The following is a 54356-nucleotide window of genomic DNA, read 5'->3' as shown; positions in this document are numbered from 1 at the left end:
AGCGCCGACGACAACCCATCCTGGGCGGCTTGGTATTCCTTGAACTTGGCCGGATCTGAAACGGTCGAAGCATCGACCTGGGCGGTGATCTGCGTCGCCTTGGCGCGGGCTTCGACGACGGCGGTCAGGGTGGTACGTTCCTGGGCGGCGGCGCCCTTGACGGTCGCGACCAGTTGCGGCACCAGGTCGGCACGGCGTTGATACTGGTTCTGCACTTCACCCCAGGCGGCTTTACCGGCCTCTTCCTTGGTCGGGATGGTGTTCATGCCACATCCGGCCAGGCCGAACGCCAGGGCCGCGCCGGCAGCAAGACCGGCCACGAGACGGACAACACGCTTCGAAATCATTTGGGACTCCCTCTGTGACACTATGGGCAGAGAGCATATGATACGCCCCCCGCATCAGTCTTGATGTGGGTGGTCATAAACCATTTTGAAAGGCCTAGGAAGGGGATTGGTTAGTCGTCTGATCTCAGCCTTGACAAGCTGGCCCGACGCGGCCGGATGGCGATGGTGCTTTGTCGTCTCGACAGTGGCGTTGATGACGATCGCCGCTGTTGCCGGCCTGTCAGGCCTTGCGCACTGGCAGCCGGATTTTACGGGCTGGCCGGTACGTCTGGGCATGATCGTGCTGGTGCCCGCACTGAGCGAAGAACTGATCTTTCGTGGGCTGCTGACGCCGACGCGCGGTGAGAGTCGATATGACTACGGGTGGCTCGTGGCGGGCCTCGCAGCCTTCGTTCTTTGGCATGTGGTCGAGGCCCTGACCTTTCTGCCCGGCGCCGCCTATCTGTTTCTCAGGCCGGACTTTCTCGTCTGCGCCGCGATACTGGCGGCCGCGTGCGCCGCCATGCGCTATCGCACCGGATCGTTATGGCCGGCGGTCCTTCTGCACGGTGTGACGGTCTTCGTCTGGCAAACGGCCCTGGGCGGGCCGGGCGTCGCCCGCCTGATGGCGGGTTAATTGCGCAGGTCCTTGTGCATCACGTAGTCGGTAAAGCCGTAGGCGCCGATGCTGACGGGTACTTCGCGGTCGATATTGAACCCGCGGCGCAGGCAGAAATCGATCACCATGTCGTGCTCCTTATGCACGCAGACCGACATGGCCTGGGCCGGGGCGAAATAGTCCTGGACGGCCTGGACCAAAGCCTTGCCAAGGCCGAAGCCGCGATAGTCCGAGAGTACGTAGAGCTTGCTGATCCAGACGCGCGCATCTTCCATGTGGGCGGCGATAAAGCCGACGTCGCGATGGCCGACGCTGATAACCCAGTAGATATGGCCTTTTTCGGTCATGTCGTATTCCAGCACGTCGAGGTCGAACAGGCTGGTCAACATGGCGTCCATATGGTCGGGCGCGATGCGGTGGTGGTGGCACTTTGGCCAGATTTGCAGGGCCAGGTCACGGACAATATCGAGTTCGGCAAGGCTGATCGGCCGGGTACGGGGCGTATAGGGCATTTTGTCTCCCTGTTTTCTCTACTGGGTACGGCAGGTCGGTACATCGCAGGTCAGCACCGTTAAGGCGGCATTAACCGTGTTAACAGCGTATTAATTTGTACCATGGAAGGGATTCGCCGGACAGGCGAGGCACGCTCAAGTCACGCGTTTGTTTACGCGCGGCGTAAAGACGTGAGCGTCAGCGCGCGGTTAGAATTACTGATGCAACAACAGGTATCGTGAAGCATCGATAAACCAATACCGGAAACGGCATTTTAGAGTGCTTTCTGCATTACATAGTCGGTAAAGTCGTATGGCCCCATGGTGACAGGAACCTCGGCTTCGACTTGAAAACCCGAGCGCAGATAGTAGTTGATCGCCGGCGTATTGTCGCGATTGACGTACAGCGCCATGTCCTGGATCGTCAGGGACTGGAAGTGCGCCAGCGCGGCCTCGATCAGCGCCTTGCCCAGCCCCAGGCCGCGATGATCGTCACGGACGTACAGCTTCTTGAGCCAAAGCCGCTCGCCGTCGCGATAGGCGGAGGCATAGCCAACATCGGTATCGCCGTGGCGCACGACCCAGAAGACGTGGCCCTGCTCCAGCATCTCGCGTTCCAGCGCGTCGGTGGCGTACAGCACGGCCAGCATGGCGTCCACACGGTCGGGGCCGATAATGTTGCGATAGCACTTCGGCCAAATGACCAAGGCCAGTTCGCGCACGATTTCCAATTCGTCGACGCCAATTCTGCGGACGCTCAATGTCGTCATGTCCGGGTCTCTGTGTCTCGTTCTATGGGGCTTATTTTTTGTAACTATGGGGACAAACGAACCGATTTCCAAGACTTAAGGGCGATTTTTGCGCTAAAAGCCGGCGGAACTGGGCTTTGGAGGGGAAAATGAAGCAATGGATCGCAGCCACGGTGTGCCTGCTGCTGGCGGCCTGTACCGGCGATCATGTCGATACGGTCGATCAGGCACTGACCTATTGCAATGCCCGGCCCGTGGATAAGCTGAACGATACCAATGCCAAGGACCTGTTCTGCAAGGGCCGAAAGGCCGAAAAACCGGCGGAAATTGCCTATCTCAAGAAAAGCGGGGAGATGGGCTATGCGCCGGCCCAGATCTATCTGGGGTACAGCTATCACCATGGCGAAGGTGTCGCGGCGGACGGCCCGCAGGCGTTGAAATGGTATCTGATGGCGGCCGAACAGGGCTCCGCGGAGGCGCAGAACCAATATGGCTACGTGCTTTTTTACGGTGATGGCGTGCCTGCGCAGCCGGAAAAGGCCGTACCCTGGTTCCGCAAGGCAGCGGACCAGAACTACACCCACTCCCAGACGCTGCTGGCGGAGGCCTATTACGATGGCGAGGGCGTGGCGAAGAACCACGTCGAGGCCTTCCGGCTATATAGCCTGGCAGCCGACAACAACCATTCCTACGCCATCTTCATGACCGGCATGCTCTACATTCGCGGTCACGGCGTCGCCAGGGACGAGGCCAGGGGCGCGCGATTGGTGCAGAAGGCCGCAGAAATGAACATCATTGACGCCCAGGTGGAACTGGGACGGATTTATGAAAAGGGCATCGGTGTTGTGGCGGATGATAGTGCGGCGCTGATCTGGTACGAAGTGGCGGGCATGAACGGTCAGGATACGGCGGACGAAGTGGCCGCGATCTCGGCGCGCCTGTCGCCTGAACAGGTCAAGCAGGCAAGCGCCGACGCTGAAATCAACCTGACCCAGGCAGAACGCAACGCAGGCTGACTTAAGCCGCCGACGGCAGGTTCAGCGCCTCTGCGACCGCCTTGTAGGTGATCTGGCCGCCCGAGACGTTCAGTCCGGCGCGCAGGTGCGGATCGGCGGCCAGCGCTGCCGAGATACCCATCTGCGCCATCTTCACGACGAAAGGCAGGGTGGCGTTGTTGAGCGCCAGGGTCGAGGTCCGCGCCACGGCGCCCGGCATATTGGCAACGCAGTAATGAACGATGTCGTCGACAATGAAGATCGGCTCCTGGTGCGTCGTCGGATGCGAGGTCTCGAAACAGCCGCCCTGGTCGATGGCGATGTCGACCAGCACCGCGCCGGCCTTCATGGTCTTGAGCATGGCGCGGCTGATCAGCTTGGGGGCGGCGGCGCCGGGGATCAGCACGGCGCCAATTACTAGATCGGCCTCAGTGACGGCCTGGGCCAGTGCGGCGCGCGACGAATAGGCTGTCTTGACCCGGCCGCCGAACATCTGGTCGATTTCGACCAGTTTGCGGGCATCGACGTCGAAGACAGTGACGTCGGCGTGCATGCCGGCGGCCATCTGGGCGGCATTGATGCCGGAAACCCCGCCGCCGATGATGACGACTTTTGCAGGGGCTACGCCGGGCACGCCGCCGATCAGGACGCCACGGCCACCGAAGGCCTTATGCAGATAGGTCGCACCGACATGGACCGAGATGCGGCCGGCGACTTCCGACATGGGGCGCAGCAGCGGCAGGCCGCCCTGGGCTTCGGTGACGGTCTCATAGGCGATGCAGGTCGCGCCTGACGCCATCAGCGCTTCGGCCTGCGGCTTGTCGGCGGCAAGGTGCAGGTAGGTGAACAGGGTCTGGTGCGGCTTCAGGCGTGCGCATTCGGGCAGTTGCGGTTCCTTGACCTTGACGATCAGTTCGCCGGCCGCAAAGGTTTCCTCTGCCGTCGGGAGAATATGCGCGCCGGCAGCGACGTAGTCTGAGTCGGAAAAGCCGATGGCGGCGCCGGCCTCGGTCTCGACAAAGACCGCGTGGCCAAGGCGCGTCAGCTCGGCGACAGAGTTGGGGACCAGTCCGACGCGGTACTCGTGAGTCTTGATTTCCTTCGGTACGCTGATCTTCATGGCGGTCGCTCCAAACCGGTTGAAAATGAAATTATAATCCTGTTCCGATGGCAAATTTTCGAAACTTAATGATTTGCCACGGCGACGCGTTGGAGATATTCTCAATTTCATGGCTGGCAGCGATAAATTTTCCGATCTGGACTCCTTTGACCGCGAGTTGATCAAGATACTGCGCGGTGACGCCCGTGCGACCTCAGCTAATCTTGGGGAAGCGGTCGGTCTGTCGCCGTCTGCCGCCCATCGCCGCGTCAAGATTCTCGAGCAGAAGGGCGTGATCACCGGTTATCGCGCCGTCATCGCCGAGAACGTCCAGGGCAAGCAGGGTACGGTCTTTGTGCATGTGACGCTGCAGGACCAGCGTCGCGAGACCTTCGAGAAGTTCGAAAAGGCGGCGGTTGCCTGCGCGGCTATCGAGGAATGCCACCTGATGTCGGGCGAGGCGGATTATCTGCTCAAGATCGTCCTGCGCGAAAGCCTGTCTTATGAGGACGTCCATCGCGATGTGCTGTCGACCATGCCGGGCGTATCCAAGCTGGTATCGCAGTTCTCCATCCGCACCGTTAAGATGGGTTAAACGCGATCTCGCATCAGGCCAGATATCAGGCCAGATATCAGGACTGGCCGTCGACCGTTTTCAGAATTAACGCGCGATCCTTCGCGGACAATTTGTCGGCGGCGTCGAGCAGCATGTCCTCGGCGACCCCTTGCGCGGCATTGGTCTTGGCGCGCAGATCCTCGAACCGTTTCCTGGCTTCGGCGCGGTTGTAGTTGGGGCTGGCGATGTAACGCGCCAGTTCGTGGCGGGCCTGGTGGGCCTCTTTTAGCCGTGTGTGCAGCAGCGGACGCGTCTGTTCCAGGCTGGGGCGGACGGCGTCCTGCGACACTTTCGGCAATTGCTGGATATGCTGTTCGGTAAGCGTGACCGGGGCGGGTTCTGTTTTACGCGCGTGCATGCGCAACAGAGCCGCACCCTGTACGAGATTCAATGCGATAAGGACGGCGATCACGCCACCGATGGCCAGGCGATTGTTCATATAGCGGCGTCCGCCATCAGCGCCACGCCGGCGACATTGACCGGGGCGTCAGAGGGAGCGCTGCCCAGCCCGAAACCGAGCAGCAGGCAGGCCATGCCGGCCGCCAGCTTGTAACCCAGGCCGTAGCGCCAGTCCGACAGGCCGCGCGTCAGTTGATTCATGAGGGCTTCCGCCCACGGACGCGTCTGGGGGTGCGCCATGGCGCCGCGCAGCATGCGATCCGCAGCCGCCGGATCCATGCCGGGCACCTGCCATTGCCGCAGGCGGGTCTTTAACCGGTCGTCTTCACTCGTCATCGCTTAAACTCGCTTTCAGGGCCTTGCGGGCGCGAAACAGAAAACCCTCCAACTGCTTGAGGTTCAGGGACATGATGCGCGCCGCCTCAGGCTGCGTAAAGTCTTCATAGTAGCACAGGACGACCGCCGTCTTTTGCTGTTCGGGCAGGACGGCGACCGCGGCGGCGATGCGCCGGGCCTCGAAGCTGCGTATCCAGCCAGCATCGCTGCTTCGGTCGGGGTCGGCCAGGTGGTCGCTGAAGGTCTCGATATCCTCGGCGTCGGGCGGGCGCCTGCGCATGCGGTCGAGCGCGCAGCGGACGAGGATGCTGTAAAACCAGGTGGAAAAGGCGGCGCGGCCGGCATCGAAACGCGCGGCGTTGCGCCAGACCTTGGACAGGGCATCCTGCACGGCCTCTTCGGCGTCTTCGCGATTATGCGTGATGCGAAAGGCAATGGCGTGGCCCTTGGCCATGTGGCGGCCAGCCAGCAGGCGGAAGGCGAGGGCGTCACCCCGTGCCACCCGTGGCATCAGGTCGGCGTCAGACGGCGAAACCGTACTGGCAGCGCGCGTGGGACGAGCCGCAGGCGGGGTAGACAGGTCAAGAAAAACGCGGATAGCCTGGGACATTGGGGATACGCAACCTGCGTGGCGCTTGGGGTAAGGCCGGGAGACCGCACCACGCAGGTTTTGAACTCCGCTTGTGGCGGAATTAGGCCGGCTTTTGTGCGGTCTTTTCGGCCGTCTTGTGATGCTTGTGCGCCTTGGCCGGCTTTGCTGTAGAGGCAGCCGGCGCCTTGGTGGCCGGGGCCGAAGCCGGTGCAGCGACGACGCTGCCGGCCAACAGGGCGGCGGCGACGAACAGTGGGGCGGCGATCAGGGTCTTCGAGGTCATGAGCGTGTATTCCTTTGGGGGCCAGAGCCGGCGGGCATCATCGTCCGCCTGTTTCTGATACGCACGGTTTTCGCGTTCCCCCCTGCGGACGGAATAAATTTTTTTGCATGACCTCAAAAGTGCAATGAAAAACCCCCGAAGGCCCAGCCTTCGGGGGTTTTCGAAGTCCCGGTCTCCGCCCTGCAGGCGGTCGTCCGGGCCTTGATTATGTTTGGATGAGCCTCACTGCAGCATGGGCTCCACGACTTCATGTCGCATGAGTGACTTGATACGCTCGATTTCTTCCTTCAGCTTGAGCTTCTTTCGCTTCAGCTCGCCAAGGTATAAGGAGTCCACGGAGGGTGAACGCTCTTCGCGGGCTATGATGGATTTGAGGGATTGATGACGATGGTCGAGTTCGCGCACTCTCGCTTCAATGGTCATGAGGTTATCCTTCGCTTCGCGCCGGACACTGCGTCCGGCCCACGTATGGAACACCCGTAAACGGCGAATGTAGAATCACATTGAGTTACATAAGCATCACAGAAACGAGAGAAACTTGGTTAGACAAAGCTTAAATGCTTATTGTCCGTGCCCTGTATAAAGAAAATGACAGAAAATAAAGTAACACAAAGACTTACTGTTGCGATTAGCGGCGCGTCCGGAGCGATTTACGGCATCCGGGCGCTAGAGATGTTGCGCCGTGCAAGGATCGAGTCGCATCTGATCGTCTCCAAGGCGGCAAGCCTGTCCCTGACAGCTGAAACCGACCTGTCGCTGGCCGACGTCCATGCCCTGGCCGACGTGGTGCATAAGCCCGCTGATATCGGCGCCTCGATCGCTTCGGGCTCGTTCCGGACGCTGGGCATGCTGATCGCGCCGTGCTCGATCCGCTCGATGAGCGAAATCGCGACCGGAGTGACGTCGTCGCTGATCAGCCGCGCCGCCGATGTCTGCTTGAAGGAGCGCCGCAGGCTGGTGCTGATGGTGCGCGAAAGCCCGCTGCACCTCGGCCACCTGCGCACCATGGCGGCGGTGACGGAGATGGGGGCGATCGTCGCGCCGCCCATGCCGGCCTTCTATACGCGCCCGCAAAGCCTCGACGAGATCATCGACCAGAGCGTGGCGCGCGCGCTCGACCTGTTCGGCATCGAGACCGGTATGAAGCGCTGGGGCGAGGACGCCAACCTTGAAGGTTCAAGCCTTGACGACTGACTTCTGGGAGTGGGCCCTGAACGCTTACGGCCGTGAGGACGTGGCCGAGGCCTGCCTGGCGCTCCAGGACGATCACGATCAGTGCGTACCCCTGCTGTTATGGGCGGCATGGCGGGCGAACGATGGAGTCGGCGTCGGCGCAGCCGAAGCGGTGAAGGCGGCGGGAATCGCCCGTGTCTGGGCTGATGAGGTTGTGGGACCTCTGCGGCAGGTGCGTCGCCGCCTGAAGAGTGCACTGGAAAACGGTGATGACGCGGTGCGGCTGCCGCTGCGTGAAAAAATAAAGGGGCTGGAACTGGAGGCCGAACGTGCGCTTATGCACCGGCTAAGCGGCATCTCCGAAGAAAAAACTCAGGTAAAACAAAAGTTTGTCGACGCCCTTATGGCGGCCGCGCGGGCATGGGCGACGGAGGTGCCAAAAGAGGGCCTTAACCGCCTTGCCGAGGCCCTTACCAAGGCGTGATTTTTGCGTTATGATGGCGGGGTTCGGGGCGCTTACAGGCGTCTATTATGTCCTTATACGTCAACCCCTTAGGGCAGAGAGGAGTCGTCTTTTATGCACGACGACAGCAACATCCGCAGTTTGCGCGCCGGCGACGGGCTGCACCTGATCAAGACCGAGGGGGATGTAGCCAAGGGCGATGTAGAAAGACGTGTGGCGCAACGCCGTGACGGTGAGCCGGTTCTGGGCCTGGTGCCCCATATCGAACTGGCCCAGGCCGACGACCTCGATCCAACGGTTCGCGAACTGCCGATCAATGCCGAGACTGTGGGGATGCGCAACCAGGTTGCGCTTCTGAAGCAGGAGCACAAGGATCTCGACGAATCGATTCTGGCTCTGGAAGCTGTGCCTCTGCCGGATCAGATTTTGATCGCCCGCCTGAAGCGCAAGAAGCTGGCCGTGCGCGACAGGATCTCGAAGCTTGATGACAAGATCAATCCGGACATTATTGCCTAAGGTGCTTGAGACGCAAAAAGGCCCGCCATCGCAGACCGATGGCGGGCCTTTTTATTTTCGCCGGCTTAGGCGGCCAGGGCTTCATCCACGCTGGCGCCGATAAAGGTGGCTTGAATGCTCAGTTCCTTGTCCAGCCACACAATATCGGCACGCTGGCCGATGCTGAGGCTGCCACGCGCAGCGCCAAGGCCCAGGAATTCCGCTGGCGCCGTAGCGGCCATGATGGCGGCATCGACGATCGACGCGTCCGCCAGTTGAATGGCATTGCGGACGGCGGTGACCATGTCGAGGTCCGAGCCCGCCAATGTCCCATCAGGTCCTACGCAGACGCCGTTCTCGACGTGGATAGTCTGGCCGTTGAGCACGAAGGTCTTGGTCGCTGAGCCGACGGTCGGCATGGCGTCGGTCACCAGCATGAAGCGGTTGGCCGGACGGGTGCGCAAGGCGACCTTCAGGACCGGCCAGTCGACGTGGTGGCCGTCCATGATCAGGCCAGAGAAGCTATCAAGATCTTCCAGCGCTGCGCCGACAACGCCGGGCGCGCGGTGCAACATGGGCGTCATGGCATTGAACAGATGGGTAAAGCCGGTAACGCCTGCCTTGAGTGCTTCGACCGTCTGGGCATAGGTCGCATTGGTGTGGCCGGCGGCGATAATGACACCGGCGGCGCGCAGTTCGGCGATATCCTCGGGCGCGCAGCGTTCCGGAGCCAGCGTCACCATGGTCTTGCCGCGCTTCAGGCTCTTGAGCAACGCCTTCGATTCGGCATCCAGGGTCCGGAACAGGTCGGCATTGTGGATGCCTTTCTTTTCCTTGGAAATGAACGGCCCTTCGATGTGGATGCCGAGCACGCCCGGCACGCCGCGTTCGACGGCTTCCTCGGTGGCGCGCATGGCGCGGTCGATGACGCTCAGCTCATCGCTGATCAGGGTCGGCAGATAACCTGTCGTGCCGTAAGGGCGATGGGCCCGGCCGATGGCGGCGATACCGTCAGCATGGGTGTCGTCGTTGAACAGTACACCGCCACCACCATTGACCTGAGTGTCGATAAAGCCAGGCAGCAGGAATCCGCCGCGTACATCGATTGCGTCGCCGCGTACCGTCTCGCCCGGCAGGATCTGGGCGATAGTTTCGCCTTCGCAGACGAGCGCCCCCTGGACGATGCCTGAAGGCGTAACGATCTGCGCGTTGTTGAATACCGTCTTTTTCATAGTCGTCCCGGCTGAAAGCCTTGGAAAATTAAAGGGTCTTTGTGACCTTGTTGAGGTGCGGCGGGCTATCCGGATCGAGGCCGCGCGCGACCGACAGGCTGTTGGCCAGGCGGTAGAAGCTCTGGATTTGCAGGATCGGTTCCAGCGCGGGCGCGGTCGCAAGCGCCGGCAGGTGGATGGCGCCTTCAAGCGCCGCGCCGTCCGCCACCATGACCTTGGCGCCGCGCGACACGAATTCGGCGGCAACTTCGCGCACGCCTTCGCCGGCGATATCAGAGGTGGTGAAGGCCAGGATCGGGAAACCATCATTGACGATGGCCATCGGGCCGTGGCGGACTTCGGCCGACGAGAAGCCCTCGGCATGTAGGGCGCAGGTCTCCTTGAGTTTCAGAGCCGCTTCCTGGGCCACGGCGAAGCCATAGCCCCGGCCGATGACGAACAGGTTGCGCGCCTCGGTCAGCGCGGGCAGGGCCGGCGTCCAGTCGAGTGCAAAGGCGGCCTTGAGCTGTTCCGGCAGTTCCGCCAGGGCGTCGCTCAACGCGTCATCGCCAGCCCAGCCGGCGGCAATGGCGGCCAGGCCGACCAGCGACACGATATAGCTCTTGGTCGCCGCAACCGACTTTTCCGGACCGGCCTTCAGCGGCAGCAGTTCGTCGGCCAAAGCGGCCAGCGGGCTTTCCTCGTCGTTGACGAGCGCGATGACAAAGGCGCCGGACTTCTTGTGCGCCTCGACGGTCGACAAAAGGTCGGGCGAACGGCCGGACTGCGAGATGGCGATGCACAGCGAATCGCTGGCCACGACGGGTGCGGCATAGATCGACGCAACCGACAGCGCCGCCGAAGAGGTCGGCACGCCCGTAAGGGTCTCGATCAGGTACTTGCCGAAGGTCGCGGCGTGGTCCGATGAGCCGCGCGCACAGGTCGTCACCGAACGTGGCGGCTGGGCCTTCAGGCGCGCGGCGATGCGCTTGAGCGTTTCGCGGTTGTGCGTCAGGAAGCGCTGCGCTGCGTCGCCGGCTTCGGCGCTTTCGGCGAACATCAGGGTGGATTCGGGCTTCAACATGGGCGGCTTCAACATGGCGTCATCGTGTGGCATTCGTTATTCCTTGGGGAGGTAGATCGGAATGAAGAGATCATTCCGATCTTTTTTTGTTTGGCGCGATAAAGGCGAAAACCGCTTTCACTTTTCGCCATATCGCTTGTGGGGACTCAGCCTAAGTCGTTCAATTCGGCGACGACGTCGTAGGCATCCCCACGGTAGTAGGATTGGGTAAATTCGGCCGCGCGGCCATCGGCCAGGAAGCCACGGCGTTCGATGAACAGGCCGGCGTCGCCGGGCTTGATGCCCAGACGTTCCGCCTGGTCGGCAGTGAAGTTGATGGCGCGCAGGCGTTGAAGCGCGCGCACCGGGCGGTGACCGGTCTTCTCCAGCGCCTCGTAGAGCGAGGCGCCGACCATATCCAGCGCGGTCAGGCAGTAGCCGGGAATGGTCGAATATTCGAGCGCCATGGTCTGGCCGTCGGCATAGCGCAGGCGGTGGAAACGATAGACCATTGCGCCGGGCGACAGGCCCAGCGACAGCGATTCTTCCGGCGTGACAGCGCCGGCCGACTTGGAGACCCATTCCGAATGGGGCTTGCGGCCACGCGACATCATGTCTTCCGAGAAGGAGGACAGTTTCGAGAAGCTCTTTTCGACTCGGCTGGCGACAAAGGTGCCGGCGCCACGGCGGCGCGTCAGCAGGCCTTCGGTGACCAGGCCGTCGATCGCCTTGCGCACGGTGATACGCGAGACGTCGAAATCCTCGGCCAGGTCGCGTTCCGGCGGGATGGCGTCGTCCTGATGCAGCTGGCGGCTCTGGATGGCCTCACGCAGGACGCGCTGCAATTGCAGATACAGAGGAGAGGGGTCGTCCTTGGCCAGGCGGCCAACGGATTCAGCAAATGACATCAGGCGTTTCCATGTTGTCTAGATTGGTTGTCTTCCCGGTCAGGCAACTCATTGGCGGCCACCTTGACGTAACGTCGTTTCTATCGATTCCAGCGCGGCGCGCATAGTCTTGATAAGGTTTTCGTCCGTGCCGCGCTGACCGGCGCGCAATTGCTGGGCCAGCCAGTCGCGATCGTTTGCGGCCGCGCCGGGGACAAAGGCCGGGGCGGCGCACGAGGCATGCAGGCTGCGCACGCCACCAGACAGAACGATTTCGGCGGCATTGTCATGCGTGACGCCAACGCCTGCCAGAATTTCTATGCGGCCGGCGGCTTGTGTTACCAGGGCTTTCAGGCCGTCCACGCCGTCGCGGGCTGTACGTGCGCCACCGGCTGTAAGGATGGTTTTCATGCCAAGACCGATGACGGTTTCAAGCGCTGCGCCCTGATCGGGCGTCAGGTCGAAGCTGCGGTGGATGGCGGTTTCAAGGCCTGCCGCTTGGTCGCACAGGATTCGTAAAACGCTTTCGTCAAGCTCACCGGACGGATGGTTGGCGCCGAAGACGACGCCGGCCAGGCCAAGTGCGCGTACCGTATCGATGTCGGCGCGCATGGCGTCGAGCTCATCGCGATTGTAGGTGAAATCGCCGCCGCGCGGCCGGATCATGACGCGTGTCGGCACGCCGCAGCCTGCCGCGATCTGCATCAGTCCAATGGAAGGTGTGACGCCGCCGATAGACAGGGCCGAGCACAGTTCGATCCGGTCAACGCCGGCGGCCGCGCCTGAGCGCACACCGGCCGCCGTATCGGTGACCAGTTCGAACAGGATACAGGCATTGATGGGACAAGCGCTGTCCATGGCTCAGACCTCAACCGGCAGCGGGGTCATGCCGTTGCCGATGCCGTTTTCATGGCCGTGCGCCATCAGGATCGCGCCATCGAGTGCATCCAGTTCCGGCTCGGCCAGGATGGACGCGGTCCACGGCGCCAGCCACGGCGCCATCGGCTTGGCCATGCCACCGACCAGACAGACCTTGGTGCAGCCGAGTTCGTTCAGACGGTGGATATAGCGGCCGAGGTCCTGCGACGATTGTTCGACCAGGGCGACGGCGACCGAATCGCCTTCGTCGGCATGGAGCATGGTCAGCGGCGCCAACTGGCCGAAGTCGCGCGGCTTGGCGGTGGTGACCCAGTGGACGATGTCCGCCGGATGTCCGCCGAAATGTGCGATCACCGCGCGGGTGAAGTTGGTGGCAGGCGCCAGTCCGTCCCAGCCGTTCAGGGCAGCGCGGATGGCCTCGCGTCCCAGCGAGGCCGCGGAACCGGCGTCGCCGACCTCGAAGCCCCAGCCGCCGACAGGATGGCCCTTGCTATCAACCCAGGCATAGGCTGCCGATCCTGTGCCGGCGATAAGCAGTCCGCCGTCCCGTCCCGAAAAAGCGCCCAGGCATGCCGTGTGCGCGTCTGTGGCGGCGTCGATCCGGGCAAAGCGCGGCCCGCCCTTCACCGTCTTTTCCACGTCTGACGCGTCGGCGATCCCTGCCAGCCCGAGGCCAATGCTGATCCGGTCCCACGACATCGAAGGCTGCTCGGCCTGGCTGAGGGCCTGGTCGAGCGCGGCCAGGATATTGGTCCACACCAGGTTCAGGCCCAGCCGGATATTGCCGGGGCCGCCTTCGGCCTGGCCCAGCAGGCGGCCGGAGGCGTCGCGCAGGCGGACGCGGCAATGGGTGCCGCCACCGTCAACGCCGGCGAAGAGCAGGGGGGTATTGGAGCTATTCGAGACGAAAGACATGAGCGAACCTTAGGCTTTCTTGCCCTTTGAGCCGGCAAGCAGGCCGAAGAACAGGATATAGGCGTAGCAGACGACCATCAGCGCCATGAAGACGAGCTGGAAGTCATAGTGTTCCTTGAGGAAACCATAGAGCGCCGTGATGACGCCGCCGCCTGCGATGCCCATGACCAGGAAGGCCGAGCCCAGTTCGGTCAGCTTGCCCAGGCCCTTGATGCCCAGCGGGAAGATGGCCGGCCACATCATGGCGTTGGCAAAGCCAAGCGCGGCGACGAAGCCGACGCTGACATAGCCCTTCGTCAGGAAGGCGCCGATCGTCAGGACGATGCCGAGGATAGCCGACCAGGTCAGGTACTTTTCCTGGGTGATGAAGCGCGGGATGGTGATCAGGCCGACAATATAGCCAACGATCATCGCCACCAGCGTCGCCGAGGTGAAGTACTTGGTGACGTCGAGCGGCAGGCCGAAACTGTTGCCATAGGTGGCGATGGCGTCGCCCGCCATGACCTCGGCGCCGACGTAGAAAAAGATCGCCAGGAAGCCGAACAGCATCTGCACGATGGCAGCCCCGGAGCCCTTGCCCGAATCGGGATTGGCGTCGTCACCCAACGCCGGCAGGGGCGAGAACCAGACAAAGACCGCCAGGGCGACAAGGAAAGCCGCGACAATCAGATACGGCGTGTGGATACGGGCCGCGAAGGTGTTGAGGATGGCGTCGCGCGCTGCGGGATCGTTGGCGGCGGCTTCGACCTGGGCGGCCAGGTCGCCGATGCCATGCAGGATCAGCGTGCCGACGATGATCGGCGCCAGGAAGCCCGCGCCCTTGTTGAACAGGCCGAGCACGGCGATACGCTGGGCGGCGCTATCGATGGGGCCCAGGACCGAGATGTACGGGTTGGATGCGGTCTGCAGGATCGACAGGCCACCGCCGATGATAAACAGGCTGGTCAGGGTGCCTGCGAAATGTCTGCTGGCAGCGAATTGTGCGAAGCAGGCGGCGCCGATCGCCATGACGACTAGGCCCGCGGCCATACCACGCTTCATGCCGATCTTCTTGAGCAGAAACGCTGCCGGGATCGAGAGGAAGAAGTAGGACAGGTAGAAGACCGATGGGACCAGAAGCGCCACGCTGTCGCTGACGTGAAAGGCAACCTTGGCAAAGGTGATCAGCGGGCCATTCAGCCAGGTCACAAAGCCAAAGATAAAGAACAGCAGGCAGAACAGAAAGACTGCGCCCCAGGGCGTTTTTTGTGGTGTTGCGCCGGATGCGGTTGTGGACGGTGTCACTGGCATGGGTTTTCTTCCTCCCCCGATATAATACCAATTGGCATAAGTGGTATGGCTTATTTGAATCCAAATTGCAATCGATGTAATGCGGAATCTAACATCAGCCGTCCATATCCGCCAAATTAATGTTGTTTCCTTAATTTAATGGGCCATTCCAACCGTTTCCGCGACATTATTATCACAAAGCCTGTGGGATTCATCCCTTTTGCGCTGCGGCGAAAAAATTAAAGTTGACACTTTTTTAAATCCAAAGTTAGCGTCCGGTCCCAAGATAGGTACTTTAATGGTCCCATATGGTATCGTGGTGGTCTGCTCTGGTGCCTGTCGAGCAGAGTAATGCGGCATACAAAATCGGGTTTTTTGGGCTGGCCTATGCCGCAGGCGAGCGCAAATTAGGGAAAGCATCACATGAATTTCAAACGTCATATCCTCATGACAAGCGCCGTGGCCTCGATCGCTCTCGGTCTGTCGATGGGCGCCGGCGTGTCCGCGGCCCAGGCCCAGGACAGCGCTTCGGACACCGACGCGGTCGTCGTCACAGGCATCCGCAAATCGCTGCAAAGCGCGCTGAAGCAAAAGCGCAATTCGGACCGCGTGTCCGAAATCATCACCGCTGAAGATATCGGCAAGTTCCCGGACAAGAACGTTGCCGACTCGCTGGCACGCGCCACTGGCGTCAACGTCGTCACCGGCTCGGCCAATGCCGGCGGCTTCGGTGAAAACGAGCGGATCTCCATCCGCGGCACTGACCCGACGCTGAACCTGACCCTGATGGACGGCCACAATGTCGCGACCGGCGACTGGTTCGTCCTGGATCAAACCAATGGCGGCCGTTCGTTCAACTACACCATGCTGCCCTCCGAAGTCGTCGGCACGGTCGAGGTCATCAAGGCGTCGTCGGCAGACCTGCCCGAAGGTGGCATCGGCGGCACGGTCGATGTCCACGTACGCAAGCCGCTGGATATGAAGGCCGGCCAGTTCAACATGTCGGCCCAGGCCATGTATGCCACGCTCGCCGAAGAATGGACGCCCAACGTATCCGGCATGTATTCCTGGCGGAACGACAACAAGGACTTTGGCTTCCTGATCGGCGGCTATTATGAGAAGCGCCAGTTCCGCCGCGATGGCCAGGAAGTCCTGGGCTATGGTGCGGTCGCCAACTTCGCCGGTTCGGGCAAGACGCTGAACGTGCCGTCGCTGATCGGCTCGGCCTACTTCACGCAGGAACGCGTCCGCAAGGGCGGCAACTTCATGATGCAGTGGAAGTCGGACAAGCTCGATCTCGCCTTCTCGGGTCTCTATACGCACCTGGCGGCCGACAACGAAAACCACAACTTCATGCTGTGGGGCTCGAAGCTGGCCAGCCAGACGCCGAACAGCTACACGGCGACGGGTGATTACGTCACCTCGGCGACCTGGGATGCAACCAAGGCCGCCGCGGCCGGTGGTGCGATCGTCCAGGATGATATCTTCCGCAAGGCGCACTCCAGCACCTACGTGCTGAACCTCGACATCGGCTATGATTTCACTGACAGCTTCTCGATGAACGGCCAACTGGGCTTTACCTCGGGCGAAGGCGTCACAGACGACACCGCCGCGTGGGAAACCTATTGGGATAATGTTGGCGCCAGCTATACGCTGGGCAAGGTGACCAATGTCGCCTTTGCCGGCCTGCCGACCGATCCGGCCTCGGCCGCTTACCTGAACAACAAGTTCAGCTGGTCGTGGGGCGGCACCATCAAGTCGCCGGACAAGGAAGCCTACGGCAAACTCGACTTCAAGTACGACCTGAACAGCGGCATCTTCAAGGCGATCCAGTTCGGCGGGCGCTTTACCGACCATAGCCGCGTCCTGGACTACCTGGCCTATGCCTGGGCGGGTAACGGCGCCAACAGCGGCACGTCCGCCGTCGATCTCGGCAGCGTGTTCAAGGGCGGCATGACGCCGGACAACTACGCTGACGATCTGGGCAGCATCCCCGGCTACTCCTACGCCGACGCCGATGCCGTCTACGCCTTCCTGGACGCCAACAATGGCGGCCGTCAGTTCGCCTTCTATCCGCCGGCGAGCTTCAGCGTCGAGGAAAAGACCACCGCTCTTTACGCCATGACCAAGCTGGCTGGCGACAACTGGCGTGGTAATGTCGGCCTGCGCGCCGTTCAGACGAAAACGATGTCCACGCAATGGTCGGGCAATGCGCCGGTCAAGTCGGTGACTAACGTTTTTGGCTCGTTCGGTTCGGAAACGACGACGAAGGAATACTGGGACTATCTCCCCAGCGCCAACTTCACCCTCAACGCCTCCGACACGCTGGTTATCCGCGCCGGCGCCGCCAAGGTGATGACGCGTCCGGGCTATGCCCAGCTGGCCGGGGCCTTCTCGCTGGTCGACTCGAACCTGACCGGTTCGGCGGGCGGCAATCCAAACCTGGAACCGTACCGCGCATGGCAGTACAACCTGGGTGCGGAATGGTACTATGCGCCTGAGGCCCTGCTGTCGTTCGGTGTCTTCAACCTCGACATCGACAACTACATCACGACCGAGACCTTCACGCAGTTCTTCAAGACCATCCAGACGCCGAACGGCGCCAACTTCACGATTTCCGGCCCCGCCAACGGCGGCAAGGCAACCGCAAAGGGCTTCGAGTTCAGCGTTCAGCAGCCGCTGGACTACGGCTTCGGCTTCATCTTCAACTACACCTATGTCGACGCTAAATACGACAATGGCGATCCGCTGGATGGCAATTCGAAGAACACCTTCAACCTGACGGGTTACTACGAAAACGACGCCGTCACGGCCCGCCTGGCCTACAACTTCCGCTCCAAGTTCAACTCGGGCAAGGATCGCGGCACGGTCATGTGGCAGGACGACTTCGGCACGCTCGACGGTTCGTTCAGCTATAACCTGAATGAGCACGTCGCCCTGACGCTCGACGCCCAGAACCTGCTGGGTGAGAACCTCTACTACTTCGTCGGCACGCCGGACATCCCGCGCGCCTTCTACGACAATGGGCAGTCCTACTATGTCGGCTTCCGTCTGAAGTACTGATTTGTAACAGCGTAAACCGGGCCGGAGCGTTGCACCTCCGGTCCGGCTGTCTTGCCTTCTTCCCGTTTTTGCCTCGCGGCTCCCCTCTTTCGCCGTGCGGCACATCCGAAGCCCGTGCCATTCGTATATCGGTTGTGGCAGGCGCCTGGTCCGTGTGCTGTCTTTGTGTCCATCTCCTGATGGTGAAAGACCAGGACGAAGCCCGCCATCGCACCGGATGCTCCCGATGCGGTTTTCGGATTTACTCATGAGCAGGTCCCACCCAGTGGACCTGCTCTTTTTTTAAGACGCTGCCCGAAGCCATGTCTATGCTTTCAAAACCCTAAGGGAACCGCCGATGGCCTTTGCCCGCCCGTTGATCGTGTCGTTGGCCGTCCTGGCCCTTGCTGCGCCAGCCTTGGCTGCACCAGCGCCCGCAATTACGCCCATGCCGGCCCGGATGACCGTTTCCGAGGGCGCCTTCGTCCTCAGCAACGCCACGCGCATCCATGTCCCCGCTGGCGATGCCGAACTGATGTCTGTCGCCGAATATCTGCGTGACACGCTGAAGGCCCAGCGCGGCCTGAAGCTGAAAATCACTACGGCCGCCCCGACTGAGGGCGTGGGCGTCATCCGCCTGACTCGCATCCAGACCCTAGTCGCCGAAGACAACGAAGCCTATCATCTGACGGTCGATTCCGACGGGGTGACGATCGGCGCTGTCAGCCGCGCAGGCGCCTTTTACGGTGTCGTATCGCTGTGGCAACTGGCGACGCCCGAAGCCGGAAAGGGCAAGGTGGAGCTTCCTGCCGTCAGCATCTTCGACACGCCGCGTTTCAAATGGCGCGGCCTGATGATCGATTCCGCGCGCCATTTCCAGACGCCCGCCGACATCAAACGCATTATCGATGCCATGGCGTCGCAGAAACTCAACATTCTGCAGTGGCATCTGACCGACGACCAGGGCTGGCGTCTGCACATCAATGCCTACCCGAAGCTGACCGAGGTCGGCGCGTGGCGGCAACCGGCAGGAGCGGCGGGATTCGACAAGAGCGGCAAGCCAATAGGTTACGGTGGCTTCTACACGCAGGAAGAGGCGCGTGACGTCGTCGCCTATGCCGCCGCGCGCAACATCACCGTCGTGCCGGAAATCGACATGCCGGGCCACGCCACGGCCGCCATCACCGCCTATCCGGAGCTGGGCACCGAAGGCACAAAGCCTAAGCAGGGCATGTCCGACTGGGGCGTTTATCCCAACCTCTACAATATCGACGACAGAACCTTCACCTTCCTGACGACGGTGCTGGACGAGGTCATGGCCATCTTCCCCAGCCCCTACATCCATATCGGCGGCGATGAGGCCATCAAGCCGCAATGGGAACAGAGCCCGGCGATCCAGGCGAAGATAAAGGCGGTGGGCCTGAAGGATGAGATGGCACTGCAAAGCTGGTTCATCACCCGCATCGGCAAGCACATCTCGGAGAAGGGCCGGCGCATGATCGGCTGGGATGAGATACTGGAAGGCGGCATAGCGCCCGACGCGACGATCATGAGCTGGCGCGGACTGGATGGCGCGGTCACGGCGGCGAGAATGGGCCACGATACGGTGCTGTCGCCGGCGCCCGACCTGTATCTCAACCATCGTCAGAGCCTGTCGGGTGATGAGCCGCCGGGCCGGGGCAAGGTCGTGACGCTCAAGGACTATTACGGCTTCAATCCTGAGCCCACCGCGATTGATCCTGAGGCGCACAAGCATATCCTGGGCTTGCAGGCCAATATCTGGACCGAGCACGCGAGGACGACCGAGCGCGTTGAACGCCAGGTCTTTCCGCGCCTGACCGCCCTGGCCGAAGTCGGTTGGAGCGCGGCCGATGTGCGCACATGGGATGGCTTCGCTAAACGCCTGCCAGCCAATCTTAACCGGCTGGATAAGCTGGGCATTCGTTACGATAAGGCCGCGTTCGATGCGGTGCCGGAGCTTTCGCCAGCTGATGGTGGCGTGACGGTCGGGCTCAGCCGCAGCCTTGAGCTCGGGCAGGTGCACTACACGACCAACGGTAAGGCGCCGACGGCGGCATCGCCGGTCTATGGCGCGCCATTGACCCTGGCTATGGGCACGAAGCTGACGACGCGCACCTTCCTGGATGGTCAGGCGCTGGGGGCGCCCAGGACATTGATGCTCAGCCAGGCTGCGCTTGAGACACGCTCCAGTCAGCAGATGGGGACATGCGATACCAAGCTGGTGCTCAATCTCGAAGACGATGGTGGTGAACGCGCCGTGGTCCTGACCGATATCCTGCATCCGTGCTGGCTGTGGCGGGGCGCGGATACGTCGAAAGGTCTGGCAATCACGGCCGAGGTCGGCAGCCTGCCATTCAATTTCCAGCTCGGCAATCACCCTGAGCCGCCGAAGGTCGATGCGCCGGTGTCGGAGGCCGGCGAGCTGAACGTCCATCTCGGCACTTGTGAAGGTCCAGTCGTTGCGTCCCTGCCGCTGGGCGATGCGGGCAAGAACAGCGGGATTTCGGTGCTGAAGGGAACTATTCCCGCGACGACCGGCACAAACGACCTGTGCTTCGGCTTCGGCCAGAAAACCCCGCCGCCGCAGTGGGTGGTAAAGAGTATCAGGCTGACGGCGCAAGGGAAGTAAGGAAGAGGCCCCGCCCACCATCTGCTCCGCAGACGGTCCCCCCTCCCCATAAATGGGGAGGGCGAAATATGTGCAATTCCAACGTCTTGTTATACAGGTGCGACGGAAGTTAGGGGTAGGTTTGTCACTATCAAGCCGATCTTCGCTCTCCCCATTTATGGGGAGGGGGGACCGCCGTTAGGCGGTGGGCGGTGCCTCTTTCTAAAATCTAAGCTTCGTTCGCGTACAGACTATAGCCCAGCGCCTCGACGACCGGCGCAATCTGCCCAAACCACGGCGACAACTGGCGCTCGTAATGGCGCCAGCGGCTGACCGAGCGATCGTTCAATGGCTTAGACACCTGGGCATAGGACGGCGTCGGCGCATGACGGCGGTTTTCATGGAAGCGCAGCGTCGCCTCGTCGAAACTCAGGCCGCACCAGTCGAGCACCTGCTGCGTCACGGCTTCCTGATTGGCGATGAAGGCTTCGTAGTGCACGGTCAGGACGGGATGGTCCAGCACCTCATCGTAATGCGCCGTCAGGTCATGCATGGTCACCATATGGCGGATGATGCTGTCGATCGCATAGCCGCTGTTGTGGCCGTGCGTCAGGTTATGCGACAGCATCGACACCGCCACGTCCAGCGGATGACGGATCATACGTATGATCGGTGCGTGCGGGAAGGCCAGGCGGATCAGCGGCAGGTGTGCGTCATTGAGCGGCATCTTGTCGGTGAACAAAGGCCTGGCGTCGCGCGTAATCCCATAGGTTTCGGCGCGGCCGAGATAGTGGTCTCGCATCAGCCCCGGAATGTGGTGATAGTCGGCGGCCTCTATATGCACCAGCCGCTGCGGGAAGGCGTCCGTGCCAGGCAGGACGTTTTCGAGCAGCGCCCGCCATTCGTGCACGAACGGCAGTTCTCCGCCCGCTGCCACATCCGGGTGGCTGTTGAGCATCTGCTCGATCATCGTTGTGCCCGATCGCGGGAAGCCCATGATAAAGATCGGTTGCGGGCCGGAACGTGCGGTGGCGCGGGGCAGGCGGCCGAGCGTCTCGCGCGTGAAAACCGACTTCAGCGCCGTCGCTTCGGCTTCGACCTGGGCTGCATCGTAATGCGCGCCCATTTCACGCGCCAGCCGCGCCTTGGCCTGGACAAAACCCGTCCACGCCTCTTCATGCCGATCAAGGCGGTCGAGCAGGCGGGCGCGGTCGAGCTGCGCCGCGGCGCTTAAGGGGCCGCGCTTGTCTATCAGCTCCAGCGCATCCTTCACCTTGTCGCCGTTGCTGAGGTACAGCGCGCGCAGCAACGTAAAATCCTCGCCGGTCTTCTTGCCGGCCTGTTCGGCGCGGTCGAGCCACAGCCAGGCATTGATCATGTCGCGCCTTGCCTCATAGACACGCGACAGGTGGGCCATGGTCATGGCCTGCGGCTCCATCCGGCACGATTGCAGCAGCAGTGGTTCGGCCTCGTCGAGCCGGCCCTGGTTGTAAAGACAGAGCGCCAGGTTGATCAGCAATTGCGGGTGAGGACCGGCCAGTTCCAGGGCGCGGCGATTGTGGAATTCGGCCGCCGGCAGGTCGTCCTTTTCACCCAGGATAACGGCCAGTTGCAGGTGTGCCTGCGGATCGTCGGGCCGGGCGATCAGGGCCTGGCGCGCGGCGGTTTCCGCACCCTTGCGGTTGCCTGCACCGTGCAGCAATTGCGTCAGGTCGTGCAGCGCCCACGGGCAGGCCGGATCGTAGCGGATGGCCTGGCGCATCGTCTCCTCGGCGCCCTTGACGTCGCCGCGCGCCTGAAGAATCACGGCCTTCAGCTCCAGGGCATCGAGATCGTCGGGGTGTTCTTTCAGGCGCATGCCACACAGACTTAAGGCCGCCGAAAAGTCGCGGGCTTGATAAGCCTGTCGGCCACGAAGCACCAGGGGATGTGCGACCGGAGTGGGTTGGAGCAGAGACAAGGGACGCGCCTCACGGAACCTGTAAATACCACGGTTACACTAGGCAGATTCCCTGTAATGCTCAAGCATTGCTTGCAGAGGCCGATTTGCCCTTCGAAAGCGGTAACCCGAATAGCGGCCGCAATGGCGATATTGCCCTGACAATCAGGTAGCTGAGCCAGCATCCTCCTGCGGTTGCGACGATAAGTATCGTCGCCTCGATGGCGATCGGCAGGTGCAACCGGTTGAGATTATAGGCAAAAACGACGATCAGGGTCTGATGGACAATATAGAAGGGAAAGATGGCTTCGGTCAGTGTCCGGCGAAGTGGGCCATCGGCATGGACGAGATGGCGCCTGGCAAAACCCAGCAGGGCGAACATCATGAAGACGGCCTGGCAAGCTTCGAGGAAGGTGCCGACGACCCAGGCGATTTCGAGCGGCATCGGCAAGGCGTTCGCGTAGTAGAGGTGACGCAGCCAGCTGACGGCCGCATAGGCGACGAGGCCGATGACGAGGCTAAGCCAGCGTGATTTGGCAGCGATATCGAACAGGCGGTCGAAACGTGCCGACAGCGCCCCCAGCAGGAAGAAGCCGAAGGAATGGGTGTGTACGGTCCAGTCGCCGACCAGGGCGTGGGTGTCTTCGAAGCGCGGCTGCATGACCGCTTGTGCGAACCAGTAAAGCGCGATCGGAATGGCGAAATAGACGGGGGCGGGCAGACGCGTTGCCCAGTTCAACGGGATGCGCTTCAGCACTGGCCACAGGGCCGCGAAGACGAGGCTGTAGACCAGCAGATAGACGACGTACCACAGGTGGTTCCAGGTGGGGACGGTCAGGCAGCCTTCGTGGTCGCACCAGCCGGAGTATCCCGTCAGGTACTTACCGTAGAAGTCGAGATATCCGGCTGAGAAGTGGATATCCGAGACGATCTCGTAATAGCTCTGCGGCGGGACGATCACCAGCATGCCGAATAGAAGCGGCCAGAACAGGCGGGTGAACCGCGAGCCCGCCAGCCGCAATGCGCCGAGCTTGCCGGCGAGGAAGACGGTGGCCACGCCCGATATGAAGAAGAGCAGGTCGAGCCGCCACGGATTGACCAGCAGCATCAACGGTTCGATGGCGGGACTGGCGTGGTCGCTTTTCACGTGCCAGCCCCAGGTCACGTAGAACATGCCGATGTGGTAGAAGATCAGAAGCCCGAAGGCGATGATGCGCAGCCAGTCGAGGTCGTAACGGCGGGTGGTAGAGGTCGTCATGAAAAGCTCCCGTGGATGTCTTCCTCCTGACACGCCGCATCTTTTGCGCTAAGCTCGCATACACGAGTGGATTTGAGGCTGGGATGAACGGGGAGACGGCTGGGACAGGCGGCGGCGGGCCAGGGACGAGCGGGGAGCGCTTGCCGTGGCAGCGCTTCCCGCTGCTTTTCGGTGTGTTGGCCGCATTCCTGATCTTCGTCTGCAGCGTCAATGTCTCGTCGAACCTGATTGAGGATCCGCCTGGCCATCGCAGCTTCCAGGTCTGGGAGCCGTTCCTGTGGGAGGTCTCCAGCGTCGCTGCCATCCTCGTCCTGTTTCCACTGGTCTGGGTGGCCTATTGGCGCCTATACTGGCGCGGCCGGCCGCTATGGCAGGCCTTGGCCATCCATGCCGTCATCGCCGTGCTGTTTTCGCTGGGGCATATCGGTATCATGGTTGTGATCCGGGTTGCCGGATACGCATTGGACGGCGCGCGCTATGACTTCGCCCGGGGCGATCTGGGCCTGCAACTGATCTACGAGATGCGAAAGGACGCCGTCAGCTATTTCGTCCTGTTTGGCGCCTGCTGGGTTCAGGACCGGCTGATAACGCGTCAGGCGCCGCCACATAGGCCTGGACGCCTAGAGGTGAAGGCCGATGGCCGTACACATTATCTGGACCCGACCGATGTGCTGGCGGTTGAGGCAGCCGGCAACTATGTCGAATTCCATCGCATTGGAATAGACAAGGCGCTGCTGGTGCGGGGGACGCTCAACCAGTTCGAGGCGGAGTTGAATCCGCATGGTTTTGTCCGCATCCATCGCTCAAAGCTGATCAACTGCAGCCGCATTGCCGGTTTCGAAGGCACGCCGTCGGGTGACCTGCGTATTCGTATGACCGACGGCCGCGAAATCTTCGGCAGCCGCCGGTATCGCGAGAATCTGGAAAACAAGGCGGCTGTGGATCGGGCGTGAAGGGTTAACCACGGACAGGCACTGAAGGGCGCTGCGCGCCGACACGGAAGAGGCACGGAATTCGAGCTTGAACGGCTGGGTTTGAGTGCGTGAAAACGATCAAAGATTGGTCCACAGATTACGAGATTGCTAGATTTATCCGCGTTTGCGGAACTACAGCGCGCCGCGACCTCAAACAGATGACGGCGCTATGCGCCGTCGGGAAATGCAACAGGGGCACTTCACTATCCATCTGAACGGACAGTCTGTGCTAATCTGGGTAATCTGTGGACCACACCTTTGCGTATAGGTCACACGCTCAGGCTCAGATATTAAGCTCGAATTCCGTGCCTTTTCCGTGTCGGCGCGCAGCGCCTTTCAGTGCCTGTCTGTGGTTAAGCCTTTTAGTTGCAACACAAAAAACGGCGGGTCCGTAAAGAACCCGCCGTGAAGTCTTGGTTTTGGGGAGTTACTAAACTCGCGTACGCCTACTTCTTGGTGATACGGTCGAAGACACCGCCGTAATCGAACTGTTCCTTCTGGACCTTGGCCCAACCGCCGAAGTCCTGGATCGTCGCCAGCTTGGTTTGCGGGAAACGGTCGGCATATTTGGCGGCCACGGCCGGATCGGTCGGGCGGTAATAGTTCTGCGCGACGATCTCCTGGCCCTCGGGGCTGTAGAGATAGTTCAGATATTCCTTGGCGACCTCGGTGCTGCCCTTCTTGGCGGCGACCTTGTCGACGACGGCGACCGGCGGCTCGGCGAGGATCGAGACCGACGGCACGACGATCTCGAACTTGCCCTTGCCGAGCTTGTTGACCGACAGGTGGGCTTCGTTTTCCCAGGCTATCAGGACGTCACCGACGCCACGTTCGACGAAGGTGACGGTCGAGCCGCGCGCACCGGCATCGAGCACCGGCACATGTTCGAACAGGGTCTTGAGGTATTCTTCGGCCTTGGCGTCGCTGCCATAGGTCTGCTTGGCCCAGGCATAGGCGGCCAGATAGTTCCAGCGCGCGCCGCCCGAGGTCTTGGGGTTCGGCGTAATGACTTCGACGCCGGGCTTGATCAGGTCGCCCCAGTCCTTGATGCCCTTGGGGTTGCCGGCCTTGACAAGGAAGACGATAGTCGAGGTGTAGGGCGACGAATTGTGCGGGAATTTCGTCTGCCAGTCTGCGGCCAGCAGGCCAGATTTCTGTGAAATCGTGTCGATGTCGCCGGCCAGGGCCAGGCTGACCACGTCCGCGTCGACGCCGTCAATCACGGCGCGCGCCTGGGCGCCCGAGCCGCCGTGGCTTTGGCGCACCGAAACGGTCTGGCCGGTCTTGGCCTGCCAGTGCTTCACGAAGGCGGCGTTGTATTGCTCGTACAGTTCGCGCGTCGGGTCGTAGGAGACGTTTAGCAACTCGACCGCTCCGGCCTTAGTGGCGGGCTTCTGGCCGCAGCCGGCGGCGGTAAGCGAGATGGCGGCGAAGGCCAGAAGTAGATGTCTGCGTTGCATGAGATGTGTCCTCTGTGCGGGCGATGGCGGAAGATAGTGGAAGTTTGTGGATGGGGCCAGTCGTTAGCTGGCGGTGATGCGGTCGAAGACACCGCCGTAGTCGAACTGTTCTTTCTGGACCTTGGCCCAGCCGCCGAAATCGCGGATGGCAACCAGAGGGACATCAGGGAATTGGTGAGCAAATTTCGCGGCAGTTTCGGGATCGCCCGGCCGGTAGAAGTTGCGCGCGATGATGTCCTGGGCCTGCGGGCTGTAGAGGTGTTTCAGATAGGCCGCAGCGACCTTGGTCGTGCCCTTCTTTTTCGCCACCGAATCGACGACGGCGACCGGCGGTTCAGCCAGTATGGACAGGGACGGAACGACAATCTCGTACTTGCCGGCGCCCAGTTTGTTCAAAGACAAGTGGGCCTCGTTTTCCCAGGCGATCAGTACGTCGCCAACTTCGCGTTCGACAAAGGTCACGGTCGATCCGCGTGCGCCCGAATCGAGCACCGGCACATTCTTGAACAGCGTCTTGAGGTAGGCCTGCGCCTTGGCTTCGTCGTTATTGTAGGTCTTGAGCGCCCAGCCATAGGCAGCCAGATAGTTCCAGCGGGCGCCGCCACCGGTCTTGGGATTGGGCGTGATGACCTGAACGCCGGGCCTGGCGAGGTCACCCCAGTCCTTGATGCCTTTGGGGTTACCTGCCCGGACCAACAGGACGATGATAGAGCTGTAGGGAGACGCATTGCGCGGGAGGCGCGACTGCCATCCGGCGTCCAGCAGACCTTTTTGCGCAATCCTGTCGATGTCGTCGGAGAGGGCCAGGGTCACCACGTCGGCGTCGACACCATCGATGACCGAGCGCGCCTGCGCCCCTGAGCCACCGTGGGATTGCCGGACCGTGACGTCCTGACCGGTTGTGTCCTTCCAGAAGCGGGAGAACAGTTCGTTATATTCGATATAGAGTTCGCGCGTCGGGTCGTAGGAGACATTGAGAAGCTCCAGACCCTTCGCAGCGGGTTTGGGCGCGCAACCGGCGCCCACAAGGGAAAGGCCCGCACCGGCAAGACCGGCCGTCAGAAATTTACGGCGAATCATATCGGCGCGGGCAGTCGTCATTCTAGAAGCTCTTCCGGACGGTGACGCCGAAGGTGCGGGGGTCACCCGGCTGGCCGAAGATGGCGCCGGAATTGCCCTGCTGGATGGTGAGGATTGTCAGATACTCTTCATCGAAGGCGTTCTTGATCCAGAAGAAGGTATCAAGACCGTTGGGCGTGCGGTAGCCGAGGCGGAAGTTGGCAACCGTCGAGGCTTCGATAACGGCGTATTTCGACACCGAGGCGTCGGAGTTCCAGTCCGAGCGGTAGTTGGCGTCGCCGCTCAGGTATGCCTGGCCGTCGATACCGTTGAACGGCGCGTCGATCGTGTAGTCGAAGCCGAAGGCGCCGGCCCACTTGGAGACGCCCGGCAGTTGCGTGCCGGAAAGATCGACGATCGAGTTGCCCGAAGCCTGCAGTTCCAGCGGCGCCGGGGCGTTGGCGAACGACGCATACTTGCCGTCGGTATAGGCCAGGGCGCCGTAGAAGCTGAGGTTATCCGAAGCGCGGAAGCGGGTATCGACTTCGAAACCGTTGACCTCGACCTTTTCGACATTGGCCAGGTAACCGCGGACGGAGCCGAGGCCGGAGTCGACGACATTCGCCTGGTAGTCCTTGATCGAGGTGGTGAAGGCCGCGACGTTGACGGTCGCACGGCGATCGAAGAACTGCGACTTCAGGCCCACTTCGAAGGCATCGACCTCTTCCGGACGCAGCACGGCGCTGGCCAGGATCGGGTTGCCGGCGGCGTCGGTCGGGATGCCGGCCGCATTGATGCCGCCCGACTTGAAGCCCTTCGAGTAGCTGGCGTAGGTCAGCACATTCGGGGTGAAGTTATAGGACGCGCTGAGCAGGCCCGACGGCTTGGAGTCTTCGACGTCAGCCGTGTAGGAATAGGTGCGCGAGATGCCGTTCTTGGCCGAAATCAGGGCTGCGTTCGTCGTGGCGAGACCGCCAGAAGCGATCTGCTCGTAGATCTGGCTCTTCTTTTCGGTGGTGTAACGCAGGCCGGCGGTGACGCTGAGCTTTTCCGTGGCCTTCCAGGTCAACTGACCGAAGGCGGCCAGTGAGTCGGTGTTCGACACCGCATGGATGTTTTGCGTGTAGCCATCGAGCAGGTCGGTCGGGACAGCGACGGCCGGCGTGCCGGTCGTGTTGCCGATCAGCCAGCGCGCGGCGTCCGCACCCCAGGCTTCGGTGCCATTGGTTTCGACGCGCTGCGTGAAGGCATAGAGGCCAACGACCCAGTTGAGGGAACGGTCGCCGTCCGATGCCAGGCGGAATTCCTGGCTGAGCTGGCGCTGTTCCGACGGGTTGGACGAACGGGTGCGGATTTTCAGCGAGGTATAGTCGCGGTCGTTCTGCGGCCACCAGTTCCACGCACGATGGGCGGTGATCGAGGTGAAGGTGAGGTCGCCGAGGTCCCAGTTGACCGTGGCCGAATAGCCCTTCACGCGCTGCTTGGCCTGGATTTCGCCATCGACGTCGACCAGGCGGTCATAGACGTTTTGCGAAGCGGGCGTGTAGCCGGCCTGGGCGGCCAGATAGGGGAACTGACGATTGGCGTTACGCAGGGTCGCACCATTGCGGACATAACCCTGTGTATTGGCTTCCGGGTCGGACAGCGAATAGTCGCTGGCCAGCCTGACGCTGAGATTGTCCGACGGCGTGAACAGCAGTTGGCCGCGCAGGACCTGGCTGTTCAGGTCGTTCTGCTTGGTCTTGGTCGTGACGTTGTACAGCAGGCCATCGCGGCGCGTCGAGCCGAACGAGATGCGGCCAGCCAGCCTGCCGTCAATCAGCGGTCCGTTCAGGGTCGCCTTTGTCTGCACAAAGCCTTCGCTGCCGAGCGAGACTTCCAGGTTGGCTTCCGGCTTGAAGGACGGGGCGCGGGTGATGATGTGGATGGCGCCGGCGGTGGTGTTCTTGCCGAACAGCGTGCCTTGCGGGCCGCGCAGGACTTCGATGCGCTCGATATCGACCAGGTCGATCAGGGCCGAGCCCGGACGGGCATAAAAGACTTCGTCGACATAGATACCGACACCCTGTTCCAGGCCGTCATTGGTCAGGCCGATGGTCGAGCCCAGGCCGCGGATCGTGGTTGCCGTATTGCGCGGGTTGGAGGTAATCAGCTGGATGGTTGGCTGATAGCGCTGAAGCTGGTCGATATTGCTGACGCCGGTCTTGTCGAGTTGTTCGCCGCCGACAACCGAAATGGCGACGGGGACGGTCTGGACGCTTTCCGAACGGCGGCGGGCGGTGACGAGGACTTCGCCGTTGGCGTTGTCGGGCAGGATGGCGTAGCCGGCGGCGGTCGCGTAGGTCGGTGCGCCGATCAGGACGAGGCCCAGGGCGGCGCTGAGCGCGGTACTGGCCAGGATGTACGATTTCATGGAGGATATTCCTATGGTCATGTGCACATCACCTCCAGTAGGTCTGGTCAGCGACTTTGTTGTTTTTGTTTGTGATTTGACTGAGGTTGCGAAGCTCAGCCCGGATTATTAAGACAGCTCTCTGGCTTCCTTGCTTGATCGCTCAAGACAGGCTTTCGCGCTTTCTTGCGTGATCGCTCAAGACAAGCTCTCGCTCAGGGGCTTGCCCTTGACATCGAAGCGCACCTTTTCGCTGCGTTCGATCTGGACGACGCGGGAATCGTGGATGACGATTTCCAGCGTGCCGAAGCGGATTTGCTGCAGGCTCTGCAGGATGTGACGTTCGATGTCGCTTAGTTCGGCGACATTTGGGCGCGCGGGCGCGATGGACGATACACTCATGTGATCCTCGTCTTTGAATAGCGGTGAAACTGTGAAATCAGACGGTGTTAGGCGGCTTTTACGCCGATAAGATCGGCCAGACATCGGCCGTCCAGAATGCCCGACATGGCGTTGCGCACATCCAGCATGACGTGGCGCAGGCGGCATGTCGCTTCATCCCGGCAGTCTTCGCACTTCTGATAGGCGGTCAGCGAAGCGCAGCGGATAGGCGCCAGCGGACCGTCGATGATACGGATAATGTCGCCAAGAAAGATGTCCTTGGGCGGCTTGGCCAGGAAGTAACCGCCGAAGATCCCGCGCTTGGAATCGACGATACCGTTCTGGCGCAGTTCCTGGAGAATATTGTCCAGGAACTTCTGCGGGATGTTTTCAGCTTCCGCGATCTGCTTGCTGGGCAGCTGGGGAGCATCACTTTGGGCCATATAAATAAGCGCCTTCAACGCGTATTTGGCTTTCATGGATAGCATGTGTTGCCTCTCCCGCTGCCGTAATCAATCTACACTGATTTAATATGATTTAGTCCAAACTGTGTCAATTGACTTTAATCTCTACTAGATTGGTTTATATTAAGCCTCGAGTTTAGAATGGCTAATCAAACCACAAATCTATGAGGCTCTATTAAGCGCATGCAGGGGGGCGATCTCCTGAAGTATGTGAGAAATTAAGTTTTATAAATGAAAGGTAGCGCTATCATTTTTGTTGACGGCACTGTCCTTTCGTGTGAGCTTGGAGCGGGGACTTCCAATATCGCGTCGTAACCGGGAGGTGCCGCGTGTGCGGGAGCGACCGCAGGCGTGGAGGTTCAACGAATTGAGACCTGGCCCGAGAGAATGTATCGCCAAGACCACGAAATTTGATAAGTAATGATCAAGTTGCTTGAGACCGGACGCCGTTCCCTACGGCGGAGTTAGCCAACAGAACATTCGTAAGGCCAAGCCTTCAAGTCCATGACTTGAAGGCTTCTTTTTGTTCGGTTGATAAAGGATCAAGCGAAGGCGTAGACCTTGGTCGGGCGGACAAACACTTGGTCGCCGGCGTGCAGGGTCGAGGCGTCGGAGCTGTGGGCGTGCTGGGTCTCGTAGACCGTGCCGTCGCCAAGGCGGACTTCCAGGCGCAGGTTGGCGCCGGCCGGCAGAACCGACAGCACCTTGCCGGCAAAGCCCGGACCCGTGCGCGACACTTCGCTGTCGAAGGGACGGAAGCGCACGGTCACCTGGCCATCGGCGGTCGAAGACACAGCCGGCACCGAGAAGCCGTCAAATGCGACCTTGCCGCCCGAGAGATTCCCTTGCGCGATATTGGCGTGACCCAGGAAGTCGAAGACGAAGGCGGTCTTGGGCTGGCGATACAGCTCCAGAGGCTCGCCGATCTGTTCGATCTCACCGGCCTTGAGCACGACGACGCGGTCGGCGAGGTCGAGCGCTTCTTCCTGGTCGTGGGTCACGAAAACGGTGGTGACGCCCGTTTCGTCGTGAATCTTGCGCAACCAGCGGCGCAGGTCCTTGCGGACCAGGGCATCGAGCGCGCCGAACGGCTCATCTAACAGCAGCAGGCGTGGCGAGATGGCCAAAGCGCGCGCTAGCGCGACGCGTTGCCGCTGGCCGCCGGACAACTGGCTGGGGAAGCGTTTGCCGAACTCTTCCATCTGGATGAGGCTCAACAGGCTGTCGACCTTGGCCTTGATGTCGGCCTTGGACGGACGCTCCTTGCCCGGACGGACGTCGAGGCCAAAGGCGATATTCTGGGCGACGGTCATGTGACGGAACAGGGCGTAGGACTGGAAGACCATGCCGATGCGGCGTTCGCGCGCATTGAGCTGCAGGAAGTCTTCGCCTTCGAAGGTGACCGAGCCCGAATTCGGCTGATCGAGACCGGCCAGCAGACGCAGCAGCGTCGTCTTGCCTGAGCCCGATGGGCCCAAAAGCGCCAGGAACTCACGCGGGCGCGCTTCAAACGACACTTCGTGCAGGGCAGCGAAGTTGGTGAAGCTCTTGGAAACGTTTTGAACAATCAAAGACATAAACTTCAGTGTCTCCGGTGGGCGGCCAGTTCGCCGGCAAAGCGCCACTCAAGCAGGGTCTTAAGAACAAGTGTAATCAGGGCCAGGCCCGTCAGGATGGAGGCGCAGGCAAAGGCCGCGACCGATTCATATTGATAGTGCAGGATTTCGATCTGCAAGGGCAGGGTGTTGGTCAGGCCGCGGATATGGCCGGACACGACGCTGACCGCGCCGAATTCGCCCATGGCGCGGGCGGTGCACAGCAGGACGCCGTACAGCAGCGCCCATTTGATGTTGGGCAGGGTAATACGGAAGAAGACGTCCCAGCCGCGCGCCCCCAGCGTCACGGCGGCGACTTCCTCGTCGGTGCCCTGGTCGATCATCAGCGGGATCAGCTCGCGCGCCACGAAGGGCAAGGTAACGAGGACGGTCGCCAGCACCAGGCCGGGCAGGGCAAAGACAATCTTGATGTCATGGTCACGCAGCCAGCCGCCGAACCAGCCATTGGCGCCGAACAGCAGGATCCAAACCAGGCCCGAAATGACCGGCGAAATGGTGAAGGGCAGGTCGAGGATCGTCAGCAGCAGACCCTTGCCCTTGAACTCAAAGCGCGTGATGCACCATGCCGCCGCCAGCCCGAAGACGGCGTTGAGCGGCACGGCGATGGCCGCAACCAGCAGGGTCAGCTTGATGGCCGCGATTGTATCGGGCTGAGCCATGGCGGCCATGTAAGGCGAAGGCCCGTCTTTCAACGCTTCGACAATGACGACGACCAGCGGCAGGACGATGATCAGGCCCAGCCACAGGAGGGCGGTGGCGGTCAGGCCGATGGCGCCGGCGGTCCTGGGCAGGGCAGGGGCGCGTGCGGTCATTTCGCGGCTCCCTGGCCACGGCTGGAAATCCACAGCTGGATCATGTTGAGCACGATCAGTACGCCGAATGACATCATCAGCATGATCAGTGCCACGCTGGCGGCGCCGGCATAGTCGAATTCCTGCAGCTTGATGATAATCAGCAGGGGGGCGATTTCGGTAACATTCTGCTTGTTGCCGGCGATGAAGATAACCGAGCCATACTCACCGACAGCGCGCGCCAGCGACAGCGAAAAGCCCGAGATCAGGGCCGGCGTCAGGCCCGGCAGGATGACACGAAGGGCGGTCTGGAACGGCGTGGCGCCAAGCGTCCGCGCGGCTTCCTCGACCTCGGCGTCGAACTCGGCCAGGACGGGCTGAACGCTGCGGACGATGAAGGGCAGGCCGACAAAGACCAGGGCGATGAAGATACCAAGCGGCGTATAGGCAACCTTGATGCCGAACGGCGTCAGAAGTGAGCCGATCCAGCCATTGGGCGCATAGAGTGCGGTCAGTGCGATACCGGCGACGGCCGTCGGCAGAGCAAACGGCAGGTCGACCAGCGCGTCCATCAGGCGCTTGCCCGGGAATTCATAGCGCGTCAGCACCCAGGCGATGGCCAGGCCGACGAACAGGTTGAGAAAGGCGGCGGCCGCCGCGACGCTGAAGCTCAGGCGCAGGGCTGACAGCACGCGTTCGTCGGTGAGGTTGAACAGAAAGCCCTGCAGACCGTGCTCCCACGGCCGCGCCGCCAGCGCCGCCAGCGGGATCAGCACGATCAGCGACAGATAGGTCAGGGTGACGCCCAGCGACCACTTGAAACCCGGCAGAACCTGGGTGTGCAGGCTGGTCTGTGGCGGCTTGAAGCCTTCGGGCACAGGCGCGCGCGCGGGCGTTGCGGATGACGTCATGCGTGACCTGGATCAACGAAAACTGAAACGCCGGCGGAAAGCAAACTCCGCCGGTGGAGTATGGGCTATACCCCACCCACCCGGCGGCGTCATATCAGAAATCATCGGCGCTTTCATCAGAGTCTCTAACCCATACGCGTGATAGGCGCGTGACCAGGTTTAATTACATAATTTCACTAAAGCGGGTCCGCAATGAATGATAAGGTCAACAAAAGCCAACTAAAGCGATAACTTTCAGATGATGTTCAATCGGCGTGAAATGGTTGTCGGTGGTATTGCTGCGCTGACAACGCCCTGCATGGGTGCAAGCACTGGGGCCGAGGTGCATATTGCCCGTATCGAGCGCGGAGGCCGTGCCGGTGGCGGTGAACTCGCCGCGTTGCCGATAGATGTAATGATGCAAAAGCTGGGCGTCCCAGGCATGAGCATCGCGGTCGTGCGGGATACTCAGATCCATTGGTCGAAATGCTATGGCGTCCGGGATGCGGCGTCTCGCGCTCCTGTCACGCCGGCCACGCGATTCCAGGCCGCATCGATTAGCAAGCCTTTAACCGCGATGGCGGTGCTTCGACTGGCCCAGGAGGGGCGTATCCGCCTGGATGGCGATGTCAACGCCTATCTTCGGAACTGGTCCCTCAAAGCTTGTCGGGACTGTAAAGGCAAGCCCGTAACCCCCCGATCCCTGATGGGCCATGTCGCCGGCGCAGAAGATGGCTTCGGTTTCCCTGGTTATCCGCCCTCGGTCCCTCTGCCGACGCTAGTCGATATTCTGGAGGGGCGCTCACCGTCGGTCACGGGGGCTGTGTCGTTTACGCGCCCGCCCTTTGAAGATTACAAATATTCGGGTGGAAGCTACGTCGTCATTCAGAAGATGCTCACGGACCTCACCGGGCGCCGATTCGAGGACCTGATGCACGATCTGGTTCTGAAGCCGCTTGCCATGGAGAACAGCACGTTCGAGCAGCCGCTGCCTTCAAAGATCGCGGCCCTGGCTGCGACAGCGCATTCGGCCAACGGCAAGCGCATGGATCAGCCGTGGCACGTATACCCCGAACAATCGGCGGCAGGCCTCTGGACAACCGCGACAGACCTGGCTGCAGTTGTTATCGAAGTGCAGCGGTCCGTTCAGGAAGGCGGCGGCAACCTCCTGCGCCCGCAAATGGCACGCGAGATGCTTACGCCGATCGGTGTGGGGCCTTTCGGAGCTGGGTTCAGACTGGCCATGATCGGTGACGAATGGTATTTCTATCATGGCGGCAGCAATTGGGGCTTCGAGGCTCATGTCAGAGGACATCTGCGCAAGGGGTACGGTGTTGCTATCATGACTAACGCTCAGGAAAGCGGGGCCAGGCTGATTAATGAGGTCGGAAGCCGGTTGGCGGAATCCTATGGCTGGGACAGCGCCCCGAAGTGAACATATATCGCATCCGAAAATTCAGTTGATAGTGGGGCGTCTTTCAGCGCAACGCTTGCGGAAGTGCCTAATGCGAAAATACTCGTAAGTAATTATCGCCTCACGTGCCGGAAGGTTATTCATATTAACAAATATTAATTTGAAGTTTAACAATCATGATATACGTTTTTCTGTGCAATTTCTTGCATTTGGGGGAATTATGTTTCCCAAAATGATCGGCGGCGCATTGTGAAAGACAAAATCGACAAAATCAGGGCGACGCGGCGGGCTTTCCTGGGAGGCGCCACCGGTACTTCGGCAGCGTTCTTCACCAGCCCAGTCAACGCAAAACCGGCGGGTGCCGGCTGGGCTGTCCCATCGGATTTTGCCTCTCATCTGGCAACCCTGGTTCGCGCGGCCTGTGTGCCAGGCTTATGCGCCATACTGGTTCGAAATGGCGAGATCGCGTGGGTCCATGCCATAGGCGTGACCAAGGCGGGCACGGCGCAAAAGGTCGATGCGGACACGATATTCGAGGCGGCTTCGATCAGTAAAGCTGTTTTTGCCTATATAGCCTTGCAAATGGCTGATCAGGGTATTCTTGATCTCGAAAAGCCTTTGGTGGAGTATTTTCGTCCTGAATATCTGCCGGCGGATCCTGCGCTGGCGACCATTACAGCCCGTCACGTTCTGACGCACACGTCAGGACTTCCGAACTGGGGTGATGAGAACAAGCCGGAGTCCTTTACGCTTCAGTTCGAGCCTGGAAGCCATTTCAGCTATTCCGGAGAGGGCATTTTCTGGCTTCAACTGGTCGCGGAGAAGCTAACCAATGAAGGCCTGGATGTGATCGCAAGGCGCCTGCTGTTCGAGCCAGCAGGCATGACAAGAAGCACATTCGCGGCTTATATCGACGATCCTAATGTCGCATGGGGGCATGTCGGGGGACGAGTGGCAAAGAGCCAGGGATGGCGGGATGTTTCAGGTTTTGTCAGCCGTTTAGCGGCAGAGTGGGGCGAACCGGTCAGGAACTGGACACAGGCAGATTGGGTGAAGGCTGGCGCCAGCGCTGATCCAAAATCAAGCCCGCCCAAGAGGGTACGCTTTACCAATGCGGCGTCCAGTCTATTGACAAGCAGCCAGGACTTGGCGCGATTTGCGGTTTTGCTGTCGGGGCGCCGCCGCGCCCCTTGGCAGGTGAAGGAAGCTACCAGGCTTACGATGGTATCGCCCCTTGTCGCCGTGCGTCAAAACGTGCCGCACTGGTGGGGCTTAGGCGTCGAGATCGAAAACGGGACTAGGGGGCGTCGTGTCGGACACGAGGGGAATAACGACGGGCGCTGCGCCGCCTATCTGGCAACCGAACCTGATAGCGCAGATGCACTGGTGGTCATGACCAACGACGGCGCAGGGTTTGGCGTCTATCAGCGGATGGTTCAGGCCATCACGGGACGCGACCAATTTTCATTTATAGCCAATGAAAGCCCGCCTTTGGATATTTAGACAACTCACATTTTCTCTAAGGTAAACGTCCGATCCACACAGGATGCTTACCTTATTCCATCATAAACAAGTTGGAAGAAATGCAGAAAATCATCAACAGGAGATGTGAGTTGAGATCAAATTAATTTCTTTTAAAATGAATTCGCCAAAGAAATATTGTATAATGCTTTTCGATCGAAGCAATGGAAAATCTCTATGCGGGGTTAAGCTCAATGGAGAAAAATTATACATAACAATTTTTGATAATAATAAAGCTGGAGTGTGTCACTACTAAACATTTTTGTATGATATTTATAATTATCCCCCAGCAATTCATGACGACGGCTCGACAATATACCTAGATTTTATGCTTCGCCACAGCGGTCGCGGCTGCGGTTATGTCCCGCGCCGCCGCGACGGCCGTGGCAAAGCAGGCCTGAAGCAGATAGCCGCCGGTGGGGGCTTCCCAATCGAGCATTTCGCCGATGGCGTAGACGCCGGGCAGGGCCCTGAGTTCAAAGTCTGGCGTGAGGCCTTCAAAGCGGATGCCGCCGGCCGAGGAAATGGCGCGGTCCAGCCCCTGCATGGCCGTCAGGCGTAGAGATACGGCCTTGATGTCGGCGGCTTTCGTTTCATGTACCAGGCCGATGGCGGCGGGCGACAGGTTGAGCGCCTTACGCAGGCGGTTGGACAAACTGTCCTTGGCGGAGGCGCGGCCGAGTTTCGAAGCTACCTGGCCGGCATTCATGTCAGGCCGGAGATCGATCGTCAGGTCGGCGTGGCCCTCACGGGCGATGGCCTCGCGCAAGACGCCTGACAAGGCATAGACAGCGCTGCCTTCGATACCGGTACGCGTCAGCATGGCTTCGCCGCGTACGGTTTTGCCACCGAAGCTGAGCGCGATGTTCTTAAGCGGCAGGCCTGCGAATTTCCCGGCGAAATGCGCGGTCCAGGTCGTCACGAAGCCGGCATTGGCCGGCCTGAGCGCTGCGATTTCGACGCCTTTGGCCTCCAGCACGGGTACCCAGCCACCGTCGCTGCCGAGCCGCGGCCAGCTTGCTCCGCCCAGAGCCAGGATCGTCCGGTCGGCTTTGACGTGCGCTGTTCCGTTCGGCGTATTGAACACAAGCGCTTCGCCGTCCCAGCCGCGCCAGTCGTGGCGAGGATGGATGACGACACCCAGGCCCTCCAGACGGTTCAACCAGGCCCGCAAAAGCGGAGAAGCCTTCATGGCCTTGGGGAAGACGCGGCCCGAGCTGCCGACAAAAGTCTCGGCGCCCAGGCTGTCGGCCCAGGCGCGCAGGTCTTTTGGCGTAAATGCATCCAAAGCGGGCTTTAGCGCAGCGGCGCGTTTGCCGTAGCGGCTACCGAACCGGTCCATCGGTTCGGAATGGGTGAGGTTTAGCCCGCCGCGGCCCGCCATCAGAAATTTACGCGCGACCGACGGCATGCGGTCGTAGACGGCGACGCGTGCGCCGGCCCCGGCGAGGACTTCGGCAGCCATTAGGCCGGCGGGGCCTGCGCCGATAACGACAACAGAGAAGGAGGGGGGTAACGACATCCGGTCGTCATAAACCTGCCTGCGGCATGCGCCAACGGGCCATTTCGCGCTTTTTACGATTTTGCCCGCGAACAACATCGCAAACTGACCACCCGCTCAGAGATAATCCTATCTGTGTAATTTGGCACAGAAGGAACAAACCTATGAAACGCCTTGTAATCGTGTCGCTGCTTTGTCTCGCCCCGCTCATGGCCACCGCCTGCCACACCGTCCAGGGTGCCGGCAAGGACGTCACTTCTGTCGGCGAAGCTATGGAAGACGCCGCAAAGTAAGTTTAATTCTACCCGGCAAATGGCTCAGAAGGGTGATCTCGGCAAACCCGAAAAAGCGTGTTATGGACGCATATCTCAGTGAGAGGAGATAGAGTCTATGAAACGTATTGTGGTTTTTTCCCTGATCGCCCTTCTGCCTTTGATTTCGGCCTGCAACACCATCAAGGGCGTCGGCAAGGACATCACCTCCGTCGGCAACGCGATGGAGAACGCGACGAAGTAATCTCTTTTGAGATTCTCGTCAGCCAGGCCACCTTAACGGGTGGCCTTTTTCATGGGCGACGCCTGGCGCTGCTGCGCCATCAATAAGCCAAGAACCCTTTCCATCACTATCGTCTTCAATAACAGTAACCTTTGGGACGAGGGTGCAATGGGAAGGCTGATCGATCGCAGGGCGTTTTGGGCCGTCATTCCTGCCTTGAGCCTGGCCGGCTGTGCCCGCAGCCAGGTGCCCGTGCAGGGCAAGGCGGCGCTGTTGCTGAAAGGCGCCCACAGCCAGATTTCGAAGACACTCGCCTACGATCCGGCCTATACGCAGCTTGCCTATCCCAATGGCGATGTGCCGCTGAAGAAGGGTGTCTGCACTGACGTCGTCATCCGCGCCTACCGCGCCATCGGCATCGATTTGCAGCAGCGCGTCCATGAAGACATGGCGGCGCATTTCGCGCTTTACCCGAAGACCTGGGGGCTGAAACGGCCCGACAGCAATATCGACCATCGCCGCGTGCCCAATCTCCAGGTCTTCCTGACGCGCTTTGGCCAGAGCCTGCCGGTCAGTCAAGATCCGGAGGACTACAGGCCGGGCGACCTGATCACCAACCTGCCCGGTGGGCGCACCCATATCGCCATTGTCAGCGAGGTCCGCTCGCCCCTGACGCAGCGCCCGATGGTCATTCAGAATATCGGCTTTGGCGCCCAGCTTAACGACGACCTCTTGACCTACCCGATGACTGGGCACTATCGATATGGAGTATAGGAAGAGGGAACGGGCATGACATTCCGGCGTTTCATCGCCTGGATCGCCGAGAAGCTGCTGGAATGGCAGCTGTTCATCCTGCTTTTGCTTGGCGTAAAGTTCTTTTTGCCGACAGACCTCAACAGCTACCAGACCTTCGACACATTTATCGCCGGGGCGCAGACCCAGTGGTACGCTTCGATCGACGAAGCCGTCTTCATGACCGACGCTTTTATGAATGGCTCGTACACGGCCTATGTCTGGAAGACCTGGGTGGCAGCCGGCTGGCTGGTCGGCATCCACGTCTATTTCTGGAGCTTCTATATCTTCACGTCGATCTTTGCGGCCTTACGCGGCCCAAGAGGCTATATGCCGCGCGCGATCCTTGCCTTCCTGATCAGTGCCGGGATACTGGCCTGGCGGCAAAGGGCAATGTTCGACATCCAGGCGCTATATTTAAGCGGCGCTCTGCTGGCCGGCGGTCTGGTCGTAGTGATGATCTCGACGGCGTTCGGCGATTTCCTCGATGCCCGCATGGCCGGGCAAAAGCCAGCGCGCCCGGCAAAAGGGCCGTCAGCGCGCGGCCGCGTACGCCTCGATTTCAGCCATTAGCTGCGCCTTGCGCTCAGGCGTGGCGAACGATCCGGCGATGCTGTTGCGCGCCAAGGTCAGGCAGTCTTCGCGGCTGATCAGGCCCAGTCGCGTCAACGCCTTGAAATTGTCGTTCACATAGCCGCCGAAATAGGCCGGATCGTCGGAATTGATCGTCGCCTTCAGTCCGTATTTCAGCATCAGCGGGATCGGATGGTCGCGTAAGCTTTCTACAACGCACAGCTTGTGGTTCGACAATGGGCACACCGTCAGGGGCAATCCCTCGCGGACGATGCGCGCCACCAGGTCTGGATCTTCCAACGAGCGATTGCCGTGATCGATGCGGTCGATCTTCAGCACGTCCAGCGCTTCATAGACATAGTCCGGCGGGCCTTCCTCGCCGGCGTGGCAGGTCAGTTTCAACCCCATGTCGCGCGCCCTGGCAAAGACGCGGGCGAACTTCGACGGCGGATGGCCGACCTCGGACGAATCGAGCCCGACGCCCAGAATCCGGTGGAGATAAGGCTCTGCCATCTTCAGGCTGTCGAAGGCGGCTTCTTCGCTGAGGTGGCGCAGGAAGCTGTGAATGATCGACACCGACAGACCCAAAGCTTCGGCGTCTTTTGCCGCGCGCAGCAGGCCTTCGATGACGACGGAATAGGGGATGCCGCGATCGGTGTGGGTCTGCGGATCGAAGAAGATTTCGGCATGACGGACGTGATCGGCGGCCGCCCGCTGGAAATAGGCCATCCCTAAGTCGTAGAAATCTTCCTCTTCGCGCAGCACATCGGCGCCCTGATAGTAGATGTCGAGGAAGTCCTGCAGGTTCGAGAAATCATAGGCGGTGCGCACCGCTTCGACGCTGTCGAATGGCAGGGCGATGCGGTTGCGCTGACCCAGCGCAAACATCAGTTCCGGCTCCAGCGAGCCTTCGATATGCAGGTGCAGTTCGGCCTTGGGCAGGGCGGAGACGAAGGCATCGAGGGAAGCTGTGCTTTGCGTATCGGGCATTAATCAAACCTTTGACGAGATAGGCTATCACAAGCACACTCCGTCTGTTTTGCAAAGCTGGGTTGGTCCGGGTTTTGCATCCTGACAGGCGAAAATGGGCGGACATGGCTCGCCTGACCGATTAGGGGACACTAACCGCGATGACACCCGAGACGCCCGGCGCCGGATCGCCCCAGATTGCAACGCCTGCCTTAAGTGCACCGAGCGCAAAGCTCGTGACCTGGGCGTGGCGCGGCGTGGCGCTGCTCGGTTTCGGCCTTTACCTCTGGGCCTGGTGGGCGGTGTGGAAGCTGGTCGAACCTATGGTTCCCGACGAAATTACCGTCAACCTGGTGGTGCGCAGCATCACCGTCCATGAAATCCGTCACAAGGTGTTGGACGCGGCCTCGCTTATGGTCGCCCTGATCCCGTTCGTCCTCTATGTCGAAGCGATAATGGTCGGCTGGGACAAGAGCTCGGTGCGCCGCATCCTGTTCGCTCGCACAGAAAGCATCAAGATGGACCTGGCCTGCCTCGCTGCCGGCCAGACACCGCTCATGCAGCTTATCGGCAAGGTCCTGACCTTCGGTCTTTCGGCCGGCTTCGGCGTCTGGATCCACGACGCATTGTCCAAGGCCGTGGGCTTCGACATCGGCCTCAGCGCCACGCCGGAAATCGTCCAGGTGTTTGTCTATTTCTGGCTCTACACCTTCTTCGACTACTGGACCCATCGCATCGACCATACCTATTTTTTCTGGCCGCTGCACCGCTATCACCATTCGACCGAAGACTTCTGCGTCATCACCTCGCTGCGTTCGCATCCGGCGGCTTTCCTGGGCGTCTTCATCATCAATGCGCCGATGGCGATCCTGGGCGCGCCGATCTCGGTCATGATTTCGGTCAATCTGGCCGTCACCACCATCGGTCTGCTGATCCATTCGGGCATCGATTCTGACTGGGGCTGGTTCGGCAAGTGGGTGATCCAGTCGCCCAACCATCACCGCCTGCACCACATCCTCGACTACAAGACGCACGGCGTCGGCAACTTCGCCATCGCGCCGGTCTGGGACCACCTGTTCGGCACCTATAAGGGCGAGGCTGGCCCCAGCCTGGCCATCGGCGTTGACAAGCCGTTGTACCGCCAGGGCTGGTTCTTCTTCATCGACCTGTTCCGCGACTATTGGGACTTCGTGAAGACCTACGGTCTGTTTGTGGTCGGCAAGCGGCGCATCGACTAGGCCTTCAGAGGCGTGGACGCCTCGGCTTCCGGTGAGCCCACCCAGTGCAGTTGTGGCCGCTCGGGCAGGTCTTCGGGCATCCGGATATTGCGCACCAGGCCAATGGTCTCCAGCCTTTTGAGGAACCAGAAGCCGGGATCGGACTGGCCGTCATACAGGCCAATTTTCGCCGAGCCCGGAAAGGCGTGATGGTTGTTGTGCCAGCTTTCGCCCATGGTAATCAGCCCGGCCAGGGCGACATTGCGTCCCTGCACGCCGGCGCCGCGCACATGCCAGTCATGCGCTTCGTTCGTGTGCGCCAGGTGGCCGATCAGCCAGTGGCCGCTTACCGTGACGGCGATCTGCGCGCACACGCCCCAGAGAACCCAGGCCCAGCCGCCGAGCGCGAAGAACAGGATGGCCCACGGAATGTGCTGCGCCATCCAGTGGCGGTCAATGAGCTGGTAAAAGCGGTCATTGGCGACTTCGGGTTCGATGACGATGCGCGGTGGCTTTGCCAGGCGGATATCGCAATGCATCTGCCAGATGGCGTCGATCAAGGGCGGCTGGCGGTGGGAGAAATAGTCGTGGCAGTGGCCCTGGCGCTGCGCCCAGTCGCGCTGATCGTGGGTGCGAATCAGGGCAAAAGGCCCGCCAAGTCCGACCAATGTGCCCATATAGACCATAAACCGCTCCAGCCATAACGGGCAGTCAAAGCTCTTGTGGACCAGGCGCCGATGCATGCCAACGGAGTGTCCGACGAGCAGGACCGCGACCGTCTTCACAACGAACAGAAGAATAGCGCCCGGCTCGAAAAAGAAGATGAGGCCGGCGCATGTGCCGGTATACATGCCAATTAAGAATAACGATTTGGCGGGCGACCAGACGACCTTGCCGGTCACGGCCTCGGCCTCAACAGTGGTATCGATGCGTGCGATGTTTTCGAACATAATGGAGCGGCCTCCGGCGCGGCTTGACGGGAGTTGGGAACGCATATACATTTAGCTAACAAGCTAATCGTTATGCTGATAAGAACATTTAGTCAATACGCTAATTGACTAAATGTTATCGTGACTGGAACATCCATGCGTGTGGTGAAGACCTTCGAAGCCCTTGCTTCGGAACCGCGGTTGAAGATTCTGGCCTATTTGTCCAAGGCCTCAATGACCGCCGGCGAGATCGCCGAACGCTTCGACATGACCAAGCCGTCCCTGTCCAAGCACTTGAGCATCCTGGAAAACGCGGGGCTGATCAGCAGCGAAAAAAAGGGCAAGTTTGTCCATTACAGCATCGTCGCCGACCACATCGCCAACACGCTTGACGGCTACCTGCAGGAAGTCTGCCCGGTGCGTGGCCCGCTGCGCAAGGAAAGCGAGAAGCAGGCCGGAAAAGAGCCCGAAGCGAAATAGAGACTAGCGCTTCTTCTTTTTTGGCTTCGCGGCCTGGATAGCGTGACCCTTGGCCAGCACGCGCGTAAGCTCGGCTTCGTCGATCGCTGGCAGGCGCGTCAGCACTGCGGGAAAACCGCGATAGTGGGCGTCATCGAAGAAAATGTCTGGCGCTGCCTCGACCAGGAACTCCTTGTGCTCGAGCGTGCAACTGATCGCCAGCACATCGATGTTCGGCCAGCGCTTTTGTTTCGGCGTATCGCGCTGCATGAAGGTCCAGGCAAAGCCCCGCTCGCCGACCGAAAAGATCAGGCGTTCGTCTGTCGAATCATCGACCGCGCCCGGCAGGGTCATGGCGATGCGCCGGGCCTGTGCGGAATCGACCATTATTTGCCGACGGCGAAGCGCTTGCCGTCAAGGCGCCGGAAGCGCGCGGCATTGCTGGCTGGTGGATAACCGTAGACGCGTAAAGGGTGCGCGTGCAGGTGCATGTCGATTTCAGCAAATACCAGCGTAGCCAAGGCCGTCACCATAAAACGCATCGCTCACCGGTAACACCGTTGTCCTTGGAAATACAGCGCAGGATTTTATGTCGCGATCCAGCAAACCTGATGCATCCCTTGCAAAATTGCGTCTAGCCTGACGGTGAAAAAAGGCATCGCCGGAGCGCAGATGCACGAGACCAGCCTGACAGATATCGACCTTGCTGAGCCGGCGGTTGCCGACACGGTTCCGCGCGCCCGCATGGCCGGGCAACTGGCGAAAAAGCGGTTCTGGCTGAGCGACTTCGCCTGGCACGACGGGTGTCTCGTCATCAGGAAGACAGGCGTCCGCCTGCACATAACCGCTGCATTGCTCCATGAGATGTGTCAGTGGGCCATTTATCTGGTCGTTCTTAATTGCATGGCGGCCGGAACCTACCTGCAGAGGCGTCGGCGTTTACGTATCTGGTTCGCGCCGGATCAACCGCGCCCGTGGTATCTGTTGCGGGGCGCGGCGATGTGGTCGGGCATCGACCTTACGGACCAGGAGAACGACGCCGACGCGGCCGTCTATTTCGATGACAGCACGACCGGTGCGCCACCCGCGACATCCTGCCCCCGGCGCCTCAATCACGCCTGTACCGATATCAGCAAAAGCCACGTCGCGGCCGTTTTTGCCGAGATATTCGGCTATCCCCTCAGTGTCGATCCGATGGCGGTACGCGGCGAGATCGTCGAAAAGCCGGAAAAGAATGGAGTCCATGGCGGTCGCATCGTTATGGCACCGCTACTGCCAAGGCCGGGGTTTACCTATCAACGCATCATCGATACGCGCGATGATAACGGTTGCTGCCGCGACCTGCGTACGCCCATGGCCGGAGGCGCGCCCGTTGTCGTCTGGGTCAAGGTCAAGACAGCTGAGGGGCGGTTTTCAATCCATAACCGCAGCGCCTGGCTGGCGGATCCCGCTGAAATCTACTCCGCAGAGGAGCGGCGTCTTATCGGCGCCTTTGCCCAACGCATGGGCCTTGACTGGGGTGGGTTGGATATCCTGCGTGATCGCGGTGACGGTCGCATCTACATCGTCGATGTCAACAAGACAGATCTTGGCCCGGTCATCGCCCTGCCGTGGCGCGACAAGCTGATATCCATGCACCGCCTTGGAAACGCCTTGCGTGCGCTGGTGACGGCAGAGGTGTTTTAAGGCCCTGTGAGCCACGTCCCGATGGCATCGGCCAGGAAGTCGGCGACGCGGCGGATACGGGCATTGCTGCGCACCTCTTCGTGCATGACCAGCCAGACGGGCAGGGCGGGCAGCGCCATGCCGATCCGGTCGTCGACCCGTTCCAGATGGGATTGCTCACGGGCCAGTCGAACCTGGGCAAAGCCGAGACCGGCCCCGGCATTCATCAGCTGCCAGCCGACCACCTGATCATCGCAGCGCACCGGAAACTGATGGCGGGTGACGGTGAAGCCGTATCCCGCAAAGCCCTTGATAATGTCCTCGGAGCGATCGAAACCAAGGACATCGTGATGCAGCAGGTCTTCAAGCTGCTCGGGTCGGCCCATGCGGTCGAGATAGTCACGTGTGCCGTAAAGCCCGAGCGGCGTTTCCCCAAGGCGCCGGGCGATCAAAGCGTTCTGCGTCGGGTCGAACATGCGCAAGGCAATGTCGGCGTCGCGGCGCAGCAGGTTCTGCGACAGGTCCGAAGCGACAATCTCGATCTGGATCAGTGGCTCAGCCAGACGCAGTGCCGCAATCATCTCGGGCAGGACAAAACTGGCCACCATCTGCGACGCGGTGATCCGGACCGTGCCTTCGAGCGTTTCGGCCTTGCCCTGGGCCTTCAGGGCGAGGTTGTCAGCGGCGGCGCCCATGGCGCGGGCGTCGTCAACCAGTCCCAATGCGGCGTCGGTCGGATCGAGCCCGCGCACCGACCGGCGGAACAGGCTGACGCCTAGCGCCGTTTCCAGTTCACGGACATGGCGGCCAAGTGTTGGCTGGGTGGTGCCGATGCGCGCGGCGGCAGCCGATAACGAGCCGGTATCGACAACAGCGAGGAATGAGCGAAGCAAGGTCCAGTCGAGCATATCTATTCAAATTTGCATGGATTGTATGCGAATTATCGCAAATTACATACATAAGTAAATGGATCATTGTGAGTCTTGTCAAGCCCAGGAGGGCGAACAAGGAGATGCAAATGTCTGGACACGTTACCGGAGCGCCGCGGACGCTTCTTCGCCTCGAAGGCCTGATCGTCTTTTCGGCCGCTATCGCCGCCTATGGCCGGTTTGTCGCTCATGATGGCTGGGACTGGATCTGGTTCACGGCGCTGTTTTTAGTCCCCGACCTGTCGATGATCGGCTATCTGGCCGGTCGCAAGGTAGGGGCAGCGCTCTATAATCTCGGCCACTGGTACGGTGGGCCCATCGCCGTGCTGGTCTGGGCCGTGATGAGCGGCAATGAAACGGTCTTAAGTCTTGGTCTGATCTGGGTCAGCCACATCGGTTTTGACCGCGCGTTGGGCTATGGCCTGAAATACGCCAGCGGTTTCGGCGCCACGCACCTGAAGACGAAGGGCAAAAAGCCCTGCCGTAACGAAACTGTCGCGCAATCGATCTTCCAGGAGGTCGAGGCATGAGAACGGTTCTTGTTCTGGGCGCCCTGGGCGGCGTCGGTCGCGCGGTGGCGCAAGCGTTCGCCGGCAATGGATGGCGTGTGCTGGGGCTGGTCAGGCCCGGGCGTACGGGTTTGCCTGAAGGCGTCGTCCCGGTGATCGCGCCGACTGACGATCCCGCAGCCGTTGCGGCTGTCACCGGACCGGTCGATGTCGTCTTCAACGGTCTGAACTTGCCCTATCCGGAATGGTCGAAGTCGCTGCTGACGCTGTTCACTCAGGCCGCGGATATCGCCGAACATCTGAACGCACGTCACATCTATCCGGGCAGCGTTTATAATTTCGGCGTCCGTATGCCAGCGGAACTGTGGCCCGACACGCCGTTCGCGCCGACCACGAAGAAGGGCCGTATCCGTGTCGCAATCGAAGCCATGCTGAAGGCGCGCGCTGATGCGGGACGGCTTAAAACCATCGTCATTCGTGCCGGGGACTTCTTTGGCGAAGGTGCGCCCAATAGCTGGATGCGTGCCCTTGTCGCCAAGGATTTAAGCAAGGGTGTTATCACCACGCCGGGGGCTTACGACACGGTTCATGCCTGGGCCTTCCTGCCGGATCTTGCGCAGGCAATCGTCCGTCTGGCTGAGTCGGAGGGACAGCTTGGTGCCTATGAGCTGTTCCACTTCGAAAGCCACAATGTCACATTCCGGCAACTTGCGAAGGCCGGGGAGACAGCGGTAGGCCGCAAGGTCCGCCTGAAGCGCATGCCGCGCCTTGTCTTTCATGTCATGGGCTGGTTCAGCGCCTTCATGCGCGAGGCGATCGAGATGCTTTATCTCTGGGACGTGCCGCATGCGTTAAAGGACGAACGACTGGAGCGCACCATAGGCGCCTTACCCCATACGCCCCTGGCCGAAGCGCTGAAACGCAGTCGCTGAAAGCAGAAAAGGCGGGAGGTATCTCCCGCCTTTTTGGTTTAGCCTTCGCCGACCAGGGCCGTGTCGAGCGTTCGACCATCCGTCTCCCACAAGGCTCCGATGTGCTTGGCGACCGGATCGGGGAAGATGTAGTCGTCGTCGGCTTCAAGGCCCTTCACGATTTCCGACGCCGCGTGTTCCGGCGTCGTCTTGTCCATCGGAATGTCACGCGCCATGTCGGTATCGATTGGACCGGGATAGATGCCGACGACGCGGATACCCTTGTCCTTCAACGTGACGCGCAGGGTCTGGGTCACCGACTGCAGCGCGGCCTTGGATGCCGAATAGCCGGCCAGGCCGGGGGCAGAAGTCAAGCCGACGACGCTTACCACATTGGCGATGGTGGCGCTGCCGCGCGCCTCAAGCTGCGGCGTGAAGGCGCGGATAACGCGTAGCGTGCCGTAATAGTTGGTGTTCATGTCGCCGCTGATCAGCTCGATGGGGCTGTCGACGAAGTTGTTAAAGGCGGCGGTACCGGCATTGTTAAGCAGGATATCGACATCGGGCGCGGCCTTGGCGGCGGCGTTGACCGAGGCGTCATCGGTGATGTCGAGGGCTATGGGAACGATACGGGCGTCGTTAAAATCGGGCAGGGACGACGTGTTGCGGGCGGCGGCGTATATCTTGGTGACGCCGGTCTTCAGCAGTTCGCGGACGGTGGCGGCGCCGATGCCGCGGTTTGCGCCGGTCACGAGGACGGTTTTGCCTGTGAGGATGGACATGATTTTCAAGCTCCGAAGGTTCGGCCGGATCGTTGTGGAGGCGGCGCAAAAAAGTAAACCGATCTGTTTACATATTCGTATGTAGACAGATCGGTTTACTTCGTCAAGGGGAGCGCCTATATAAAATTCAATCGCAAGACTTTGTTGGAACTCGGGCGCCGCGTGGGCTTGAGCCAGCCTTGCCCTTGCCGATCCGCAAGCGGATCGGAGTTGCGCGGAGCGAAGCTATGGACAAACCCTTGCCCCGTCAGGATGTGAAGAAGCAGGAGATACTGGATCAGGCCCAGCGTCTGTTCTGGTGCAGCGGTTTTCACGCCACCGGCGTCGATACCGTCCTGGCCGATACCGGCATTTCCAAGCGCACCCTCTACAAATATTTTCCGTCGAAAGAGCACCTGATCGAGGCCGTCCTGGATCAATATGCTGCGGCGGTCGAAGGTGGCCTGTTCGCGCCGGCCTTTGCGCGCAGTGCCGATCCGCGTGAGCAGATACTAGCCCTGTTCGATGTGCGCCGTGAGGCGATGGAGTGCAGCGCCTTCCAGGGCTGCCTGGCGATCAAGGCCGGCCAGGAATATGTCGGCAAGCACGCCGGCATCGAGGCGCGCAGCCGGGACTCGTCGCTCTATATTGAGGCGCGTTTCGTCGACCTGTGTCGCGCGGCCGGACTTAAGGATGCCGAAGAGGTCGGCCGCCAGGTCAATCTTCTGTTCCAGGGCGCGGTCATGACTGCCCAAATGCGCCGCGAGACGGACGTTTTCGACGCAGCCAAGGCCAGCGTACGGCGGCTGCTAGAGCTGTAGATCCATAAATTTCCCATGCCTTGCCGATAAAAAACGCAAGGCTAAGATCGTCCGATGACGGATCATAGACCTCACGAGACATTGCCGGTTGCGGCCCTTTTGATCCTGGCGGCCGGGCAGCTCGATGCCTACACCTACGTCGCGCATGGCGGCGTGTTTGCCAATGCCATGACCGGCAACATCGTCTTCATGACGGTGCGGTTCACCGACGGCGACTGGCACAGGGCCATCCCGTTTATCGGTCCGCTTGTCGCCTATGTACTGGGTGTGATGATGGCCGCCTGCCTGAAGCGACCGCCCTTGCGCCACCTGCTGCCGCATCCGGCGGAGTCCGCCCTGGCGCTGGAAATCGCCTTTCTTATCATTGTCGCCTTCCTGCCGAACAGCGTGCCCGACATGTTGATCGTGTCAGGTATTGCCTTTGTCGCAGCACTTCAGGCTACGGCCTTTACTCGCATCGAATCCTTCGATTTCACCTCCGTGACGATCAGCAGCAATCTGCGCCGTTTTGCCGAAGGCTTCATGGCGTCAGTGGTCTTCGACGAGGACGGCAAACCGCGGCGGCAATGGCGGTTCTTTCTCACCATCGTCCTGTGCTTTATCGCCGGCGCCTTGATGGGCGCATTTGCCTCGGCGTGGTGGCGGGAACAGGCGGTCTGGCTACCTGTCGTCACGCTCAGCATCGCCTTCGCGCTTTGTCTGTCCTGGCGCAAACATCTGTCGTCCGTCCGGCCGGAACATTGATATGCCAGGACTGGTGATAAGGCTTTTCAATAGTCGCATACCGGCTTACCTTGACACACGCGAGTCCGTTCGCAGAGTGCGCCTGTCATGCCGTTTCAAAGCGATGCCATCATAGGGAAAGCCGTTGGCCGGCCGGTCCTGCGCGGCATTGCCTGGCTGAGGCGCGAGATCCAGACCAGCCCCATGTGGTTCATCGTGCTGGCGGCGATCGTTGGCCTGTTCGCCGGCGCATCGGCAGCGGTGATGGGGCACATTTCGCACGCCGTCCAGGTCCTGCTTTACGGCTTCTCTCCCGATCTCCGTTTGAGTGAATTGCCGGCGCTGGAACCGTGGCGGCTGTTGGCCCTGCCGTTGGGCGGCGCAGTGCTGGGCGTAACGCGCGTGATCTTCTCCAAGCGCCGCGCGCCGATCGATGCCGTCGAAGCCAACGCCCTGCATGGGGGGCGCATCCCGGCGCGCGATACCGGCGTAGTGTCGTTGCAAACCCTGATCTCCAACGGCTTTGGCGCTTCGGTTGGTCTTGAAGCAGCCTACGCCCAGATGGGCGGGGGCATTGCTTCCAAGATCGGCCAGTGGCTGGACCTGAAGCGGGCCAATCTGCGTACGCTCGTGGGGGCCGGTGCGGGTTCGGCGATAGGCGCTGCGTTCGGGGCGCCATTGGCCGGCAGCTTCTATGCCTTTGAAATCGTGCTCGGTGGCTACACGGCCTCGGCCCTGGCGCCCGTGGCGGCGGCCTCGCTGACCGCCGTGGTCGCGGCGACCCTGCTCGATATCGAGCCCTTCGTCATTGCTTCGACTATCGGCCGGGAGATTCCGCTCAGCAGCTACCTGCTCTATGCGCTGCTTGGTGTTCTGTGCGCCGGCGTCGGCATTGTCATCGTCCGCGCGGTCGCCAGCGCCGAGACACTGGTGCGCAAGCTGCCGATCGGCGAGATCTGGCGGCCGTTCGTCGGAGGGATATGCCTGATGCCCCTGGCCTGGATGATGCCGCAGATCCTGTCGTCCGGCCACGGCGCCATGCATCTCTATCTTGATCACCAGACCTTGATCGTGACCCTGATGACGGTGTTCGCGCTCAAGCTGCTCGCTTCGATCCTGTCCCTGGCGTTTGGATTCCGCGGGGGCTTGTTCTTCGCTTCGCTATTCCTGGGCTCGCTGCTGGGGGCGTCGTTCGCGCAACTGATCAATGCCGTCTATCCGGCGGCTGGCCTCGACACCACCAATGCCGCCCTGGTCGGCATGGCGGCGCTGGCCGTGGCCATAGTCGGCGGGCCGATGTGCCTGTCGCTGATGGTGCTTGAAGTGACGCACGACTTCGCCCTGACGGCGGCGGTGGTGACGGCGTGTCTGTGTTCGAGCGCCATTGTCCGTGAGCGTTTCGGCTATTCGTTCTCGACCTGGCGGCTGCACCTGCGAGGTGAGGCGGTGCGGACGGCGCGCGATATCGGCTGGATGCGCGCGATGACCGCCCGAACGCTCATGCGCAAGAACCACACGACGCTGAAGGCTGCAAGCACGGTGGGCGACCTGCGCAAGAAGGTGCCCCTGGGCTCGACAAGCCGCGTACTGCTGGTCGATACGGCCGGTGATTATCGCGGCATTGTCCAGACTGCCGAGGCCTATGCCGACACCTACGCGCCCGATGTGCCCTTGTCGCATCTGGCCAAGCAGACCGACGTCTACGTCCGGCCGGACATGGATATCTCCGCGATCCTGCGGGTATTCTCGCACTTCAGCGTCGATGATCTGGCTGTGGTCGATGACCACCACAAGCTATTGGGCTTCGTGTCGGAGAAGTATGTCAACCGTCGCTATGTCGAAGAGCTGGAACAGTCGCAACGCGAGTTCTTCGGGGAGTAGGCCCCGCCCACGATCGTTAAAACAGGCTCAGTGTTTGACCGCTTTTACCCTCATCAATTCGTGTCAGCCGGAGCGGCGTAGATGCCGTGAGATTCACCGGTCGCATCCGCATCCAGTCTTCCCAATGATCCGGCCCAATCACAACCGGTTCGCGCGTATGGATGGCCGACATGTCCGCGCCCGCCGCCCGCGTCAGCAGGCTGAAGCTGAACACCTCGCCCTCTAAAACGTCTGCCTGGTCCCAGATGCCGGCAAAGGCCAGGGGCTGATTATCGGCGCGGGTGATCCGCCACTTAACGCGATCGCTTTTCGGGCCCGACCACTCAAAGAAGGCTTTGGCCGGCACGACGCAGCGCCGATACCGCCACGCGCCCTTGAAGGTGGCCTTGCTGGCGACCTCCTCGATACGGGCGTTAAAGGTCGTGGCTGTCCAGTCGCGGATCGACTTACGGTACCACAGCGGCACCAGCCCGAAACGCATCGTCGCCATCTCGATGCCGCCATGATCCGGATTGGCAATGATGCAGGATGCCCCAAGCGTCGGCTTGACGATCTGAGTTTCCGCAGGGCCTTCCAGCCGCATCTCGTCCATCAGCTTGTTGGCAAAGATCTGGGCTTCGAACTGTCCACACATGGTCTTACTCCGCCAGAATCGTTTGTACGCGTCCGCGCATGGCCGGCACGATTTCCGCTTCGAACCACGGATTGCGGCTGAGCCAGATACCGTTGCGCGGGCTAGGATGGACGAGGGGCAGCAGGCCGTCTTGCACATAGTCCTGCCACGCGCACACGGTTTCGCCAAGCGTCGCTTTGCGCCTGTCGCCAAGATACCGCGCCTGGGCGTGGGCGCCGATCAGCAGCGTCAAGCGAATGCAAGAGAGCGTGCCTAAAACACGGTCGTGCCACAGCGGCGCGCATTCCGGCCGGGGCGGATTGTCGCCGCCCGATCCGCGTCCCGGATAGCAGAAGCCCATGGGCACAATGGCGAATACCGCCGGATCGTAGAAGGTGTCGGGCGTCACGCCCAGCCAGTCGCGCAGGCGTTTGCCCGACACATCATCCCACGGAATGCCGGACGCATGGACCTTGGTGCCAGGCGCCTGGCCGACGATCAGGACACGGGCGCGCGGATCAATGCGCACCACAGGACGTGGCCCAAGCGGCAGATGCGCTTCGCATAACCGGCAGGCGGTAATTTCGGAGAGAAGGGTAGGGATGGTCACGGATTGGCTGGCGAGCCCTTACTATGGTAGACAGCATATGGGAACGAAGGGGGACAACATGAAGCGCGACGCTTGGATTTTTGCCGGCCTTGTTACGGTCACCGTCGCGGGCGTGGTCTGGCTATTGGTATCTAAGACGATCGAAATCGAGGTGACGCTTCCCGAGCCTGTGTCATCGGCCTCGGCGCCTTCTTCTTCTTCTTCTTCTGCTGCTTCGAAGATGAAGTCATTTCCGCCCACCAGTGCGTCTGCATCTTCGCCCGTACCCCCGCCCAAGCCGGTATTGCCCCCGCCGAACCTCTATACCTCGAAGGACGGGGTACAGGTTCGTGACAGAGTCATCAACCTGACCGGCTATTACTTTCCGGAAACCGAGGTGCGTTCAGGCAAGTTCCAGCTGGAGTGGCTGGCGTTCGGGACAGAAGAGGAAATGGTGGCGCTTGAACAGAGGGGGCAAATCCTCCCGACCTATACTCCCATGATGGTCGTGTTCGCCGATATGACCAGCGATGAAATCGAGGGTGAACTGGGTCCTTACCGCAAGAACTCGCCTCGTGCCTTCTGCAAGACCTATCGCATTACGCGTGCCGCGCTCCACCTTGAATGCAAAGACCCTCAGGTCGGCAAGGTTGTCTTTTCCGGAAAAATCGATCGGGCTTTTGCCGCCGGGCAATCCAACGACAACACATACGTTGACGGCACTGACCATGCCGTCATTACCGGTGACCTGACCGTCGGCGGCCATGTGTTTCCCAAGGTCAGTTTCCGCTATTGGGTGGGCGACTAAATCCGCTTTTCCATCTCTTCCAGTTCCACGCCCTTGGTTTCGGGGAAAATCTTTGCTACCACGACCAGTTGGATAAGGGTGCAGATCGCAAAGAAGACAAACGGCAGGGCCTGGGTCTTGGCGGCGATGACCGGAAAGGCCGCCGCGATCAGGGCATTCATGATCCAGTGGGTGGCGCTGCCGAGGCTCTGACCGGTGGCGCGCACCGGCGTCGGGAAGATTTCGGCCAGATAGACCCAGATCACCGCGCCCTGGCTGAAGGCGAACGACACGATAAACAGGAGCAGCATCCACAGCAGGAAGTGTTGTCCCTGGCCGGTCGCCATGATGACTGCGACACCCGCCAGCGCCACGCTCACACCGGCCGCACCGGCGACCAACAGGGTCTTGCGGCCGAGCTTGTCGATAAAGCTCATGCCGATGACGGTGGCGGTCAGGTTGGCGCCGCCGACGGCAATCGACTGCCAGTCGGCCGACAGCCGGTCGAAGCCCGCCGCCGCGAAGATGTCGTTGAGATAGTA

59 protein-coding genes (2 of these 59 cut by a window edge) are annotated in these 54356 nt (G+C 61.0%); 24 read left to right on the top strand and 35 right to left on the bottom strand.

The window, feature by feature from the left end:
- Positions 1-347, bottom strand: partial view of a LemA family protein gene (locus AC1DON_RS10740; RefSeq protein ID WP_476934795.1) — the 5' portion only. 325 nt of this gene lie to the left of the window's left edge; only the first 347 of its 672 coding nucleotides appear in the window; it begins with the start codon at positions 345-347; its stop codon lies beyond the left edge, outside the window.
- Positions 348-453: 106 nt separating this feature from the next.
- Here AC1DON_RS10740 and AC1DON_RS10735 point away from each other — a divergent pair, with 106 nt between their 5' ends.
- Positions 454-963 (top strand): CPBP family glutamic-type intramembrane protease, encoded by a 510-nt coding sequence (locus AC1DON_RS10735; RefSeq protein WP_476934794.1) that lies wholly within the window; start codon positions 454-456, stop codon positions 961-963.
- Here the strand turns inward: AC1DON_RS10735 and AC1DON_RS10730 are convergent.
- Together AC1DON_RS10730 and AC1DON_RS10725 are read right to left on the bottom strand one after the other, a co-directional pair.
- The gene (locus AC1DON_RS10730; protein WP_476934793.1) at positions 960-1457 is read right to left on the bottom strand and encodes a GNAT family N-acetyltransferase; all 498 of its coding nucleotides are present in this window, start codon (positions 1455-1457) and stop codon (positions 960-962) included. The two genes, AC1DON_RS10735 and AC1DON_RS10730, sit on opposite strands and share 4 nt — an antisense overlap.
- 254 nt (positions 1458-1711) lie before the next feature.
- On the bottom strand, positions 1712-2206 hold the full coding sequence (locus AC1DON_RS10725; protein WP_476934792.1) for a GNAT family N-acetyltransferase: 495 nt from the start codon (positions 2204-2206) through the stop codon (positions 1712-1714).
- A 128-nt stretch (positions 2207-2334) separates the two neighbouring features.
- Here AC1DON_RS10725 and AC1DON_RS10720 point away from each other — a divergent pair, with 128 nt between their 5' ends.
- Positions 2335-3201 carry a tetratricopeptide repeat protein gene (locus AC1DON_RS10720; protein ID WP_476934791.1) on the top strand — a complete coding sequence of 289 codons (867 nt, stop codon included), beginning with the start codon at positions 2335-2337 and terminating at the stop codon, positions 3199-3201.
- A 1-nt stretch (position 3202) separates the two neighbouring features.
- Here AC1DON_RS10720 and ald read toward each other — a convergent pair whose 3' ends face one another.
- The gene (ald, locus tag AC1DON_RS10715; RefSeq protein ID WP_476934790.1) at positions 3203-4300 is read right to left on the bottom strand and encodes an alanine dehydrogenase; all 1098 of its coding nucleotides are present in this window, start codon (positions 4298-4300) and stop codon (positions 3203-3205) included.
- 109 nt (positions 4301-4409) lie between these two features.
- Here ald and AC1DON_RS10710 point away from each other — a divergent pair, with 109 nt between their 5' ends.
- The gene (locus AC1DON_RS10710) at positions 4410-4874 is read left to right on the top strand and encodes an Lrp/AsnC family transcriptional regulator (RefSeq protein WP_476934789.1); all 465 of its coding nucleotides are present in this window, start codon (positions 4410-4412) and stop codon (positions 4872-4874) included.
- Between the two features lie 37 nt (positions 4875-4911).
- On the opposite strand, the gene AC1DON_RS10705 is transcribed toward AC1DON_RS10710, so the two are convergent.
- The 5 genes from AC1DON_RS10705 to AC1DON_RS10685 all read right to left on the bottom strand — a co-directional run bounded on the left by AC1DON_RS10705 (position 4912) and on the right by AC1DON_RS10685 (position 6928).
- Positions 4912-5334 carry a periplasmic heavy metal sensor gene (locus AC1DON_RS10705; RefSeq protein ID WP_476934788.1) on the bottom strand — a complete coding sequence of 141 codons (423 nt, stop codon included), beginning with the start codon at positions 5332-5334 and terminating at the stop codon, positions 4912-4914.
- The gene (locus tag AC1DON_RS10700) at positions 5331-5630 is read right to left on the bottom strand and encodes a hypothetical protein (protein ID WP_476934787.1); all 300 of its coding nucleotides are present in this window, start codon (positions 5628-5630) and stop codon (positions 5331-5333) included. The genes AC1DON_RS10705 and AC1DON_RS10700 overlap by 4 nt, the downstream gene beginning before the upstream one ends.
- Positions 5620-6240 carry a sigma-70 family RNA polymerase sigma factor gene (locus tag AC1DON_RS10695; protein WP_476934786.1) on the bottom strand — a complete coding sequence of 207 codons (621 nt, stop codon included), beginning with the start codon at positions 6238-6240 and terminating at the stop codon, positions 5620-5622. The genes AC1DON_RS10700 and AC1DON_RS10695 overlap by 11 nt, the downstream gene beginning before the upstream one ends.
- 82 nt (positions 6241-6322) lie before the next feature.
- Positions 6323-6505 carry a hypothetical protein gene (locus AC1DON_RS10690; protein ID WP_476934785.1) on the bottom strand — a complete coding sequence of 61 codons (183 nt, stop codon included), beginning with the start codon at positions 6503-6505 and terminating at the stop codon, positions 6323-6325.
- 222 nt (positions 6506-6727) lie between these two features.
- Complete coding sequence (locus AC1DON_RS10685) at positions 6728-6928, bottom strand: DUF465 domain-containing protein (protein WP_476934784.1); 201 nt, start codon at positions 6926-6928, stop codon at positions 6728-6730.
- Positions 6929-7093: 165 nt separating this feature from the next.
- Here AC1DON_RS10685 and AC1DON_RS10680 point away from each other — a divergent pair, with 165 nt between their 5' ends.
- The 3 genes from AC1DON_RS10680 (at position 7094) to AC1DON_RS10670 (ending at position 8657) form a co-directional block, all read left to right on the top strand.
- Positions 7094-7699 carry a UbiX family flavin prenyltransferase gene (locus AC1DON_RS10680; protein ID WP_476934783.1) on the top strand — a complete coding sequence of 202 codons (606 nt, stop codon included), beginning with the start codon at positions 7094-7096 and terminating at the stop codon, positions 7697-7699.
- The gene (locus AC1DON_RS10675) at positions 7674-8162 is read left to right on the top strand and encodes a TIGR02444 family protein (RefSeq protein ID WP_476934782.1); all 489 of its coding nucleotides are present in this window, start codon (positions 7674-7676) and stop codon (positions 8160-8162) included. Before AC1DON_RS10680 ends, AC1DON_RS10675 begins: the two co-directional genes overlap by 26 nt.
- A gap of 93 nt (positions 8163-8255) precedes the next feature.
- On the top strand, positions 8256-8657 hold the full coding sequence (locus AC1DON_RS10670) for a YdcH family protein (RefSeq protein ID WP_476934781.1): 402 nt from the start codon (positions 8256-8258) through the stop codon (positions 8655-8657).
- A gap of 65 nt (positions 8658-8722) precedes the next feature.
- Here the strand turns inward: AC1DON_RS10670 and nagA are convergent, their stop codons facing one another.
- The 6 genes from nagA to AC1DON_RS10640 all read right to left on the bottom strand — a co-directional run bounded on the left by nagA (position 8723) and on the right by AC1DON_RS10640 (position 14881).
- Complete coding sequence (nagA, locus tag AC1DON_RS10665; RefSeq protein ID WP_476934780.1) at positions 8723-9868, bottom strand: N-acetylglucosamine-6-phosphate deacetylase; 1146 nt, start codon at positions 9866-9868, stop codon at positions 8723-8725.
- Between the two features lie 28 nt (positions 9869-9896).
- The gene (locus tag AC1DON_RS10660; RefSeq protein WP_476934779.1) at positions 9897-10964 is read right to left on the bottom strand and encodes an SIS domain-containing protein; all 1068 of its coding nucleotides are present in this window, start codon (positions 10962-10964) and stop codon (positions 9897-9899) included.
- A 113-nt stretch (positions 10965-11077) separates the two neighbouring features.
- Positions 11078-11818, bottom strand: coding sequence for a GntR family transcriptional regulator (locus tag AC1DON_RS10655; protein ID WP_476934778.1), 741 nt, complete (start codon positions 11816-11818; stop codon positions 11078-11080).
- Between the two features lie 48 nt (positions 11819-11866).
- Positions 11867-12655, bottom strand: coding sequence for a copper homeostasis protein CutC (locus AC1DON_RS10650; protein WP_476934777.1), 789 nt, complete (start codon positions 12653-12655; stop codon positions 11867-11869).
- A 3-nt stretch (positions 12656-12658) separates the two neighbouring features.
- On the bottom strand, positions 12659-13591 hold the full coding sequence (locus AC1DON_RS10645; RefSeq protein ID WP_476934776.1) for a glucosamine kinase nucleotide-binding domain-containing protein: 933 nt from the start codon (positions 13589-13591) through the stop codon (positions 12659-12661).
- Between the two features lie 9 nt (positions 13592-13600).
- Positions 13601-14881 carry a sugar MFS transporter gene (locus tag AC1DON_RS10640; protein ID WP_476934775.1) on the bottom strand — a complete coding sequence of 427 codons (1281 nt, stop codon included), beginning with the start codon at positions 14879-14881 and terminating at the stop codon, positions 13601-13603.
- Between the two features lie 402 nt (positions 14882-15283).
- Between AC1DON_RS10640 and AC1DON_RS10635 the strand changes: the two genes are divergently transcribed.
- Entirely contained in the window at positions 15284-17923 is a 2640-nt protein-coding gene (locus AC1DON_RS10635; protein WP_476934774.1) for a TonB-dependent receptor, read from the top strand.
- 337 nt (positions 17924-18260) lie between these two features.
- Complete coding sequence (locus tag AC1DON_RS10630; protein ID WP_476934773.1) at positions 18261-20552, top strand: beta-N-acetylhexosaminidase; 2292 nt, start codon at positions 18261-18263, stop codon at positions 20550-20552.
- Positions 20553-20760: 208 nt separating this feature from the next.
- Here the strand turns inward: AC1DON_RS10630 and AC1DON_RS10625 are convergent, their stop codons facing one another.
- Positions 20761-22452, bottom strand: a complete 1692-nt coding sequence (locus AC1DON_RS10625; RefSeq protein ID WP_476934967.1) for a tetratricopeptide repeat-containing sulfotransferase family protein — start codon at positions 22450-22452, stop codon at positions 20761-20763.
- Positions 22453-22552: 100 nt separating this feature from the next.
- Positions 22553-23728, bottom strand: a complete 1176-nt coding sequence (locus AC1DON_RS10620; RefSeq protein ID WP_476934772.1) for an acyltransferase family protein — start codon at positions 23726-23728, stop codon at positions 22553-22555.
- Positions 23729-23811: 83 nt separating this feature from the next.
- Here AC1DON_RS10620 and AC1DON_RS10615 point away from each other — a divergent pair, with 83 nt between their 5' ends.
- Positions 23812-24681 (top strand): LytTR family DNA-binding domain-containing protein, encoded by an 870-nt coding sequence (locus tag AC1DON_RS10615; RefSeq protein WP_476934771.1) that lies wholly within the window; start codon positions 23812-23814, stop codon positions 24679-24681.
- Positions 24682-25148: 467 nt separating this feature from the next.
- On the opposite strand, the gene AC1DON_RS10610 is transcribed toward AC1DON_RS10615, so the two are convergent.
- The 8 genes from AC1DON_RS10610 to cysT form a co-directional block, all read right to left on the bottom strand.
- Positions 25149-26162 (bottom strand): sulfate ABC transporter substrate-binding protein, encoded by a 1014-nt coding sequence (locus tag AC1DON_RS10610; protein WP_476934770.1) that lies wholly within the window; start codon positions 26160-26162, stop codon positions 25149-25151.
- A gap of 63 nt (positions 26163-26225) precedes the next feature.
- Positions 26226-27263, bottom strand: coding sequence for a sulfate ABC transporter substrate-binding protein (locus tag AC1DON_RS10605; protein WP_476934769.1), 1038 nt, complete (start codon positions 27261-27263; stop codon positions 26226-26228).
- 1 nt (position 27264) lies between these two features.
- The gene (locus AC1DON_RS10600; RefSeq protein WP_476934768.1) at positions 27265-29634 is read right to left on the bottom strand and encodes a TonB-dependent receptor; all 2370 of its coding nucleotides are present in this window, start codon (positions 29632-29634) and stop codon (positions 27265-27267) included.
- Between the two features lie 177 nt (positions 29635-29811).
- On the bottom strand, positions 29812-30015 hold the full coding sequence (locus tag AC1DON_RS10595; RefSeq protein ID WP_476934767.1) for a YezD family protein: 204 nt from the start codon (positions 30013-30015) through the stop codon (positions 29812-29814).
- A 47-nt stretch (positions 30016-30062) separates the two neighbouring features.
- Positions 30063-30473, bottom strand: a complete 411-nt coding sequence (locus AC1DON_RS10590) for an RrF2 family transcriptional regulator (RefSeq protein ID WP_476934966.1) — start codon at positions 30471-30473, stop codon at positions 30063-30065.
- A gap of 527 nt (positions 30474-31000) precedes the next feature.
- On the bottom strand, positions 31001-32035 hold the full coding sequence (locus tag AC1DON_RS10585) for a sulfate/molybdate ABC transporter ATP-binding protein (RefSeq protein ID WP_476934766.1): 1035 nt from the start codon (positions 32033-32035) through the stop codon (positions 31001-31003).
- A gap of 5 nt (positions 32036-32040) precedes the next feature.
- Positions 32041-32886, bottom strand: a complete 846-nt coding sequence (gene cysW / locus AC1DON_RS10580) for a sulfate ABC transporter permease subunit CysW (RefSeq protein ID WP_476934765.1) — start codon at positions 32884-32886, stop codon at positions 32041-32043.
- Positions 32883-33776 (bottom strand): sulfate ABC transporter permease subunit CysT, encoded by an 894-nt coding sequence (cysT, locus tag AC1DON_RS10575; protein WP_476934764.1) that lies wholly within the window; start codon positions 33774-33776, stop codon positions 32883-32885. Before cysT ends, cysW begins: the two co-directional genes overlap by 4 nt.
- A 238-nt stretch (positions 33777-34014) precedes the next feature.
- Here cysT and AC1DON_RS10570 point away from each other — a divergent pair, with 238 nt between their 5' ends.
- A complete protein-coding gene (locus AC1DON_RS10570; protein ID WP_476934763.1) occupies positions 34015-35190 on the top strand; it encodes a serine hydrolase domain-containing protein in 1176 nt (391 codons plus the stop codon).
- A gap of 228 nt (positions 35191-35418) precedes the next feature.
- Positions 35419-36672, top strand: a complete 1254-nt coding sequence (locus AC1DON_RS10565) for a serine hydrolase domain-containing protein (protein WP_476934762.1) — start codon at positions 35419-35421, stop codon at positions 36670-36672.
- Positions 36673-37009: 337 nt separating this feature from the next.
- On the opposite strand, the gene AC1DON_RS10560 is transcribed toward AC1DON_RS10565, so the two are convergent.
- Positions 37010-38212: a BaiN/RdsA family NAD(P)/FAD-dependent oxidoreductase gene (locus tag AC1DON_RS10560; RefSeq protein ID WP_476934761.1), complete on the bottom strand. Its 1203-nt coding sequence runs from the start codon at positions 38210-38212 to the stop codon at positions 37010-37012.
- A 143-nt stretch (positions 38213-38355) separates the two neighbouring features.
- Between AC1DON_RS10560 and AC1DON_RS10555 the strand changes: the two genes are divergently transcribed.
- The 4 genes from AC1DON_RS10555 (at position 38356) to AC1DON_RS10540 (ending at position 40051) form a co-directional block, all read left to right on the top strand.
- Entirely contained in the window at positions 38356-38484 is a 129-nt protein-coding gene (locus AC1DON_RS10555; RefSeq protein WP_476934760.1) for an entericidin A/B family lipoprotein, read from the top strand.
- Positions 38485-38581: 97 nt separating this feature from the next.
- Positions 38582-38707, top strand: a complete 126-nt coding sequence (locus tag AC1DON_RS10550) for an entericidin A/B family lipoprotein (RefSeq protein ID WP_209724277.1) — start codon at positions 38582-38584, stop codon at positions 38705-38707.
- Positions 38708-38854: 147 nt separating this feature from the next.
- Positions 38855-39460 (top strand): DUF1287 domain-containing protein, encoded by a 606-nt coding sequence (locus tag AC1DON_RS10545; RefSeq protein ID WP_476934759.1) that lies wholly within the window; start codon positions 38855-38857, stop codon positions 39458-39460.
- A 15-nt stretch (positions 39461-39475) separates the two neighbouring features.
- A complete protein-coding gene (locus AC1DON_RS10540) occupies positions 39476-40051 on the top strand; it encodes a hypothetical protein (protein ID WP_476934758.1) in 576 nt (191 codons plus the stop codon).
- On the opposite strand, the gene AC1DON_RS10535 is transcribed toward AC1DON_RS10540, so the two are convergent.
- Entirely contained in the window at positions 40013-41041 is a 1029-nt protein-coding gene (locus AC1DON_RS10535; RefSeq protein ID WP_476934757.1) for an adenosine deaminase, read from the bottom strand. The two genes, AC1DON_RS10540 and AC1DON_RS10535, sit on opposite strands and share 39 nt — an antisense overlap.
- A 140-nt stretch (positions 41042-41181) precedes the next feature.
- Between AC1DON_RS10535 and AC1DON_RS10530 the strand changes: the two genes are divergently transcribed.
- On the top strand, positions 41182-42258 hold the full coding sequence (locus AC1DON_RS10530) for a sterol desaturase family protein (RefSeq protein ID WP_476934756.1): 1077 nt from the start codon (positions 41182-41184) through the stop codon (positions 42256-42258).
- On the opposite strand, the gene AC1DON_RS10525 is transcribed toward AC1DON_RS10530, so the two are convergent.
- The gene (locus AC1DON_RS10525) at positions 42255-43187 is read right to left on the bottom strand and encodes an acyl-CoA desaturase (RefSeq protein WP_476934755.1); all 933 of its coding nucleotides are present in this window, start codon (positions 43185-43187) and stop codon (positions 42255-42257) included. The genes AC1DON_RS10530 and AC1DON_RS10525 overlap by 4 nt on opposite strands.
- A gap of 135 nt (positions 43188-43322) precedes the next feature.
- On the opposite strand from AC1DON_RS10525, the gene AC1DON_RS10520 reads away from it, so the two are divergent.
- On the top strand, positions 43323-43646 hold the full coding sequence (locus AC1DON_RS10520) for a metalloregulator ArsR/SmtB family transcription factor (RefSeq protein WP_476934754.1): 324 nt from the start codon (positions 43323-43325) through the stop codon (positions 43644-43646).
- Between the two features lie 3 nt (positions 43647-43649).
- On the opposite strand, the gene AC1DON_RS10515 is transcribed toward AC1DON_RS10520, so the two are convergent.
- On the bottom strand, positions 43650-44012 hold the full coding sequence (locus AC1DON_RS10515; RefSeq protein WP_476934753.1) for an MmcQ/YjbR family DNA-binding protein: 363 nt from the start codon (positions 44010-44012) through the stop codon (positions 43650-43652).
- On the bottom strand, positions 44012-44146 hold the full coding sequence (locus tag AC1DON_RS10510) for a hypothetical protein (RefSeq protein ID WP_476934752.1): 135 nt from the start codon (positions 44144-44146) through the stop codon (positions 44012-44014). Before AC1DON_RS10510 ends, AC1DON_RS10515 begins: the two co-directional genes overlap by 1 nt.
- A 151-nt stretch (positions 44147-44297) precedes the next feature.
- On the opposite strand from AC1DON_RS10510, the gene AC1DON_RS10505 reads away from it, so the two are divergent.
- Positions 44298-45311 (top strand): hypothetical protein, encoded by a 1014-nt coding sequence (locus AC1DON_RS10505; RefSeq protein ID WP_476934751.1) that lies wholly within the window; start codon positions 44298-44300, stop codon positions 45309-45311.
- Here AC1DON_RS10505 and AC1DON_RS10500 read toward each other — a convergent pair.
- Positions 45308-46198, bottom strand: coding sequence for a LysR family transcriptional regulator (locus AC1DON_RS10500; RefSeq protein WP_476934750.1), 891 nt, complete (start codon positions 46196-46198; stop codon positions 45308-45310). The two genes, AC1DON_RS10505 and AC1DON_RS10500, sit on opposite strands and share 4 nt — an antisense overlap.
- A 110-nt stretch (positions 46199-46308) precedes the next feature.
- Here AC1DON_RS10500 and AC1DON_RS10495 point away from each other — a divergent pair, with 110 nt between their 5' ends.
- Together AC1DON_RS10495 and AC1DON_RS10490 are read left to right on the top strand one after the other, a co-directional pair.
- On the top strand, positions 46309-46749 hold the full coding sequence (locus tag AC1DON_RS10495) for a DUF4260 domain-containing protein (RefSeq protein ID WP_476934749.1): 441 nt from the start codon (positions 46309-46311) through the stop codon (positions 46747-46749).
- On the top strand, positions 46746-47660 hold the full coding sequence (locus AC1DON_RS10490; RefSeq protein ID WP_476934748.1) for an NAD-dependent epimerase/dehydratase family protein: 915 nt from the start codon (positions 46746-46748) through the stop codon (positions 47658-47660). Before AC1DON_RS10495 ends, AC1DON_RS10490 begins: the two co-directional genes overlap by 4 nt.
- A 38-nt stretch (positions 47661-47698) precedes the next feature.
- Here the strand turns inward: AC1DON_RS10490 and AC1DON_RS10485 are convergent, their stop codons facing one another.
- Entirely contained in the window at positions 47699-48421 is a 723-nt protein-coding gene (locus AC1DON_RS10485) for an SDR family oxidoreductase (protein WP_476934747.1), read from the bottom strand.
- A 227-nt stretch (positions 48422-48648) separates the two neighbouring features.
- Between AC1DON_RS10485 and AC1DON_RS10480 the strand changes: the two genes are divergently transcribed.
- From AC1DON_RS10480 to AC1DON_RS10470, 3 genes are all read left to right on the top strand, one after another.
- A complete protein-coding gene (locus tag AC1DON_RS10480) occupies positions 48649-49221 on the top strand; it encodes a TetR/AcrR family transcriptional regulator (protein ID WP_476934746.1) in 573 nt (190 codons plus the stop codon).
- Positions 49222-49275: 54 nt separating this feature from the next.
- Positions 49276-49965: a YoaK family protein gene (locus tag AC1DON_RS10475; RefSeq protein WP_476934745.1), complete on the top strand. Its 690-nt coding sequence runs from the start codon at positions 49276-49278 to the stop codon at positions 49963-49965.
- A gap of 87 nt (positions 49966-50052) precedes the next feature.
- Positions 50053-51825, top strand: a complete 1773-nt coding sequence (locus AC1DON_RS10470; RefSeq protein ID WP_476934744.1) for a chloride channel protein — start codon at positions 50053-50055, stop codon at positions 51823-51825.
- Positions 51826-51841: 16 nt separating this feature from the next.
- Here the strand turns inward: AC1DON_RS10470 and AC1DON_RS10465 are convergent, their stop codons facing one another.
- Entirely contained in the window at positions 51842-52459 is a 618-nt protein-coding gene (locus tag AC1DON_RS10465; RefSeq protein WP_476934743.1) for an SOS response-associated peptidase, read from the bottom strand.
- Positions 52460-52463: 4 nt separating this feature from the next.
- Complete coding sequence (locus AC1DON_RS10460) at positions 52464-53048, bottom strand: uracil-DNA glycosylase family protein (RefSeq protein ID WP_476934742.1); 585 nt, start codon at positions 53046-53048, stop codon at positions 52464-52466.
- Between the two features lie 58 nt (positions 53049-53106).
- Between AC1DON_RS10460 and AC1DON_RS10455 the strand changes: the two genes are divergently transcribed.
- Complete coding sequence (locus tag AC1DON_RS10455) at positions 53107-53835, top strand: hypothetical protein (protein WP_476934741.1); 729 nt, start codon at positions 53107-53109, stop codon at positions 53833-53835.
- Here AC1DON_RS10455 and AC1DON_RS10450 read toward each other — a convergent pair.
- Positions 53832-54356, bottom strand: partial view of a sugar porter family MFS transporter gene (locus tag AC1DON_RS10450; protein ID WP_476934740.1) — the 3' end only. Its footprint extends 777 nt past the window's final position; only the last 525 of its 1302 coding nucleotides appear in the window; its start codon lies off the right edge, out of view; it ends in the stop codon at positions 53832-53834. The two genes, AC1DON_RS10455 and AC1DON_RS10450, sit on opposite strands and share 4 nt — an antisense overlap.

The organism is Asticcacaulis sp. P4_H10, from assembly GCF_056400965.1.
Note: the sequence above shows the minus strand (reverse complement) of the source record. Positions and strands in the feature narration are given on the sequence as shown.

Excerpts from the sequence above, each read along its gene's own strand:
- AC1DON_RS10730 (WP_476934793.1), bottom strand. The coding sequence starts at position 1,457 with ATGCCCTATACGCCCCGTACCCGGCCGATCAGCCTTGCCGAACTCGAT.
- AC1DON_RS10725 (WP_476934792.1), bottom strand. The coding sequence starts at position 2,206 with ATGACGACATTGAGCGTCCGCAGAATTGGCGTCGACGAATTGGAAATC.
- AC1DON_RS10720 (WP_476934791.1), top strand. The coding sequence starts at position 2,335 with ATGAAGCAATGGATCGCAGCCACGGTGTGCCTGCTGCTGGCGGCCTGT.
- ald (WP_476934790.1), bottom strand. The coding sequence starts at position 4,300 with ATGAAGATCAGCGTACCGAAGGAAATCAAGACTCACGAGTACCGCGTC.
- AC1DON_RS10710 (WP_476934789.1), top strand. The coding sequence starts at position 4,410 with ATGGCTGGCAGCGATAAATTTTCCGATCTGGACTCCTTTGACCGCGAG.
- AC1DON_RS10705 (WP_476934788.1), bottom strand. The coding sequence starts at position 5,334 with ATGAACAATCGCCTGGCCATCGGTGGCGTGATCGCCGTCCTTATCGCA.
- AC1DON_RS10700 (WP_476934787.1), bottom strand. The coding sequence starts at position 5,630 with ATGACGAGTGAAGACGACCGGTTAAAGACCCGCCTGCGGCAATGGCAG.
- AC1DON_RS10695 (WP_476934786.1), bottom strand. The coding sequence starts at position 6,240 with ATGTCCCAGGCTATCCGCGTTTTTCTTGACCTGTCTACCCCGCCTGCG.
- AC1DON_RS10690 (WP_476934785.1), bottom strand. The coding sequence starts at position 6,505 with ATGACCTCGAAGACCCTGATCGCCGCCCCACTGTTCGTCGCCGCCGCC.
- AC1DON_RS10685 (WP_476934784.1), bottom strand. The coding sequence starts at position 6,928 with ATGACCATTGAAGCGAGAGTGCGCGAACTCGACCATCGTCATCAATCC.
- AC1DON_RS10680 (WP_476934783.1), top strand. The coding sequence starts at position 7,094 with ATGACAGAAAATAAAGTAACACAAAGACTTACTGTTGCGATTAGCGGC.
- AC1DON_RS10670 (WP_476934781.1), top strand. The coding sequence starts at position 8,256 with ATGCACGACGACAGCAACATCCGCAGTTTGCGCGCCGGCGACGGGCTG.
- nagA (WP_476934780.1), bottom strand. The coding sequence starts at position 9,868 with ATGAAAAAGACGGTATTCAACAACGCGCAGATCGTTACGCCTTCAGGC.
- AC1DON_RS10660 (WP_476934779.1), bottom strand. The coding sequence starts at position 10,964 with ATGCCACACGATGACGCCATGTTGAAGCCGCCCATGTTGAAGCCCGAA.
- AC1DON_RS10655 (WP_476934778.1), bottom strand. The coding sequence starts at position 11,818 with ATGTCATTTGCTGAATCCGTTGGCCGCCTGGCCAAGGACGACCCCTCT.
- AC1DON_RS10650 (WP_476934777.1), bottom strand. The coding sequence starts at position 12,655 with ATGGACAGCGCTTGTCCCATCAATGCCTGTATCCTGTTCGAACTGGTC.
- AC1DON_RS10645 (WP_476934776.1), bottom strand. The coding sequence starts at position 13,591 with ATGTCTTTCGTCTCGAATAGCTCCAATACCCCCCTGCTCTTCGCCGGC.
- AC1DON_RS10640 (WP_476934775.1), bottom strand. The coding sequence starts at position 14,881 with ATGCCAGTGACACCGTCCACAACCGCATCCGGCGCAACACCACAAAAA.
- AC1DON_RS10635 (WP_476934774.1), top strand. The coding sequence starts at position 15,284 with ATGAATTTCAAACGTCATATCCTCATGACAAGCGCCGTGGCCTCGATC.
- AC1DON_RS10630 (WP_476934773.1), top strand. The coding sequence starts at position 18,261 with ATGGCCTTTGCCCGCCCGTTGATCGTGTCGTTGGCCGTCCTGGCCCTT.
- AC1DON_RS10620 (WP_476934772.1), bottom strand. The coding sequence starts at position 23,728 with ATGACGACCTCTACCACCCGCCGTTACGACCTCGACTGGCTGCGCATC.
- AC1DON_RS10615 (WP_476934771.1), top strand. The coding sequence starts at position 23,812 with ATGAACGGGGAGACGGCTGGGACAGGCGGCGGCGGGCCAGGGACGAGC.
- AC1DON_RS10610 (WP_476934770.1), bottom strand. The coding sequence starts at position 26,162 with ATGCAACGCAGACATCTACTTCTGGCCTTCGCCGCCATCTCGCTTACC.
- AC1DON_RS10605 (WP_476934769.1), bottom strand. The coding sequence starts at position 27,263 with ATGACGACTGCCCGCGCCGATATGATTCGCCGTAAATTTCTGACGGCC.
- AC1DON_RS10600 (WP_476934768.1), bottom strand. The coding sequence starts at position 29,634 with ATGAAATCGTACATCCTGGCCAGTACCGCGCTCAGCGCCGCCCTGGGC.
- AC1DON_RS10595 (WP_476934767.1), bottom strand. The coding sequence starts at position 30,015 with ATGAGTGTATCGTCCATCGCGCCCGCGCGCCCAAATGTCGCCGAACTA.
- AC1DON_RS10590 (WP_476934966.1), bottom strand. The coding sequence starts at position 30,473 with ATGAAAGCCAAATACGCGTTGAAGGCGCTTATTTATATGGCCCAAAGT.
- AC1DON_RS10585 (WP_476934766.1), bottom strand. The coding sequence starts at position 32,035 with ATGTCTTTGATTGTTCAAAACGTTTCCAAGAGCTTCACCAACTTCGCT.
- cysW (WP_476934765.1), bottom strand. The coding sequence starts at position 32,886 with ATGACCGCACGCGCCCCTGCCCTGCCCAGGACCGCCGGCGCCATCGGC.
- cysT (WP_476934764.1), bottom strand. The coding sequence starts at position 33,776 with ATGACGTCATCCGCAACGCCCGCGCGCGCGCCTGTGCCCGAAGGCTTC.
- AC1DON_RS10570 (WP_476934763.1), top strand. The coding sequence starts at position 34,015 with ATGATGTTCAATCGGCGTGAAATGGTTGTCGGTGGTATTGCTGCGCTG.
- AC1DON_RS10560 (WP_476934761.1), bottom strand. The coding sequence starts at position 38,212 with ATGTCGTTACCCCCCTCCTTCTCTGTTGTCGTTATCGGCGCAGGCCCC.
- AC1DON_RS10555 (WP_476934760.1), top strand. The coding sequence starts at position 38,356 with ATGAAACGCCTTGTAATCGTGTCGCTGCTTTGTCTCGCCCCGCTCATG.
- AC1DON_RS10550 (WP_209724277.1), top strand. The coding sequence starts at position 38,582 with ATGAAACGTATTGTGGTTTTTTCCCTGATCGCCCTTCTGCCTTTGATT.
- AC1DON_RS10545 (WP_476934759.1), top strand. The coding sequence starts at position 38,855 with ATGGGAAGGCTGATCGATCGCAGGGCGTTTTGGGCCGTCATTCCTGCC.
- AC1DON_RS10540 (WP_476934758.1), top strand. The coding sequence starts at position 39,476 with ATGACATTCCGGCGTTTCATCGCCTGGATCGCCGAGAAGCTGCTGGAA.
- AC1DON_RS10535 (WP_476934757.1), bottom strand. The coding sequence starts at position 41,041 with ATGCCCGATACGCAAAGCACAGCTTCCCTCGATGCCTTCGTCTCCGCC.
- AC1DON_RS10530 (WP_476934756.1), top strand. The coding sequence starts at position 41,182 with ATGACACCCGAGACGCCCGGCGCCGGATCGCCCCAGATTGCAACGCCT.
- AC1DON_RS10525 (WP_476934755.1), bottom strand. The coding sequence starts at position 43,187 with ATGTTCGAAAACATCGCACGCATCGATACCACTGTTGAGGCCGAGGCC.
- AC1DON_RS10520 (WP_476934754.1), top strand. The coding sequence starts at position 43,323 with ATGCGTGTGGTGAAGACCTTCGAAGCCCTTGCTTCGGAACCGCGGTTG.
- AC1DON_RS10515 (WP_476934753.1), bottom strand. The coding sequence starts at position 44,012 with ATGGTCGATTCCGCACAGGCCCGGCGCATCGCCATGACCCTGCCGGGC.
- AC1DON_RS10505 (WP_476934751.1), top strand. The coding sequence starts at position 44,298 with ATGCACGAGACCAGCCTGACAGATATCGACCTTGCTGAGCCGGCGGTT.
- AC1DON_RS10500 (WP_476934750.1), bottom strand. The coding sequence starts at position 46,198 with ATGCTCGACTGGACCTTGCTTCGCTCATTCCTCGCTGTTGTCGATACC.
- AC1DON_RS10495 (WP_476934749.1), top strand. The coding sequence starts at position 46,309 with ATGTCTGGACACGTTACCGGAGCGCCGCGGACGCTTCTTCGCCTCGAA.
- AC1DON_RS10490 (WP_476934748.1), top strand. The coding sequence starts at position 46,746 with ATGAGAACGGTTCTTGTTCTGGGCGCCCTGGGCGGCGTCGGTCGCGCG.
- AC1DON_RS10485 (WP_476934747.1), bottom strand. The coding sequence starts at position 48,421 with ATGTCCATCCTCACAGGCAAAACCGTCCTCGTGACCGGCGCAAACCGC.
- AC1DON_RS10480 (WP_476934746.1), top strand. The coding sequence starts at position 48,649 with ATGGACAAACCCTTGCCCCGTCAGGATGTGAAGAAGCAGGAGATACTG.
- AC1DON_RS10475 (WP_476934745.1), top strand. The coding sequence starts at position 49,276 with ATGACGGATCATAGACCTCACGAGACATTGCCGGTTGCGGCCCTTTTG.
- AC1DON_RS10470 (WP_476934744.1), top strand. The coding sequence starts at position 50,053 with ATGCCGTTTCAAAGCGATGCCATCATAGGGAAAGCCGTTGGCCGGCCG.
- AC1DON_RS10465 (WP_476934743.1), bottom strand. The coding sequence starts at position 52,459 with ATGTGTGGACAGTTCGAAGCCCAGATCTTTGCCAACAAGCTGATGGAC.
- AC1DON_RS10455 (WP_476934741.1), top strand. The coding sequence starts at position 53,107 with ATGAAGCGCGACGCTTGGATTTTTGCCGGCCTTGTTACGGTCACCGTC.